This window comes from Novosphingobium ginsenosidimutans (assembly GCF_007954425.1).
GTDB lineage: Bacteria > Pseudomonadota > Alphaproteobacteria > Sphingomonadales > Sphingomonadaceae > Novosphingobium > Novosphingobium ginsenosidimutans.
This window is the reverse complement of record NZ_CP042345.1, coordinates 1108744-1162047: the sequence shown is the minus strand read 5'-3', so window position 1 is coordinate 1162047 and position 53304 is coordinate 1108744. Positions and strand designations below refer to the sequence as shown.

General features: G+C 65.4%; 65 protein-coding genes and 1 tRNA gene (2 of these 66 cut by a window edge). 34 read left to right on the top strand and 32 right to left on the bottom strand.

Going from position 1 to position 53304, the window contains the following annotated elements:
• Positions 1–996, top strand: partial view of a tetratricopeptide repeat-containing sulfotransferase family protein gene (locus FRF71_RS05850; protein ID WP_147089674.1) — the 3' portion only. It extends 507 nt beyond the left edge of the window; 996 of the gene's 1503 nt are visible here — the last part of the coding sequence; its start codon lies off the left edge, out of view; its stop codon occupies positions 994–996.
• Here the strand turns inward: FRF71_RS05850 and FRF71_RS05845 are convergent.
• The gene (locus tag FRF71_RS05845; protein WP_192900036.1) at positions 987–2000 is read right to left on the bottom strand and encodes a hypothetical protein; all 1014 of its coding nucleotides are present in this window, start codon (positions 1998–2000) and stop codon (positions 987–989) included. The two genes, FRF71_RS05850 and FRF71_RS05845, sit on opposite strands and share 10 nt — an antisense overlap.
• Before the next feature lie 79 nt (positions 2001–2079).
• Here FRF71_RS05845 and FRF71_RS05840 point away from each other — a divergent pair, with 79 nt between their 5' ends.
• The 5 genes from FRF71_RS05840 (at position 2080) to FRF71_RS05820 (ending at position 4756) form a co-directional block, all read left to right on the top strand.
• Positions 2080–3252 (top strand): aspartyl/asparaginyl beta-hydroxylase domain-containing protein, encoded by a 1173-nt coding sequence (locus FRF71_RS05840; RefSeq protein ID WP_147089673.1) that lies wholly within the window; start codon positions 2080–2082, stop codon positions 3250–3252.
• Between the two features lie 125 nt (positions 3253–3377).
• The gene (locus tag FRF71_RS05835; protein ID WP_147089672.1) at positions 3378–3674 is read left to right on the top strand and encodes a hypothetical protein; all 297 of its coding nucleotides are present in this window, start codon (positions 3378–3380) and stop codon (positions 3672–3674) included.
• 35 nt (positions 3675–3709) lie between these two features.
• Positions 3710–4036, top strand: a complete 327-nt coding sequence (locus FRF71_RS05830) for a hypothetical protein (protein WP_147089671.1) — start codon at positions 3710–3712, stop codon at positions 4034–4036.
• Between the two features lie 36 nt (positions 4037–4072).
• Positions 4073–4390 (top strand): hypothetical protein, encoded by a 318-nt coding sequence (locus FRF71_RS05825; protein WP_147089670.1) that lies wholly within the window; start codon positions 4073–4075, stop codon positions 4388–4390.
• Between the two features lie 45 nt (positions 4391–4435).
• Positions 4436–4756 carry a hypothetical protein gene (locus FRF71_RS05820; RefSeq protein WP_147089669.1) on the top strand — a complete coding sequence of 107 codons (321 nt, stop codon included), beginning with the start codon at positions 4436–4438 and terminating at the stop codon, positions 4754–4756.
• Positions 4757–4762: 6 nt separating this feature from the next.
• Here FRF71_RS05820 and FRF71_RS05815 read toward each other — a convergent pair whose 3' ends face one another.
• Positions 4763–5296 (bottom strand): hypothetical protein, encoded by a 534-nt coding sequence (locus FRF71_RS05815; RefSeq protein WP_147089668.1) that lies wholly within the window; start codon positions 5294–5296, stop codon positions 4763–4765.
• A gap of 68 nt (positions 5297–5364) precedes the next feature.
• Here FRF71_RS05815 and FRF71_RS05810 point away from each other — a divergent pair, with 68 nt between their 5' ends.
• Positions 5365–6402, top strand: coding sequence for an esterase-like activity of phytase family protein (locus FRF71_RS05810; protein ID WP_161597895.1), 1038 nt, complete (start codon positions 5365–5367; stop codon positions 6400–6402).
• 49 nt (positions 6403–6451) lie between these two features.
• Here the strand turns inward: FRF71_RS05810 and rpmB are convergent, their stop codons facing one another.
• Complete coding sequence (rpmB, locus tag FRF71_RS05805; RefSeq protein WP_147089666.1) at positions 6452–6736, bottom strand: 50S ribosomal protein L28; 285 nt, start codon at positions 6734–6736, stop codon at positions 6452–6454.
• A gap of 255 nt (positions 6737–6991) precedes the next feature.
• Here rpmB and FRF71_RS05800 point away from each other — a divergent pair, with 255 nt between their 5' ends.
• Complete coding sequence (locus FRF71_RS05800) at positions 6992–7447, top strand: nucleoside deaminase (RefSeq protein WP_147089665.1); 456 nt, start codon at positions 6992–6994, stop codon at positions 7445–7447.
• Here FRF71_RS05800 and FRF71_RS05795 read toward each other — a convergent pair.
• The 4 genes from FRF71_RS05795 to FRF71_RS05780 all read right to left on the bottom strand — a co-directional run bounded on the left by FRF71_RS05795 (position 7444) and on the right by FRF71_RS05780 (position 11101).
• On the bottom strand, positions 7444–8139 hold the full coding sequence (locus FRF71_RS05795; protein ID WP_192900035.1) for a ribonuclease T2 family protein: 696 nt from the start codon (positions 8137–8139) through the stop codon (positions 7444–7446). The two genes, FRF71_RS05800 and FRF71_RS05795, sit on opposite strands and share 4 nt — an antisense overlap.
• A complete protein-coding gene (gene nadC / locus FRF71_RS05790; RefSeq protein WP_147089664.1) occupies positions 8136–9035 on the bottom strand; it encodes a carboxylating nicotinate-nucleotide diphosphorylase in 900 nt (299 codons plus the stop codon). Before nadC ends, FRF71_RS05795 begins: the two co-directional genes overlap by 4 nt.
• An 89-nt stretch (positions 9036–9124) precedes the next feature.
• On the bottom strand, positions 9125–9922 hold the full coding sequence (locus FRF71_RS05785; RefSeq protein WP_147089663.1) for a LytR/AlgR family response regulator transcription factor: 798 nt from the start codon (positions 9920–9922) through the stop codon (positions 9125–9127).
• Between the two features lie 21 nt (positions 9923–9943).
• On the bottom strand, positions 9944–11101 hold the full coding sequence (locus FRF71_RS05780) for a sensor histidine kinase (protein ID WP_147089662.1): 1158 nt from the start codon (positions 11099–11101) through the stop codon (positions 9944–9946).
• A 94-nt stretch (positions 11102–11195) separates the two neighbouring features.
• Here FRF71_RS05780 and FRF71_RS05775 point away from each other — a divergent pair, with 94 nt between their 5' ends.
• Complete coding sequence (locus FRF71_RS05775) at positions 11196–11810, top strand: HD domain-containing protein (RefSeq protein WP_147089661.1); 615 nt, start codon at positions 11196–11198, stop codon at positions 11808–11810.
• 3 nt (positions 11811–11813) lie between these two features.
• Here the strand turns inward: FRF71_RS05775 and FRF71_RS05770 are convergent, their stop codons facing one another.
• The 8 genes from FRF71_RS05770 to FRF71_RS05735 all read right to left on the bottom strand — a co-directional run bounded on the left by FRF71_RS05770 (position 11814) and on the right by FRF71_RS05735 (position 19704).
• Entirely contained in the window at positions 11814–12575 is a 762-nt protein-coding gene (locus tag FRF71_RS05770) for a DsbA family protein (protein ID WP_147089660.1), read from the bottom strand.
• A 10-nt stretch (positions 12576–12585) separates the two neighbouring features.
• Positions 12586–13938: a M48 family metalloprotease gene (locus FRF71_RS05765; protein WP_147089659.1), complete on the bottom strand. Its 1353-nt coding sequence runs from the start codon at positions 13936–13938 to the stop codon at positions 12586–12588.
• Positions 13939–13948: 10 nt separating this feature from the next.
• Positions 13949–14872 carry an alpha/beta hydrolase gene (locus FRF71_RS05760; RefSeq protein WP_147089658.1) on the bottom strand — a complete coding sequence of 308 codons (924 nt, stop codon included), beginning with the start codon at positions 14870–14872 and terminating at the stop codon, positions 13949–13951.
• A gap of 107 nt (positions 14873–14979) precedes the next feature.
• A complete protein-coding gene (locus tag FRF71_RS05755) occupies positions 14980–16437 on the bottom strand; it encodes a PAS domain-containing protein (RefSeq protein ID WP_147089657.1) in 1458 nt (485 codons plus the stop codon).
• 130 nt (positions 16438–16567) lie between these two features.
• Positions 16568–16930, bottom strand: coding sequence for a DUF2141 domain-containing protein (locus FRF71_RS05750; RefSeq protein ID WP_337678508.1), 363 nt, complete (start codon positions 16928–16930; stop codon positions 16568–16570).
• A gap of 47 nt (positions 16931–16977) precedes the next feature.
• Positions 16978–17658 (bottom strand): sterol desaturase family protein, encoded by a 681-nt coding sequence (locus FRF71_RS05745; protein ID WP_238339460.1) that lies wholly within the window; start codon positions 17656–17658, stop codon positions 16978–16980.
• 97 nt (positions 17659–17755) lie between these two features.
• On the bottom strand, positions 17756–19426 hold the full coding sequence (locus FRF71_RS05740) for a DEAD/DEAH box helicase (protein ID WP_147089654.1): 1671 nt from the start codon (positions 19424–19426) through the stop codon (positions 17756–17758).
• Positions 19423–19704: a hypothetical protein gene (locus tag FRF71_RS05735; RefSeq protein ID WP_147089653.1), complete on the bottom strand. Its 282-nt coding sequence runs from the start codon at positions 19702–19704 to the stop codon at positions 19423–19425. Before FRF71_RS05735 ends, FRF71_RS05740 begins: the two co-directional genes overlap by 4 nt.
• Between FRF71_RS05735 and FRF71_RS05730 the strand changes: the two genes are divergently transcribed.
• A complete protein-coding gene (locus FRF71_RS05730; protein WP_147089652.1) occupies positions 19703–21031 on the top strand; it encodes a M20/M25/M40 family metallo-hydrolase in 1329 nt (442 codons plus the stop codon). The two genes, FRF71_RS05735 and FRF71_RS05730, sit on opposite strands and share 2 nt — an antisense overlap.
• Before the next feature lie 11 nt (positions 21032–21042).
• Entirely contained in the window at positions 21043–21216 is a 174-nt protein-coding gene (locus FRF71_RS05725; protein WP_147089651.1) for a DUF1289 domain-containing protein, read from the top strand.
• Here FRF71_RS05725 and FRF71_RS05720 read toward each other — a convergent pair.
• Positions 21201–21689: an MmcB family DNA repair protein gene (locus FRF71_RS05720; protein ID WP_147089650.1), complete on the bottom strand. Its 489-nt coding sequence runs from the start codon at positions 21687–21689 to the stop codon at positions 21201–21203. The genes FRF71_RS05725 and FRF71_RS05720 overlap by 16 nt on opposite strands.
• A 39-nt stretch (positions 21690–21728) precedes the next feature.
• Entirely contained in the window at positions 21729–22166 is a 438-nt protein-coding gene (locus FRF71_RS05715; protein ID WP_238339458.1) for a hypothetical protein, read from the bottom strand.
• Positions 22167–22284: 118 nt separating this feature from the next.
• Between FRF71_RS05715 and FRF71_RS05710 the strand changes: the two genes are divergently transcribed.
• A tRNA-Arg gene (locus FRF71_RS05710) sits at positions 22285–22361 on the top strand.
• 6 nt (positions 22362–22367) lie between these two features.
• Here the strand turns inward: FRF71_RS05710 and FRF71_RS05705 are convergent.
• The gene (locus FRF71_RS05705) at positions 22368–23123 is read right to left on the bottom strand and encodes a sulfite exporter TauE/SafE family protein (RefSeq protein ID WP_147089649.1); all 756 of its coding nucleotides are present in this window, start codon (positions 23121–23123) and stop codon (positions 22368–22370) included.
• Positions 23124–23248: 125 nt separating this feature from the next.
• Between FRF71_RS05705 and FRF71_RS05700 the strand changes: the two genes are divergently transcribed.
• Positions 23249–24505: a dipeptidase gene (locus FRF71_RS05700; protein WP_147089648.1), complete on the top strand. Its 1257-nt coding sequence runs from the start codon at positions 23249–23251 to the stop codon at positions 24503–24505.
• On the opposite strand, the gene FRF71_RS05695 is transcribed toward FRF71_RS05700, so the two are convergent.
• The 3 genes from FRF71_RS05695 to dapD are packed head-to-tail and all read right to left on the bottom strand — an operon-like array spanning position 24502 to position 26479.
• The gene (locus tag FRF71_RS05695) at positions 24502–24939 is read right to left on the bottom strand and encodes a potassium channel family protein (RefSeq protein WP_238339456.1); all 438 of its coding nucleotides are present in this window, start codon (positions 24937–24939) and stop codon (positions 24502–24504) included. The two genes, FRF71_RS05700 and FRF71_RS05695, sit on opposite strands and share 4 nt — an antisense overlap.
• Entirely contained in the window at positions 24936–25628 is a 693-nt protein-coding gene (locus FRF71_RS05690) for an aspartate/glutamate racemase family protein (RefSeq protein ID WP_147089647.1), read from the bottom strand. The genes FRF71_RS05695 and FRF71_RS05690 overlap by 4 nt, the downstream gene beginning before the upstream one ends.
• Positions 25629–25639: 11 nt before the next feature.
• Positions 25640–26479 (bottom strand): 2,3,4,5-tetrahydropyridine-2,6-dicarboxylate N-succinyltransferase, encoded by an 840-nt coding sequence (gene dapD / locus FRF71_RS05685; RefSeq protein ID WP_147089646.1) that lies wholly within the window; start codon positions 26477–26479, stop codon positions 25640–25642.
• Between the two features lie 147 nt (positions 26480–26626).
• Here dapD and FRF71_RS05680 point away from each other — a divergent pair, with 147 nt between their 5' ends.
• Together FRF71_RS05680 and FRF71_RS05675 are read left to right on the top strand one after the other, a co-directional pair.
• Positions 26627–29041 carry a S8 family peptidase gene (locus FRF71_RS05680; protein ID WP_147089645.1) on the top strand — a complete coding sequence of 805 codons (2415 nt, stop codon included), beginning with the start codon at positions 26627–26629 and terminating at the stop codon, positions 29039–29041.
• A gap of 32 nt (positions 29042–29073) precedes the next feature.
• A complete protein-coding gene (locus FRF71_RS05675; protein WP_147089644.1) occupies positions 29074–30315 on the top strand; it encodes a CaiB/BaiF CoA transferase family protein in 1242 nt (413 codons plus the stop codon).
• Between the two features lie 2 nt (positions 30316–30317).
• Here FRF71_RS05675 and FRF71_RS05670 read toward each other — a convergent pair whose 3' ends face one another.
• From FRF71_RS05670 to FRF71_RS05650, 5 genes are all read right to left on the bottom strand, one after another.
• Positions 30318–31394 (bottom strand): phosphotransferase family protein, encoded by a 1077-nt coding sequence (locus tag FRF71_RS05670; RefSeq protein WP_147089643.1) that lies wholly within the window; start codon positions 31392–31394, stop codon positions 30318–30320.
• A gap of 10 nt (positions 31395–31404) precedes the next feature.
• On the bottom strand, positions 31405–32493 hold the full coding sequence (locus FRF71_RS05665; protein WP_147089642.1) for a Zn-dependent alcohol dehydrogenase: 1089 nt from the start codon (positions 32491–32493) through the stop codon (positions 31405–31407).
• A 111-nt stretch (positions 32494–32604) separates the two neighbouring features.
• Positions 32605–33897 carry an acyl-CoA dehydrogenase family protein gene (locus FRF71_RS05660; RefSeq protein WP_147089641.1) on the bottom strand — a complete coding sequence of 431 codons (1293 nt, stop codon included), beginning with the start codon at positions 33895–33897 and terminating at the stop codon, positions 32605–32607.
• Positions 33898–33986: 89 nt separating this feature from the next.
• A complete protein-coding gene (locus tag FRF71_RS05655; protein WP_161597894.1) occupies positions 33987–35426 on the bottom strand; it encodes an MFS transporter in 1440 nt (479 codons plus the stop codon).
• Complete coding sequence (locus FRF71_RS05650) at positions 35423–36280, bottom strand: SDR family NAD(P)-dependent oxidoreductase (protein WP_147089639.1); 858 nt, start codon at positions 36278–36280, stop codon at positions 35423–35425. The genes FRF71_RS05655 and FRF71_RS05650 overlap by 4 nt, the downstream gene beginning before the upstream one ends.
• Before the next feature lie 185 nt (positions 36281–36465).
• Between FRF71_RS05650 and FRF71_RS05645 the strand changes: the two genes are divergently transcribed.
• The 4 genes from FRF71_RS05645 (at position 36466) to FRF71_RS05630 (ending at position 40579) form a co-directional block, all read left to right on the top strand.
• Positions 36466–37626, top strand: coding sequence for an acyl-CoA dehydrogenase family protein (locus tag FRF71_RS05645; RefSeq protein WP_147089638.1), 1161 nt, complete (start codon positions 36466–36468; stop codon positions 37624–37626).
• Between the two features lie 3 nt (positions 37627–37629).
• Positions 37630–38769, top strand: a complete 1140-nt coding sequence (locus FRF71_RS05640) for an acyl-CoA dehydrogenase family protein (RefSeq protein WP_147089637.1) — start codon at positions 37630–37632, stop codon at positions 38767–38769.
• Positions 38770–38878: 109 nt separating this feature from the next.
• Positions 38879–39697 (top strand): SDR family NAD(P)-dependent oxidoreductase, encoded by an 819-nt coding sequence (locus FRF71_RS05635; RefSeq protein WP_147089636.1) that lies wholly within the window; start codon positions 38879–38881, stop codon positions 39695–39697.
• A gap of 3 nt (positions 39698–39700) precedes the next feature.
• On the top strand, positions 39701–40579 hold the full coding sequence (locus FRF71_RS05630) for an SMP-30/gluconolactonase/LRE family protein (RefSeq protein WP_147089635.1): 879 nt from the start codon (positions 39701–39703) through the stop codon (positions 40577–40579).
• Here FRF71_RS05630 and gmk read toward each other — a convergent pair.
• The 3 genes from gmk to FRF71_RS05615 are packed head-to-tail and all read right to left on the bottom strand — an operon-like array spanning position 40576 to position 42023.
• The gene (gmk, locus tag FRF71_RS05625) at positions 40576–41229 is read right to left on the bottom strand and encodes a guanylate kinase (protein WP_147089634.1); all 654 of its coding nucleotides are present in this window, start codon (positions 41227–41229) and stop codon (positions 40576–40578) included. The two genes, FRF71_RS05630 and gmk, sit on opposite strands and share 4 nt — an antisense overlap.
• 30 nt (positions 41230–41259) lie before the next feature.
• Entirely contained in the window at positions 41260–41541 is a 282-nt protein-coding gene (locus FRF71_RS05620; RefSeq protein WP_147089633.1) for a hypothetical protein, read from the bottom strand.
• Positions 41538–42023, bottom strand: coding sequence for an SspB family protein (locus FRF71_RS05615; protein WP_147089632.1), 486 nt, complete (start codon positions 42021–42023; stop codon positions 41538–41540). The genes FRF71_RS05620 and FRF71_RS05615 overlap by 4 nt, the downstream gene beginning before the upstream one ends.
• 83 nt (positions 42024–42106) lie before the next feature.
• Here FRF71_RS05615 and hisB point away from each other — a divergent pair, with 83 nt between their 5' ends.
• From hisB to pal, 12 genes are all read left to right on the top strand, one after another.
• The gene (gene hisB / locus FRF71_RS05610) at positions 42107–42700 is read left to right on the top strand and encodes an imidazoleglycerol-phosphate dehydratase HisB (RefSeq protein WP_147089631.1); all 594 of its coding nucleotides are present in this window, start codon (positions 42107–42109) and stop codon (positions 42698–42700) included.
• Positions 42693–43313, top strand: coding sequence for an imidazole glycerol phosphate synthase subunit HisH (hisH, locus tag FRF71_RS05605; protein WP_147089630.1), 621 nt, complete (start codon positions 42693–42695; stop codon positions 43311–43313). Before hisB ends, hisH begins: the two co-directional genes overlap by 8 nt.
• The gene (hisA, locus tag FRF71_RS05600; RefSeq protein ID WP_147089629.1) at positions 43310–44038 is read left to right on the top strand and encodes a 1-(5-phosphoribosyl)-5-[(5-phosphoribosylamino)methylideneamino]imidazole-4-carboxamide isomerase; all 729 of its coding nucleotides are present in this window, start codon (positions 43310–43312) and stop codon (positions 44036–44038) included. The genes hisH and hisA overlap by 4 nt, the downstream gene beginning before the upstream one ends.
• A complete protein-coding gene (gene hisF / locus FRF71_RS05595; protein WP_147089628.1) occupies positions 44035–44793 on the top strand; it encodes an imidazole glycerol phosphate synthase subunit HisF in 759 nt (252 codons plus the stop codon). Before hisA ends, hisF begins: the two co-directional genes overlap by 4 nt.
• 2 nt (positions 44794–44795) lie before the next feature.
• Positions 44796–45110, top strand: a complete 315-nt coding sequence (locus FRF71_RS05590; RefSeq protein ID WP_147089627.1) for a phosphoribosyl-ATP diphosphatase — start codon at positions 44796–44798, stop codon at positions 45108–45110.
• Entirely contained in the window at positions 45110–45493 is a 384-nt protein-coding gene (locus FRF71_RS05585; protein WP_147089626.1) for a histidine triad nucleotide-binding protein, read from the top strand. Before FRF71_RS05590 ends, FRF71_RS05585 begins: the two co-directional genes overlap by 1 nt.
• Before the next feature lie 44 nt (positions 45494–45537).
• Complete coding sequence (locus tag FRF71_RS05580) at positions 45538–45993, top strand: YbgC/FadM family acyl-CoA thioesterase (RefSeq protein ID WP_147089625.1); 456 nt, start codon at positions 45538–45540, stop codon at positions 45991–45993.
• Entirely contained in the window at positions 45993–46697 is a 705-nt protein-coding gene (gene tolQ, locus FRF71_RS05575) for a protein TolQ (protein WP_147089624.1), read from the top strand. The genes FRF71_RS05580 and tolQ overlap by 1 nt, the downstream gene beginning before the upstream one ends.
• On the top strand, positions 46697–47158 hold the full coding sequence (locus FRF71_RS05570; protein WP_147089623.1) for an ExbD/TolR family protein: 462 nt from the start codon (positions 46697–46699) through the stop codon (positions 47156–47158). Before tolQ ends, FRF71_RS05570 begins: the two co-directional genes overlap by 1 nt.
• 4 nt (positions 47159–47162) lie before the next feature.
• Entirely contained in the window at positions 47163–47978 is an 816-nt protein-coding gene (locus FRF71_RS05565) for a hypothetical protein (RefSeq protein ID WP_147089622.1), read from the top strand.
• Complete coding sequence (gene tolB / locus FRF71_RS05560; RefSeq protein ID WP_147089621.1) at positions 47975–49348, top strand: Tol-Pal system beta propeller repeat protein TolB; 1374 nt, start codon at positions 47975–47977, stop codon at positions 49346–49348. The genes FRF71_RS05565 and tolB overlap by 4 nt, the downstream gene beginning before the upstream one ends.
• 71 nt (positions 49349–49419) lie before the next feature.
• A complete protein-coding gene (gene pal, locus FRF71_RS05555; RefSeq protein ID WP_147089620.1) occupies positions 49420–49935 on the top strand; it encodes a peptidoglycan-associated lipoprotein Pal in 516 nt (171 codons plus the stop codon).
• Positions 49936–49958: 23 nt separating this feature from the next.
• On the opposite strand, the gene FRF71_RS15420 is transcribed toward pal, so the two are convergent.
• Positions 49959–50135 (bottom strand): hypothetical protein, encoded by a 177-nt coding sequence (locus FRF71_RS15420; RefSeq protein WP_161597893.1) that lies wholly within the window; start codon positions 50133–50135, stop codon positions 49959–49961.
• A gap of 147 nt (positions 50136–50282) precedes the next feature.
• On the opposite strand from FRF71_RS15420, the gene FRF71_RS05550 reads away from it, so the two are divergent.
• Both FRF71_RS05550 and FRF71_RS05545 read left to right on the top strand, forming a co-directional pair.
• The gene (locus FRF71_RS05550) at positions 50283–50816 is read left to right on the top strand and encodes a J domain-containing protein (RefSeq protein WP_147089619.1); all 534 of its coding nucleotides are present in this window, start codon (positions 50283–50285) and stop codon (positions 50814–50816) included.
• Positions 50804–51331, top strand: a complete 528-nt coding sequence (locus FRF71_RS05545; protein ID WP_238339454.1) for a GNAT family N-acetyltransferase — start codon at positions 50804–50806, stop codon at positions 51329–51331. The genes FRF71_RS05550 and FRF71_RS05545 overlap by 13 nt, the downstream gene beginning before the upstream one ends.
• Here the strand turns inward: FRF71_RS05545 and FRF71_RS05540 are convergent.
• Positions 51318–51794 carry a PaaI family thioesterase gene (locus tag FRF71_RS05540; RefSeq protein WP_147089618.1) on the bottom strand — a complete coding sequence of 159 codons (477 nt, stop codon included), beginning with the start codon at positions 51792–51794 and terminating at the stop codon, positions 51318–51320. The genes FRF71_RS05545 and FRF71_RS05540 overlap by 14 nt on opposite strands.
• A 152-nt stretch (positions 51795–51946) precedes the next feature.
• Between FRF71_RS05540 and FRF71_RS05535 the strand changes: the two genes are divergently transcribed.
• A complete protein-coding gene (locus tag FRF71_RS05535) occupies positions 51947–53275 on the top strand; it encodes a DUF418 domain-containing protein (protein WP_147089617.1) in 1329 nt (442 codons plus the stop codon).
• 22 nt (positions 53276–53297) lie between these two features.
• On the opposite strand, the gene FRF71_RS05530 is transcribed toward FRF71_RS05535, so the two are convergent.
• On the bottom strand, positions 53298–53304 hold the 3' end of the coding sequence (locus FRF71_RS05530) for a cystathionine gamma-synthase family protein (RefSeq protein ID WP_147089616.1). Its footprint extends 1280 nt past the window's final position; only the last 7 of its 1287 coding nucleotides appear in the window; the start codon falls outside the window, past its right edge; its stop codon occupies positions 53298–53300.

Sequence of the window (53304 nt, the reverse complement as noted above, 5' to 3'; positions counted from 1 at the left end):
CCGCCATCGCCTGAACGGATCCAGCTCCTGACCACCTATGGCGATGCCTTGGCCCGTTGCGCCGAACCCGATGCCGCCTATGCCGTCTACACCAAGGCCCAGTCCGACTTCGCCCGCCTGCATGAACCGCCGGCCGGCAGCCGCGAAACCCATCGCGCCTTGATCGAACGGATCACGGCCGAACTTGCTGCGGCCGATCGCGCAGCCTGGGCCCAGCCGCCACCCCCCGACCCCACTGGGGCTGCGGCAGGCCATGTGTTTCTGCTCGGATACCCGCGCTCGGGCACCACTCTGGTCGAGAACGTGCTCGCTTCCCTGCCCCAGGTGACGGCACTTGAGGAGCGACCGACACTGGTAGAGGCAGATCGGGCCTTTCTGGCCGAACCAGGCGGGATTACCCGGCTGGCCGGGCTTGATGCGGCAGCGTTGGCAAATCCCGCCCAGGCCTATTGGGACCATGTCCGTGCGGCCGGCATCGACCCGACCGGACAGACTTTTGTCGACATGGATCCGCTCAAGGCCACACGGTTACCACTGATTGCGCGCCTGTTTCCGCAGGCGCGTATCCTGGTGATGCGCCGCGATCCGCGTGACGTGGTGCTCAGCTGCTTCCGCACCAGCTTTGCCTTGACCAGTGCCGCGCTCGAATTCACGAGCCTTGAGCGCACTGCCTGGCACTATGACGCGATGATGCGGCTGATCGAACTGGCCCGCGACCGTCTGCCGCTGGCTTTTCATGAAGTCGATTATCATGGGTTGGTTCGCGATTTCGACGGAACCACCCGCGCAATGTCTGCCTTCCTGGACCTGCCCTGGGACGAATCGCTCCGACGCTTCGATCGTACGGCGCAGGACCGCGGGGTTGCCACGGCCAGCGCCAGCCAGGTGCGGCGCGGGCTCTATGACGGGCGTGGACAGTGGGAACCCTTCGCACGCCACTTCGAACCGGTCCTGCCGATCTTGCAGCCCTGGATCGAAAAGTTCGGCTACGCCTGAACCGGCAACGGATTGGGGCCGGCCAGCGAAAGGCCAACATTGGCGGCAACCGCCTCGGCCCAGGTCACGACCATGCCGATCTCCTCGCCATGGGCGGCGCGCGCGGCCGCGTAGTCGGCGCTGCGCTCTATCGGCGAATAGGCCGCGCCGCTTTTGGAATTGCGCTGGAACGCCGGGCCAGCGGCGACTGCCGCCGCATCGAGCGTCAGCCCATAATGCGCCGCGACGGCAGAAATTGCAGCCTCGGGCTGGGCGGTGAGCAGGTCTGCGTCGAGACTGGCCAGGCGCCCGCCCAGCTTGCTTGCCAGCGTGGTTAAGTGCCGGTGCTGCGCCAGCCAGCCAACCGCTGCAACCTGAAGGTCAGTCAGCCGGAAATAGTCCTCCGGGGCAAAGCCAAGGTCGATGAAACGATCGTGGACATAGCCTTCAAGCAATTCCCGAACCCAGGCGCGGCAGTGCAGCCCCTTGCGGGCGACTGAGACGAGGAAGGTTTCCAGTGGGGCATAGAGGAACAGCGCCTGCCCCTGCTCTTGCAGCGCCAGCAAGAGCTCGGCGAGCGGATTGATGATGTTAGACGGCTTGATGATCACCGCTTCGTCCGGCCCAAAGGGACGGCCCAGCAAGCGCAGCGCGAGGTCGGCCGTGCGCGCCACCGCGGCCGGACGCGCGCCCCGTCGCCGGAAGCCGACAACGTCGTTGAGGATTGCCGGCTCGCTGAGCCCCATCGCCACGCCCGGCACGGACAACGCCCGCGCGAGCAGGGTCGATCCGCAAAAGGCCGAGTGAAACAGGAAATGCACCCGGCCGCGCGGTAGCGCCAGCAGGCCCTGCGCCGGCAGATCGGCGGCGGTGGGCCTGACCCCCAGCAAACTATCGATCAGGAACGCCTGCCGTTCATGCTCCGCGCGCGGCACATGGATGAACCGCACCGCATCGTCGCTTTCGACATAGCGATGCGCCAGCCATTCGGCATCGGTCAGGTCAAACGCGGGTGCGGCAGTCATGCCACGGGTCTAGGGCCGGCGGCGGCGCATCGCAACTGCCGCTTGCCGCCCCGCCGCGCCGCTTCTAAGCCTTGCTGCAATGGCTTCTACACCAGCCCAGCTTGCCAATGCGGAAGGGATGGCCGCACTGCGCGCCGGCAATGCGCCGGTAGCCATTGCCGCCTTCACCCGCGCCACTGCTGCTGATCCGGCGGCCGGTCCGCTGTGGCGCAATCTGGCCCATGCCCACCGCCTGGCCGGTGATCCAATCGGGGAACGATCCGCGTTGGACCGGGCGCTGTCGCTTGACCGGCTCGACTTCGTTGCCCAGTTGCGCCTGGCGCAGCTGCACCAGCGACTGGGTGAAGAGGCGCAGGCGCTGGTTGCCTGGAGCGGGGTGGAACAGCTTGCCGCCCAGCTGCCGGGTCTGGCTCCCGAGGTTGCCGCCGAACTTGCCGTCGGCCAGGCCTATTGCGAAGGGCTGCGGGCCAAACTGGCGACTGCGGCAGAGGCGGCGCTGGCCGCCGATCCGGGCCGCGACGAGACCGAGGAACGCCGCGTGCGCGCCTTTGTCGACCACGCCCTGGGTCGCCGGCGAGTCTATCACAACCAGTGCGCCGGCGTGTTCTATCCGTTTCTGCCGGAAGACGAGTATTTCGATCGCCGGCACTTCCCCTGGCTTGATGAGCTTGAGGCTGCCACCCCGCAGATCCAGGCCGAACTGCGCGCGCTGCTTGATGCCCCGGGTGACCTGATCCGGCCGTATGTGCGGTTCGAAGAAGGCACCCCCGACAATGAATGGAGCCCGCTCGACGGCTCGCTCGACTGGTCAGCCTGTTTCCTCTGGGAATATGGCGACCCGCACCAGTCAGTGCTGGATCGCTGCCCGCAGACGGCCGCGGTGCTGGCGCGGCTGCCGCTGGCACGAATTCCCGGCCGGGCACCCAATGCCTTTTTCTCGGTCCTGCGCCCCCGCAGCAAGATCCCGCCGCATACTGGGGTAACCAACACCCGGGCGATCATTCACCTGGCGCTGGAAGTCCCCCCGGGCTGCGGCTTTCGGGTTGGCAATGAAACGCGCGAGTGGGTGGAGGGCAAGGCCTTTGCCTTTGACGATTCGATCGAGCACGAGGCGTGGAACAACAGCGACCAGCGCCGTGCAGTTCTGATCTTCGATAGCTGGAACCCGCATCTCAGCCCGCGCGAACAGGCTGCGATCCTGCACTATTTTGCGGCGGCCGATGGCGCGCTGACCGGTGGCGGCCCGCGCTAGCCACCTGCACTTTTCGACCAACGCCTTGGCCGGGCGGTCCAGCGCGGGTTGAGCGGCGCGGACTTGGCCCATAAGCTGTTACGATCAGGCCGCCACGCGGCGAACCAGCATAGGAACCGTTTCGGATGTCGATTCTCTTCACGTTGCTGCTCACCGCAGCCCCCGCCAGCGCCACCGCAATGCCAGAGCCGAACCCGGCTGAAATGTCGGCTGCGGAGATCCGGGCGCACAACAAGCAGCTTGATCGCAAGGATCCCTATTTCATCAAGTGCGTGCGCGAGGCCGATACCGGTTCGCTGGTCGGGCGCAAACCCGTGTGCCGGACCAACGAACGCTGGGCGGTGCTGGAAAAGGTTCAGCGGGCGGGGGCCGATCAGCTGGCCCGCGACATGACGACCAATTCGCACTCCAGCGGCAACTGACCTTTCGGAGTCGCATCATTTCCGGGGAGCCCAGGATGCTAACCACCCTTGCCATCATGCTCTTGTCCGGTGCGGCCGCCGCCCCGGTTGGCGAAGCAGCTGTAGCACTGCAGGCCGAACCCGATCCCAAGACAATGAGCGCCAGCCAGATCCGCGAGCATAACAGCAAGCTTGATCGCAAGCATCCCGACTTCATCCGCTGCGTCAAATCGGCTAACATAGGCACACTGGTGGCACGCAATGTCAGTTGCCGTACCAACCGGCAGTGGGCCATTGCTGATCGCGTTGGCAATGATGAAGCGCGCGATATCGGCGACAAGATGGCCAGCAAGTTCTGGGACTTCGAACGGGCTGGCCCCTGACGATCGCGCCCGGACAGAGTCGGAGTCAAAACGCCAATGCTCAGTTCCTTGCTAGTGCCGCTGCTGATCGGTGTGTCGGGTCCTTCGGTGGTCGTGCCGGCCACGCTCGAAGCGCCAGCCGCCGTCGATCCCAAGAAGATGAGCCAGGCTCAGATCCGCGCCCACAATGCCAAGTTGCAGCGCACCGATCCGAACTACATCCGCTGTGTGCGTTCGGCGGCAATCGGCTCGCTGGTCTCGCGCAACTTCAGCTGCCGAACCGTCGCGCAATGGGAAGCGGCCGACCGAGCGGGCAACGAAGAAGTGCGCCGCGTTCAGGATGCAATGAGCAGCAAGGCCGTAAACAGCAATTAGACCGGTCGGGCCATCTGGCTCTGCGCCAAGCTGAGGAGAAGGACGATGTCTTTGCTTGCCACTATCCTGGTTCTGGCCAGCGCGCCTGCCGCCGCCGCACCGGTGATTACGGGGCCGATCCTGATGAAAGCGTCAGAAATCCGCGCCTACAACGCAACGTTGACGCCCGATCACCCCAACTACATCCGCTGCATTCGCGATGCGGAGACCGGATCGCTCGTCAAGCGCAGCCGGACCAAGGTGTGCCGTACTAACCAGGAATGGGCGCGGCTTGATGCCAATGGCAATGAAAACGCCCGCGACACGGCGGACCGGATCCGCGGATCAATCCCGCCGGTCGACCAAATGACCCGCAACGAACCCTGAATAGCGTCAATTGGCCTGCCTGATGACCCGTACGCCGGGTTGGCCATCGATGCTGGCGACATAGCTGCCCAGTGATGCCTTGCGGATGCGGATCTTCTGGCCCGCCTTGGGGAAGGTGTTGCGCCCGTCGGTCTGCTTCCAGCGCGCACCGTCTTCCAGCGTGAAGACCGGGAAGCCATCGCTGGCCATGCGGATGGCGGAAATCTTGCTCTCGATCTCCTTCACCTCGTCATCGTCGTTGTCGCCGCCGCCGAACAGCTTGATGCTGGGCAGCGACAGGCCAAACAGCCCCCGCTTGGCTTCGCGCACGGTGGCACGGTCGGTCACCACCAGTTCCTTGGCGGTACGGGCCGCATCCATGGCGCTGACCGCCTTGTCATAGCAGGCCAGCCGCGCCGCCGGATCGCTCAGCGCCTTGCAGTCAACCACGGCCTGGAACACGGCCGGCGGCGGGCCGTCGAGCGGCTTGTCCTTTGCCTGGGCGGGCAGCGCGGCAACAAGCAGGCACAGGCCGGCAAGAGTAGGGGTCGGGCGGAACATCGGCGCGGTCTCCTCGTTCGCGGATGGCAGGACAATGCCGCCCGTCCTGGCACAGGTCAATTGCGGCGATGCGCTTGATTCGCCGGGCCATGCAGGCCATGCCCGGCGCCATGCCGCGCCGCCTGTTTACTGTCCTGCTGCTGGTCGGCCTTGCCCCGGTGATCTGGCTGCGTGAGCCGGTCTTGCCAAACGACACGCAGTCCGTTTCCGCAGTATCATTGCCCCTAACGCGCGATCAAGCGGGCCTTGGCCCCTTCCGCCTGACTGGCGCCTGGGACCTGTCCAGTCCCAACCGGGATTTCGGCGGGTACTCCGCGCTGGTCGTTTCCGGACCAGGGCGGCTCAGCGCATTCAGCGATTTCGGCGTGCGGCTTGACTTGCCCATGCCCGGACAGCCCGGTGCCGTGCGGATAGCGCGGCTGTTGCCCAAATATGCCGGCGTCAAATCGTCGCGTGACGTGGAAGCGGCCGCGCTTGATCAAGATGGGGTGGCGGTCTGGCTGACCCTGGAACGGCGCAACACGTTCATGCGCACTGCTCCCGGACAGGCCAAGCCGGAAGTCTTCGCCGCTCCGGAGCTGGCCGGGTGGCCGGAAAACAGCGGTCCCGAGGCCATGACCCGGCTCAGGGATGGGCGTTTCCTGGTCATCGCCGAAGCGGGCGGCCCGGCACACCAGGGGCGCCTGTTGCCCCACGCGCCGGATGGCACCGATCGCTCGTGGCATTTCCGCTATTTGGCTCCAGCCGGTTACCGGCCTACCGATGTGGCGCAATTGCCTGATGGGCGGGTTCTGATCCTGCTGCGCGAACTGCGCTGGCCGATGCCGCCGCGCTTTGGCACCAAGCTGGTCCTGGCCGATCCGGCGACGATCCGGCGCGGGCAGGACTGGGGCGGGACCATGTTGGCCAGCCTGGATGGCACAGGCCTGGAAGAGAATTATGAAGGCCTGGCGATCGAACCGGGCCCCGATGGCACACTCAACGCCTGGTTGATCAGCGACAACAACAACGCCGCAACCCAGCGGACCCTGCTGCTGCGCTTGCAGTTCCGCCTGTCCGATCTGCCGCCGCGCGGATCGCAAGCAAAGCAAAAGGCGCCCGGCTGACCGGACGCCTTGGCTTGTTTCGGTGCAGACCCGATGGGTCCGCTGCGAATCAGGCGGCCTGAGCCTTGACCAGTTCGCGCTTCACCTTCAGCGCATTGGCCGAAAGCTTGGTATCCGAGGTCTTCAGCAGCCAGTTGTCGAGGCCACCGACGTGCTCGACCGAGCGCAGGCCGTGGGTCGAAACGCGGAACTTGAAGCTGCGGTCCAGCTTTTCCGACATCAGCGTGACGTTCTGCAGGTTGGGCAGGAAGACGCGCTTGGTCTTGTTGTTGGCGTGGCTGACGTTGTGGCCAACTTGACGACCCTTGCCGGTCAGTTCGCAGATGCGGGACATGTCAAAACTCGCTTAGAAAAATGGATACCCGTGTGGGGGAAGGCGCGCGCTTACCGATTCACCCTTGAAAGGTCAAGGCATACCGTCGTTTTTGGCGCTTCTGCGCGGCAGAAGCGCGGCAACACCGGCCCACTCCCCCGGCCCAGCCACCCATATGGTATCCTGTCGGGTGGCCGGGCCGGGGGAGCGGGCCGGTGTTGCAAGGCAAGGGCGGATGCCCTTGCCGCACCGAAAATTACCATCTAGCCCGGCTAGATGAGCCGTTGGCCCCTGCCTGAACCGATGCAACTGGCCCTTATGGAGGCCCAGGCGGGCGAATCTGCAGGCGAAGTGCCGATTGGCGCGGTGATCGTCAAGGACGGGAAGGTGATCGCCGCAGCCCACAATCAGCCGCGCGGCCTTTCCGACCCGACCGCCCACGCCGAAATGCTGGCGATTCGCGCCGCGGCGCAGGTGTTGGGCAACGAGCGTCTCGATGGTTGCGAGCTGTGGGTGACGCTTGAGCCCTGCCCGATGTGTGCCGGCGCGATCAGCCACGCCCGGATCGGCAAGCTCTACTATGCCGCCAGTGATCCCAAGGGCGGTGCAGTGGAGCACGGCGCGCGGGTATTCGAACAGGCGCAGTGTCTGCACCGGCCAGAGGTCTACACGGGCATGGGCGAGGCGGAGGCAGCCGGGCTTTTGCGCCAGTTCTTCCAGTCGCGGCGTTAAAGCCCGCGCCAGATCTTCAGCGCCGCCGAATCGCGCAGGCCATAGGCGTAACGCGGACAAGCCTTGGGCAGATAATCGAGCCCATAGCAGAGCCGCAGTTCGCGCAGCCACCCGGTGCGGCTGGTATCGACACCGATGGCTTCACGCGGCCAATCGGGATTGCGCGCCACGAAGGCGCTGCGCAGATCGCCAACTGTCAGTCCACCCTGCCGAGACAGGCGGTCGGCATCCGGCCAGCGAATCGATCGCCACAAGATCGTGGCAATCTTGAAGTAGGCCTCGGGCCGCTTCGCCATGCACGAACCATGCTTGGCCCAGGCATGCTCAAGCAGACGCGGGCTTGGGGTCATGCAGAGGTTCTCTGACAGCTGCGCCAGCGTCGGGCGCGGCGTGGAGGAGCACCATTGCGGCCAGCGCCCGGCCGCGCCTTCTGGCCAAAGACCGTGGAGTACGAAACCAAACCGCCCGGTCTTCCCGCCGCATTGCAGCGGATCGCTGCTCCCCCGGCTCTTGCAATGCTCGGGCGACCAGCTCGCCGCGAGGGTATAACGCGCGATCGGCATGCGCACGGCTTGTCCCTGCGCGGGCGCGGGCGGCATCGAAAGCCGCGCCGGGGGGCGGCACTGGAAGGCCTGGGCCGCCGCCGGGAGCGGCAGCATCAGCGCCACTGCTGCCAGCGCCGCACGGATCATAGCGGCGTAAAGTCGAGCCCGATGTCGGCAGCCGGGGCGCTCTGGGTCAGGCGGCCGACCGAGACATAGGTCACGCCGGTCGCCGCGATTGCGCCGATCGTATCGAGCCGCACCCCGCCCGAAGCCTCGCTCGGCACCCGGCCGGCGATCAGCGCCACAGCTGCGCGCAAGGTCGGCACGTCCATATTGTCGAGCAGCAGATGGCTGGCCCCGGCAGCCAGGGCCGGTTCGATCTGGTCAAGGTGGTCGACCTCGCAGATCACATCCTGCACACCCGCTTTCCGGGCCCGGTGAACCGCTTCCGCGACACCGCCGGCAACGAGGACATGGTTGTCCTTGATCATCGCCGCGTCCCAGAGGCCCATGCGATGGTTCTTCGCCCCACCCATCCGGGTGGCGTACTTTTCGAGGTGCCGCAGCCCAGGGATGGTCTTGCGGGTATCGAGTAAGGTCGCATGCCCCTGCATGGCATCGACATAGGTCCTGGTCATCGTGGCGATGCCCGAAAGGTGCTGCACGGTGTTAAGCGCCGAGCGCTCGGCCGTCAGCATGGCACGGGCATTACCGGACAGGCGCATCAGGTCGGTGCCGGCGGGCACCTGGGCCCCTTCTTCGACCAGCACCTCGATCTCCATGCCGGGATCGAGCGCGCGGAAGAAGGCGACCGCAATCGGCAGGCCCGCGACAGTGATTGCATCGCGGCTGTCCATCACCCCGGCAAAACGGGCATCGGCCGGGATCACGCTTTCGCTGGTCACGTCGTGACCGCCGCCGGGCAGGCCGAGGCCGAGATCCTCATCCAGCGTGGCGCGGACGAAGGCGTCAAGGTCGAAGCCGGGGAGGGAGAAGCCAGGTTTCACCGCAAACCCTTCGTCGTGAGCCTGCCAAAGGACCATCCTTTGACTTGCGGCACGCGCGCACCGCTAAGAAAAAAGCAGCCCTTCGACAAGCTCGGGTCAATCGGGCGGTTAGCCAGATGGCCTGATCAGTGCACGAACCGCGCAACCACGTCGCGGTAGGAACGGCTCACCTTCACGTCTGCGCCGCTTTCCAACACCAGGAAGCATTCGCCATTGGTGTGCGGCTTCACCTGGCGGACCTGGTTGAGGTTAACGATCCACGAGCGGTGGACGCGCTGGAACACGCGCGGGTCGAGCCGCCGTTCGAGGTCCTTCATCGTCTCGCGCAGGATAAGGCTGTTGTCGGCGGTGTAGATGACCATGTAGTCGCCCGCCGCCTCGATCCGCTCGATTGAATCGACATCGACGCGGAAGATCTGGCCCTTGTCCTTGATGTTGATCAGCCGCTCATAGCGGGCAGCCGCCGGCTCGCCCTCGTCAGGCATGGCTTCCATTGCATCAGGCGCCACTTCGGCGAGGACCGACTTGAGCTTCTCGGCCTCTTCGGCCGAGCGCTTCTCGGCGAGGCGCTGGCGGACGCGTTCCAGCGTATCGGCCAGTTTGTCCTCATCGACAGGCTTCATGAGATAGTTCACCGCGTTGGCCTCGAAGGCGCGGACGGCGTGCTCCTGATAGGCGGTGACGAAGACGATCAGCGGCGGCTCGATCTCCATCACGCCCTTGACCACGCTGAAGCCGTCAAAGCCGGGCATCTGGATGTCGAGGAACACCAGGTCGGGCTTTTCGGTCTTGATCTTGCGGATCGCCTCGCGCCCGTTGGAGCAGGTGTCGATGATCTCGACATCGGGGAAGGCTTGCAGGCGCAGCATCAGGCCCTGGATGGCCAGTTTTTCGTCATCGACCAGGATCGTGCGGATGGTCATGGTGGCGGTCCTTGAATGGGATCAGCCAGCCAGCGCGGGTGCGCGCGGGGCGGCAGGAACAGCGGCGGGCTCACGCCGCTCAAACGGGATTTCGATTAGCACGGCGAAGCCGCCTTCGGGGGGGTCCATTGTTTCGAAACGATGCATTTCGCCGTAGGCCTGAGCCAGCCGGTCGCGAATGTTGGCTAAGCCCACTCCGGTTGAAACTTGTTCCCCGCCGTCGAACGTCACGCCTGCAAACCTGTTGTCATGCCCCGTGTTTTGCAATCCCGGCCCCGTGTCCGAGACGACGATGCGAAGGTTGGGTCCGATGAGTTGCGCGGTAATGGTGATCTCAGCCCCGGCTTCTTGCGGGCTGACCGCATATTTGATCGCATTTTCGACCAGCGGCTGAAGCAGCAGTGACGGCAGCAGCGCCGCTTCGGCTGCCGGATCGACCTTGAAGCTGGTGCGCAGCCGCTCTTCGAACCGCATCCGCTCGATCTCAAGGTAGAGCTTCAGGGTTTCAACTTCCTGCGCCACGGTAACGCGACCGGTCGGCTCGTTGACCAGGGTGTAACGCAGAAACGACGAAAGCCGGCTGAGCATGGCATTGGCCGGTTCGGTCTGTTTCAGCAGCACCAGCGTCGAGATCGAGTTCAGCGTGTTGAACAGGAAGTGCGGGTTGAGCTGATAGCGCAGCATGGCCAGCTGCGCCTGGGTCGCCTGATTTTCCAGCCGGATCAGCTGATCGTTCTGCTCTTCGATCTGCAGGAAAAAGTTGATTGCGTAATAGAGCGCTGACCAGGCGCCTAGCAGGGTCAGGCCGATATAGAACAGCCCGATAAAGCGCGATGCGACGCCCGATGCATCGTCTGCGTAATAGAGTGCCGAAACCCAGGCATCGACGAACACGTAAAAGCCCACGGCGATCGGCAGCACGATCGCTGTCACCCCCCAGGTGATCAGCGGCCGCTGGTTGATCAGCTGGCGGTAGATCACCGAGAGAATCAGCGTGATCGAAAACCCCGTTACGGTGGAGATCAGCACCAGCACCAGGAAGCTCAGTTCCAGGCCATTGGCGATGCCCGACATCGCGCGCAGCAGCATGGCCCCGCCCCAGCCGGCCGCCTGGAGGCGCCAGAAGGCCCGGTTCTTGTTGGCAAAAAAGGGGGTCGGACGGAAGGGCAGCACGGCCATGGGGCGCAGCTTAGCAGAAAAGCAGGGCCTCTCGCGAATGTTTTGCGTGAGGCGCGCCTTTGGATTAGCTTTTGTGCCAAACGGGAGAGAACCAATGGCCGATATCGACAGCCCCATCCACCACGGCAGCCATGAGCGCGCCAAGTTCCGCGCAATGACCGAAGGCACCCAGGAAGACTGGTCGCTGATTTCCAGCGAGTACATGGCCTTTGCGCGCGACCTGCCGGACCGCGTGCTCGCCCATCTCAAGCTGCTCGACGGCGATTTCGGCGGCTTCCCGGTCGACCGGCTGCAGCACTCGCTGCAGACCGCGACCCGCGCACATCGCGACGGGCGGGATGAAGCCTATGTCGTGATGGCCCTGCTGCACGACATCGGCGATACGCTGGGGACCTATAACCACCCGGAAGTTGCCGCCTCGATCATCAAGCCGTTCGTTTCGGAAGAGATCCACTGGATCTGCCAGAACCATGGCGCGTTCCAGGGGCACTATTACTTCCACTACGTCGGCATGGACCGCAATATTCGCGAGCGTTTCCGCGGCAATCCCTATTTCGACGCCTGCGCCGAATTCTGCGAGAAGTATGACCAGGCCGCCTTCGATCCGGACTACCAGAGCGAACCGCTCGAGTTCTTCGAGCCAATGCTGCGCCGGGTCATGGCCCGCCCGATCAACTCAATGTATGCCAAGCTGGCCGAAGCCGAATAGGACCTAGCCCTTCGGCTCCGGCCCAGAGTCGGCCTTCACCGCGTCGATCGCTTCCTGCAGCACTTTCTGGCCGACTGCGCCGGCCATCAGCTGTTCGCCGATCACCCAGCTGGGGGTGCCGTCTATCCGCAGCTGCTGGGCGAACGCGAGGTTCTGCCTGATTTCGGCTGCGACGCGCGGTTCGGCAATGACCTTGCGGGCGCGGTCCAGATCAAGGCCGGCGCGGGTCGCTGCCGCCTCGATCGTATCGGCAGCAGGCCGGCCGCTGGCGAACATGGCCTTGTGGAAGGCCTCGAACTTGCCCTGTTCAGCAGCGGCGAGCGACCAGCGCGCGGCATCGGCACTGGCGGGGGAGAGGATCGGCAGCTCGCGGATCACCACCTTGAGATCGGGATTGGCGGCGATCAGGGCCTCAACCTCGGGCACTGAGGCGCGGCAATAGCCACAGGCATAGTCGGTGAATTCGACCAAGATCACCGAGCCGTTGGGGTTGCCCAATATGGCACCGGGGAAGGGGGCGGTCAGCGCATCGCCGGCACGCGCCACCTGCTTCCCGTTCTCGCGGGCCTGGAGCCGCTCCATCGCCTCGGGCAGGATCTCGGGGTGCTCAAGGATATAATTGCGGACGATCTCCTCGATCGCGGCCTGGTCCGACGGGTTCTGCCGCGCACCGAGCAGCCAGCCGCCCAGTCCGCCGATCAGCGCGACAATGATGAGTGCGAGGATTACCCAGGGGGAGCGGGGGTTTGGTTCGGTTCCGGCCATGCCGACCGGCCTACTTGCGTTTGTTCGCCCGTTCAATCGCTGCGCGCGCCTGCATTGCGATGTCCTGGGCCCGCAGCCAGTCAGGCGAGCCCTTGGGCAGTTGGGCTTCGGCCGCTTCGGCGCTGCGCAATGCCTGGGGCATCTGCCAATTCATTACCTGTTGTTCGGCGCTGGCCAGGTGCGCGCGGGCGAGATCACCATTGGCGGCATAGACCACGCCAAGCTGGTACCAGGCGAAGGGATTCTCGCGATCGCGCGCCACGGCATTCTTGAGGACCTGCTGCGCTTCGGCGAAATTCTGCGGGTTCTCGGTCGCGATCAGCGCGTGACCGAAGATTGTTGCGATCAGCGGCTGGTTGCCCGACAACTCGGTCGCGCGGCGCAGGGCATCGAGCGCTTCGGCGGGCTTGCCGGTTTCGAGCAGGATCTGGCCCTTGAGCTCGAGGAAATAGGGATCGTTAGGCGCCTTGGCGAGCAGGGCATCGGCCTCAGCCAGCGCCTTCTCAGGGAAGGCCTGACGATGCCAGGCATAGGCCCGGGCATAGCGCGCAGGGATGTCGGTCATGGTCTCGGGATAGGTCCGCATCACCTGCGCCGGTTCGCCGAGGTAGCCAAACAGCTTGGCCTTGGCGCGCTGGAACCGGGCTTCGAGCTTGGGGTCGAGCGGATTGTTGTAGGCTGGATCGCGCTCGTAGGTGTCCTGCAAGGTGGCAATGCGGTCCCCCGTCATCGGGTGGGTGCGGTAGAACTCGTTGTCCGGGGTGCGGGTGTAGCCATAGCGAAACTCCATGTTCTGGAGCTTCTTGAAGAACTCGACCGAACCCCGCCCGGTAATCCCCGCTTTCGACAGGAACTGAGCGCCGGCCGCGTCAGCCGTCGACTCCTGCGCCCGGCTGAACGAAAGGTATTTGCCCAGTGCAGCCTGCTGGCCGGCCATGATAACGCCAATTGCCGCGTCGCCGGCGCCTGCTGCAGCCGCCGCGACGCCCAGCAACAGCGAAAGGATGCTGATGTTTCCAGCCGCCTTGCTGCCGCCGTCGCTGATCACGTGGCCGCCGGTGATATGGCCCAGCTCGTGCGCGATCACGCCCTGGACCTCGTTCGCCGTGCTGGCAGCATTGAGCAGGCCGGAATGGAGATAGACCACCTGGCCGCCGGCGACGAAGGCATTGAGCGAGGGGTCGTTGATGACCACCACGTCGACGTTGTTCGGGTTAAGGCCGGCCGCGGCGATCAGCGGCGCGGCCATGTCGTGCAGCAGCGCTTCGGTCTCTGCGTCGCGCAGGATCGACTGCGCTGCCGCCGGCTGGATCGTCAGCGACCAGGCGGCAATCAGGGCAAGCAGGCGGGCAAGAATGCGCATGGGACCGTCTTTACTCCGCCGGCGCCTGAATGGGCGCTGAAGGCTGGCGCAGGCGCGCCAGGAAGTCCAGCACCGGGGCGCTGACGCTGGCATCGCGCGAGAATGGCTGAGCCAGCTTGAGCACTGTTCCAGCATGATCGACGCCGGGCAGTATCACCAGTTCGGCCCGACCGCCGCGTTCCGTCAGCGCCTTTGCGAGAACCTTGCTGTTGCGCGGTTTCACGGTTGTATCGGCGTCACCTGTCAGCAGCAGCATTGGCGGGGCATCCCCGCGCGCGAAGGTGATCGGCTGGGTCAGCTTCGGATCCTTGACATGGCCGAAGGCATTGCGGGCGGAATCCGAGGTGAACGGGTGGAAGTCATAGGGACCGGAAAGGCCGAACACACCTTTCATGAAGCCCTCGGGCAGTCCCAGACGGCCCAGCCACTGCCGTTCAAGTCCGAGCATAACCACTGTATGCGCACCTGCCGAATGGCCCATCAGCACAACTTGGCTCGGATCGCCGCCATAACGCGCAACGTTTTGCGCAGTCCAGGCGACCGCCGCCGCGCCGTCTTCCAGCATGTGGGGATAGACGCCATCGGGCACCAGCCGGTAGCCGGGTAGGACCACGACATAGCCCGCGCGGGCAAAGGTCCGGCCGATGAAGTGATAGTCCTCGGGGCGACCGGAGTGCCAGCCGCCGCCGTGGATGAAGACCAGCACCGGGTGCGGGCCAGGCTTATTGGGGGCAACGATGTCGAGCCGCTGGGCGGGGAGCGGGCCATAGCGGATGCCACTTGCCACCTCCAGCGTTCCGGCCGTGCCGCCGACGGTCCGGTCCGCCAGGTCGAGCAGGCCGACCGCGCCGGTTGCGTGGGCATATCGCCAGACAGCAAAGGCGGCAGCCGCCAGCAGCAGCAGGACAGTCACAGTCCAGCCAATCCAGCCCATGCGCTTGTTTCTCCCGACGATCGCCATAGGCCAGCGTCTAGCGAGCAAAAGCGAAGGGCGCCATGCCTTCCGGCACGGCGCCCCACTCGCTCTCAGGTAGTGGCGGGTTAGCCGACCAGCTTGCGGGCGGCACGCTCCAGCAGCGGCACATCGTCGCCGACTTCGCCCAGCAGAACCACTTCACCGCTGGGCAAGCGGCGGGCCACCAGCAGGGTGAACTCGTTGCCTTCGGCCGAGACGCTATCGAGCGGATAGGCTTCCAGCTTGCGCAACTTGCGGGCCAGGGCTTCGCGCGGCGTGTCGCGCACGACTTCCTCGACGCCCGCTTCGGCCTTCTTGGCGCGGCGTTCCTCGTTGACGATGCCCTTCAGGCCGCCCGGCGCACTGGCCAGGTACTGGCCGAGCGAACCGCGGGCCACGCCGACGCGGTGCGCATGGCTGAGCGCCGTGGCATATTCGGTCAGGCGGGTCTTGTCGTAGTCCGCGCCGAAGACCAGCTTGACCACCGGGGTCATCGGGGCCCGGTCCTGGACGGTCAGGCCATAGTCGGCCACCAGCTCGTTGAACTCTTCCGGCGCTTCGACCGCGGCCAGAGAGAAGTCATAGGCCCGGCCAATTGCAGCATAGAGCGCCTGGCGGGTCCGGTCTTCGCTGCCGCGCGCGGCTTCGGCCAGCTCGCGGGCCGAGGCCAGCCAGTCAGCCAGGCCCATGTCAGTGGGCTCTTCGGCGTTCAGTTCAAGGGGTTCGGCGTCATAGACCGTGGTTAGATCGCTATCTTCGCCGCCGGCATCCAGCGCGCCGAACTGCGGCGCAGGGAAAGCCAGGTCATCGCCGGCTTCATCAGACGCGAAAGCACCAAGATCGAGCACATTGTCATCGCTATCCAACGTGACAAAGCCCGGCATGACGTCAGCCGGACCATCGGCCCAGTCGGTCAGTTCGTCGCGGCGAACTTCGTGCGGGGTTTCTTCCAGAGCCTGGTCGATTTCCTGCAGCAGGGCATCGGTGGTGCGCTGGTCGGCCAGTTCCTTCCAGTTGATCACGCCATAGATGAAGTCGATGGTGTCATCGTCGCTCGAGAAGGGCAGCAGGATGCCGCGATAGAGAATCGTCGATTCGCGCTGGTTGACGAATTCCGCCTCGAACCCGATCGGCGCCTGGTTGGCCAGGATCTGCATGTAGTGATCGGTAATGCGGCTGAGCAGGGAACGGCTCGGCACGTCGTCCAGCGTATGGATCTCGCCGTCGGTGCCGCACTCGCTGGCCAGCTTGTCACCAAGGTAGCGGATCGAAGGGTTCTCGATCCCGCCGGTGAAGTCCAGCAGGACACTGTAGGGGCCGAAATCCGGGAGATTGTCGGGCTCAAGGTCTTCGATCGAGGGGAAGGCGCGATCGCCCAGCAGGCTCGCCCAATGGTTGTAGGCGCGCACCTGCATGCGGCGCTCGTCTTGCCCGACGGGGTTCGGCGGCGGTTCGCTCACCACTTCCTCCTCGTGATTGTCGAGGTCGGGCCATTCATCGCCGGTGTCGGCATGGTCCGAAAAATTGCCCCGATACGTATCCATGTGGTTTCCCCACTGAGTGCCTGTCAGTGGGTTTCTCGCGCAACATGGTAAATTAACCGTTAAGTTGCGCCAATCGCCCTGGCGTCACGCCCTAAGTGACGTCATTGCCGCGCCAAATCCTTCACTGTCCTTAGAAAAGGTAGCGCATCCGCGCCTTTTGCTCGATCGCCACGCCGCTCACTTCGAAGGCGGCCTTGTCGAACTTGGGCGGGCCCATCCTTACCGGCGCATCGCGGGAAAACCCGTAGCCTTCCTTGGGCATCATCAGCGCCATGTCCATCTTGCGGTTGGCATTCTCGTCATGAATCATCGAGATCGCATAGCGCCCGGCCGGCACCGCGCCAAAGTTGATCCGCACTTCGGTGCCGGCAGGAACGACGGCATTTCTTGCCGCAGGATCCTTGCGGCAATCGGGAAAGCCCTTGGGCTGGGCCGTCAGGCAGGCGAGGACCTGGCCCTTGGCATTGCGCAGCCCGGTGACCACCACGCTCACCTCGGTCAAGGCCGGGTTGCCCGCCCCGAGCAGCGGCGCTGCCAGGATCAGAGCGAGGAAAGGCCGCGATCGGTGCCGCACAGCCGGTCCCAGACGCGAAAATAGAGGCCATAATTGCATTGATAGTTCTCGTGATGCCGCTGGTGGTGGCTGGCTGTTATCAGCCATCCCCCTAAGCGCGAATGAACGAGGCGGGCCGGAAAGAGCTCCCAGCCCATGTGATTGGTGATCCCCATCAGCGTCATGATTGCGAGGACCAGCCCCAGCATCGCCACGTGGATGGGAATGAAGAAGATCAGCGCCGGGATCACCAGCGCGCCGGTGACAGCCTCCCAGGGGTGAAAGCTCATCGCTGTCCAGGCCGTCGGTGGGCGGCTGGCGTGGTGGACCGCATGAGCCCGGCGGAACAGCCAGGGTCGATGCATCCAGCGGTGAGTCCAGTAGAACCAGGTATCGTGCGCAAAGAGGTAAAGCAGCACTGACAGCGGTAGGTACCACAGCGGAAAGGCGCTGAAGTCGGTGTAAATCCGGGTCCAGCCAAGCTGCTGCCAGCCCCAGGCAACCACTCCGGCGGGCACGCCATAGATCGCTGCCGAGGCCAGCGACCAGCCGATCTCGCGCCGGATCTGCGGCTCCAGCCCCTGGTAGAGGCCGGGCCGCACGATCCGTGTCGCCCAGGCAAAGGCCCCGCTGGTAAGGAGATAGCGCAGCGCGACGATCAGCGTCATCGCCCCTGCCGACCATGCGGCCGCTTGCCATCCCGAACCAGACAGATCCTGCATTGCCGCGCCTTATGCCGCGCCGCGATTCGCGGCGCCAGCCCTGTTAGCGGGCGTTGTGGCTCTTGCCGCGGAACTGGCCCTGGCCGCTGCGCCCGCCATCGCGCCGATCGCCACCGGGGCGGCGATCGCCGCCATGCGGAGCGGGACGACGTTCACCCTGCGGGCCATCGCGGCGTTCGCCCTGACGGACCGGACGGCGATCCCCGGTCGGGGCCGGACGACGGTCACCGGTCGGAGCCGGTCGGCGTTCGGCGGTGTTGGCGCCGGCTTTGGGCATCACGCCGAACTGGCGGGCTTCACGCTCTTCCGCGGCGAGCGGGTTGAAGACCGGGCCGCGTTGTTCGCGCGGGGCCCATTCCTTGCGGACGTGTTCATTGCGATGGTGCTGATCGCGGCTCTGCCCGTCGCGGCTCTGGCCGCCGGGGCTGCGGTTGTTGTTGCGACCGCCGCGACCCTGGCCGCCGCGCGGCTGACCGCCACGCCCGCGGGCATCGCGTTCCTCGCGGCGGGCATCCTGCTCGGCCTCGGCCGGCTTGCGGCTCGGCAGCGGCAGGCGGGCGGCTTCCTTCTGGAAGTCTTCCGGCAGCGGCATGGGCATCAGCTTGACGTCGGTCAGGCGCTCAATGTCCTTGAGGTAGGCCTTTTCATCCGGGGCGCAGAAGCTCTGCGCCACGCCATCGGCGCCGGCGCGCGCGGTGCGGCCGATCCGGTGGACATACTGTTCCGGCACGTTGGGCAGTTCAAAGTTGAACACGTGGCTCACGCCCGTCACGTCGATCCCGCGGGCGGCGATGTCGGTCGCCACCAGCACCGGGGTGCTGCCCTTGCGGAAGGCCAGCAGGGCAGCGGTGCGCTGGGCCTGGCTCTTGTTGCCATGGATCGCCGCGGCATTGACGCCGGCGGTGGTCAGGTGGCGCACGACGCGGTCAGCCCCGTGTTTGGTGCGGGTGAAGACCAGCGCGCGCTCGATCGAACCATCGGCCAGACCGGCGCGCAGCCGCAGCGAAAGCAGCGCCTGCTTTTCGCTCTGGTTGACGAAGGTGATGAACTGATCGACGCGCTCAGCCGTGGTGGCCTGCGGCGTCACTTCAACCCGGACCGGGTTGGAGATGAACTGCTTGCCCAGCTCGGCAATCGCCTTGGGCATGGTCGCGCTGAAGAACAGGCTCTGGCGCTCCTTGGGGAGCATGTTGGCCACGCGCTTCAGCGGCACGATGAAGCCCAGGTCCATCATCTGGTCAGCTTCGTCGAGCACGAAGATCTCGACATTGCGCAGCGTCAGGGCGCGCTGGTCGATCAGGTCGAGCAGGCGGCCAGGGGTGGCGACCAGGATGTCGCAGCCCGGAACCAGCGCACGGGCCTGCTTGCCGACGGGGATCCCGCCGAACACGCACTGGACCGAAAGGTTCAGGTACTTGGCATAGCCGCGCATGTTCTCGGCGATCTGGGCGGCCAGCTCGCGGGTCGGCGAAAGGACCAGCATCCGGCACGAGGCATTGCTGCGCGCCTTGGGATTGGCCGCCAGGCGGTGCAGCGAAGGCAGCGAGAAAGCGGCGGTCTTGCCGGTGCCGGTCTGGGCGATGCCCAACAGGTCACGGCCTTCGAGCAGCGCCGGGATCGCCTGGCGCTGGATCGGGGTGGGATCGGAATAGCCCTTGGTCTCAAGCGCACGGACAAGCGGCTCGGCCAGGCCAAGATCGGTAAAATAGGTCATAAAATCTCTTCAATATGAAGCGGCGCAGACGGAATGATCCCGCCATGCGAAGCAAGGTGTCGTTCGATGCGACCCTGCGTGAAAGAGGAAGCTTCAGCGAATGCGGCGATCGTACGTTCGGGCAAGTCTTCCGTGGAAACGGTGACCTCACGCTGCCGGAACTGCGGTGGAAACAGGGCCCACGCGCCGATTGCAAGGCGTCCTCTAGTTTGCATTGCAACAAAAAGCAAGAAAATTGCGCTGGCACCCAGGACAGGGCTTTGGCAGGGTGCGGCCATGCTGACACGTCACTTGCTCGCGCCCGCCGCGCTGATCGCCGCCCTGGTTCTTCCCGCCCCGCTGCTGGCCGCGCCGCCGAGCAAGGCCGAACAGGTGATGATCGCGACGGTCGATGCTGAACAGGCGCGCCACCTCGCGCTGCTGGAAAAGCTGGTCAACCAGAACAGCGGTACCCGCAACGTCAAAGGCGTTCGCGCCGTGCATGATATGCTGGTGCCCGAATTCGAAGCGCTGGGCTTTACCGTGCGCTGGGTCGATCAGTCCGCCGTTGGCCGTGCCGGCCACTTCATTGCCGAGCATAAGGGAAAGAAAGGCACCAAGCGACTGCTGCTGATCGGGCACCTCGATACGGTGTTCGAGCTGGACCACCCATTCCAGAAGTTCGAGCGGATCAGTGCCGACAAGGTCAAAGGCCCCGGCGCCGCCGACGACAAGGGCGGGGTGATCGCCATGCTTGCGGCGCTGCGCGCCATGCACAAGGCGGGTACGCTCAAGGATGCGAATATCGAGATCGTTCTGACCGGGGACGAAGAAGAAGCCGGCCTGCCGCTCTCGATCGCGCGCGCCGACCTGATCGCGGCGGGCAAGCGGGCCGATGCGGCGCTCGACTTCGAAGGTTTGAGCCAGGAAGACGGAAAAGACATGGGCTCGATCGCCCGGCGCTCGGCGGGCAACTGGAAAGTTACCGTGACTGCCCGCAGCGGTCACTCCAGCGGGATCTTCTCGGAGCGGGCCGGGGAAGGCGCGATCTACCCGCTCGCGCAAATCCTCGCCGCTTTTCGCAAGGAGCTGCCGGAACCGAACCTGACCTTTAACGTGGGCATGGTGGCCGGCGGGGCCAGTGCTTCGATCGCAGCGAGCGGTGCCAATGCCGAGGCGACCGGCAAGACCAATATCATCCCCGGCGTAGCGGTGGCCATGGGAGATGTCCGCGCCCTGACTCGCGAATCGATCCAGCGGACCGAAGCCAAGATGCGCGAGATTGTCGCGCGGCCGTTCAATGGCGGCACGGCAACCCTGGTGTTCGAAGACAAGTACCCGCCGATGGCGCCAACTGAAGGCAACCGCGCGCTGCTGGCCAAGCTCAATGGCGTCAACGCCACGCTCGGCCTGCCTGAGATGGCCGCACTCGATCCGCTGAAGCGCGGTGCGGGCGATGTCAGCTTCGTCGCCGCCGATGTCGATAGCCTGGTCGGGCTTGGCCCGGCCAGCGAGGGCGATCACACGGCGGCCGAGACGGTCGATGTCCCCAGCCTGTGGCGCCAGGCCAAGCGTGCGGCGCTGCTGATGACGCGCCTGTCGCGCGAGCCGGCGGTCAAGCGCTAGGAACCAGCGCGATGCGCGGACCCGATTCGCCCTGCGACGGGACCTGCCGGATCGACCATTCCACCGGCTGGTGCCTGGGCTGCAAGCGCACGCTGGGGGAAATTGCCGACTGGCCGATGCTGCGTCCGCAAGACAAGCACGCAATCCTGCGCAAGCTCAAGGACCGGCATCAACCCCAGTCGTAGCCCGCCGGATCGACCAAGCCTTGCTGGCGGCGCAGCGCCGCACGCGCCAGCCGCTCCACCTCGGCCTTGCGGCGCGCGGCGTTAAGCGGGACTGTTGGCGCGGGACGCAGGATCTCGGCATCATAGCCATCGGCCACGATCAACCCGCAGCGTTCGGGGCGGAAGGCCTCGGTCTCCATGCAGGCGCGGTCGAGATGGGCGGCAAGACCCCAATAGAACCGGTCGCAATGATCCAGGTAATCGGGCCACTTGGCATCGCCCAACAGATCGGCCTTGCTGACCTTGATCTCGACGATCACGAGGTGGCCCTTGGCATCGATTCCCATCAGGTCGGCGCGGCGGTTGGAGCGCAGCGGCATTTCGGGCAGACACCAGATGTCATTGCGGGCAAATAGCCGGCAGATACCGCGGGCAACCGTTTGTGCTGCCTTCAGCTCAGCATCAACAATTGCGGGAATCGCGGCTCCGGTCATGGCCGAAGCATAGGAACAGACCGGGAACCGTGCAAGCGCTCAAGCAAACCGGAGCGGCGGCGGAACCTCTTCAGGTGGCGGGACAAGCATCAGCAACCCGGCGCGCGCGGCCTGAAATTCCTGCCACAGTGCCAGCGCGGCCGTGCTCGGGCTCACGCCCCGGGCCTGGACCGCCAGCAGCGCGGCAAGGCCGGGTTCCATGATCGCGGCCAGATCGGCAATGCCCTGTTCGGCCAGATTGCGGCGCCAGCCGGCGACATCACGCATGATCGCAGGGAAATTGCGGACCTCGGGCTGCATCGGCTCGGCCGCCAGTCCGGCCAGCACCGCCACCACGCCAGCTGCATCGTGCAGCGCCGCCCACTTCATGCCCATCGTGCTGGCCGAGGCCTGGCCGAACTCGGCCCGGCCCGACCCCGGCACGAGAACCGGCGGCGATCCCTTCGGCGGGTTGAAGAATGGCGGCTGTGCGTTCATGGATAGCGGTGATAGCCAAACGCCCTTGCCAAATCGCTAATTCGGGCGCCTCGGCGCTGCGGTCCGAAAATGCGCTGGCGCAAGCGTCGCCGTGCTGCTAACCGCTCGCCCTGCTTCGGCACCCGTAGCTCAGCTGGATAGAGCGCTGCCCTCCGAAGGCAGAGGTCACAGGTTCGAATCCTGTCGGGTGCGCCAAGTTTTCTAGCCCAGGCCGTCCCAGGTCAGTTTGGCGCCAAGCAGCACCATCAGCACATAGATCAGCGTATAGAACCGCGCGGTATCCATCCGCCGGATCAGGCGGACTGCGCCAATCGTGCTGACTATCGCCAGCGGCATCAGCAGCGCCGCGGCAGTGAGGGTCTGGCGGTTGAGCGAGCCAAGTGCGATGTAGCTTGGCACCTTCATCCAGTTGACCGCTGCAAAGACGATCGAGCTGGTGCCGACGTAAGTTTCATGCGGCAGGCGGCGCGGGGTGACCCAGATCTGGAACGGCGGCCCGCCGGCATGGGCGACCTGGCTGGTGAAACCGACCCCTATGCCGAACAGCGTGCCGACCCAGCCGGGCGAATCCGACGGCGCGACAATCCGCCCGCCACGCTCAAGCCACAGGCGGTAAAGCCCGAAGGTCAGCGTCAGCAGGCCGAGGACCAGCAGCAGCCGCTCCTCCGGCACCGAAGCGGCGAGGAACGTGCCGAGCGCAACACCTACCGCCGCTCCCGGCAGCATCCAGGCGACGATCCAGCCGCTCCAGTGGTGGCGGAACGACCAGACGCTGACCACATCCTGCACCAGCAGCACGGGCAGCAACACCGCCGCCGCGACGGCTGGTGGCAGCGCGAGGGCCAGCAGTGGTGTTCCCAGTACGCCCAGTCCCGAGAACCCGCCCTTGGCGAGACCGAGGATAGCAACGGCCAGTACGGCGAGGGCAAGGGTAGCGGGATCGGCGAGCAGGTCCATCGCTGTTCCTGCCAGCATGGTTTGTAGCCGCGCGCAAGCGCTGATCCCCTTCGCCCCGGCGCAGCCAAGGGTTGATCGCCGGAGCGGCTCGGCTAGGCTGGCGCCAAACAGTCCACAGGAACCCCATGCGCCACCATCTGTTGCTCGCCGCCTCGCTTCTGGCTTTCGCCGCGCCGCTTGCCGCGCAAAGCCCGGAGGCGGTCGCCGCCGCCGCGCTCAAGGCCGCGCCGGTGTGGGACGGACACAACGACGTGCCTGAACAGCTGCGTGACCGGCGCAAAAACGTGCTCGGCGATTTCAGCTTTGCGGATACGGCTGGCACCGCCGATCCGGCCAAGAACGTGGCGGCGATGCAGACCGACCTCCAGCGCTTGCGGGCGGGCAAGGTCGGAGCGCAGTTCTGGTCGGTTTATGTCTCGGCCAATCTTAACGACCAGCAGGCGGTCCAGGCAACACTTGAGCAGATCGACGTGACCAAGCGACTGGTCGCCCGCAACGCGGCCGACATGCAGCTCTGTGTCACATCCGACTGCGTCGCCAAGGCGATGAAGGCGGGCAAGATCGCCTCGCTGATGGGGATGGAGGGGGGCCACTCGATCGGGGGCAGCCTGGCCGTGCTGCGCCAGATGTACGAACTGGGCGCGCGCTACATGACGCTGACCCATTTCAAGAATACCGCCTGGGCAGATGCCGCCACCGACGCCCCGGTGCATGACGGCCTGACCGACTTCGGCCGCGACGTGGTGCGCGAGATGCAGCGGCTCGGCATGCTGGTCGATCTTAGCCATGTCAGCGAGGCTACGATGATGGACGCGCTCGATGTCGCCAAGGCGCCGGTGATCTTCAGCCACTCGAATGCGCTGGCGGTCAACAGCCACCCGCGCAACGTGCCCGATGCCGTACTGGCGCGGCTGAAGGCCAATGGCGGGATCGTGATGGTCAACGCCTATCCGGCCTATGTGGTCGAGGCGACGCGGCAGTGGAACGTGCAGCGTGCGACCGAGGAAGCGCGGCTGAAGGCGCTTCATATCGGCCAGCCCAAGGTGGCGGCGGATGCCTTGTCTGCCTGGGTCAAGGCCAATCCGGCACCGATCGGCTCACTCAAGGACGTGGCCGATCACCTTGATCACATCCGCAAGCTGGCCGGAGCGGATGCCGTTGGCCTGGGCGGGGACTATGACGGGATTGAGACCACAGTGGCCGGGATGGAAGACGTTTCGACCTATCCCGCGCTGTTCGTCGAACTGGCGCGGCGCGGCTGGACCCAGGCCGAACTGGAAGGCCTGGCCAGCCGCAACATGATGCGGGTGATGAAAGCGGCCGAAGCCTATGCGGCTTCTCGCAAGGGTGACGCGCCGATCGAGAACCCGGTATCTTTCTAGTGCGGGTCGATCCGCCCGATCATGCGGAAGAAGAAGGCCGTCGACCAGCCAAGCAGGAAGATTCCCAACACCGACTCAAAGGCACCCAGCAAACGCCAGTCGGGTGCCATGTGCAGATCGTTGTAGCCCACAGTGGAATAGCTGATGGTCGAGAAATAGAGCGCCGGTTCAAGCTGCGGGATCGCGCCGAGCACGATGTAGGCCAGCGCAAACAGCCAGATCTCGATTCCGTGAAGCGCCAGCATGGCGATTACGACGACCAGAGTGAAAGCCGTGCCGCGCGGCGAGAGTGGATCAATGCGTTGCAGCCGTTCGATCGAGGCCTCCGTGCGCAGCGCCCGGTTAAGCCCAAACAGGCCCAGCCCGTGGATTACGACGCAGAACACCACCATCAGTGACGATACGGCGAATTGCAGGAACAGGTTCTGGCTCATGGTGCCAGCAGATAGTCGACCGCGGCTTCGGCATGAAGTGCGGTCGTATCGAGCAGCGGGATCGAGCAATCGCCATCCTTCAGCAGCAGCCCGATCTCGGTGCAGCCCAGTATGATGGCCTCGGCCCCTTGCTCCGCCAGTCGCACCGCGATCGCGCGGTACGCTGCGCGCGAAGGCTCGCTGATGATGCCGGCGATCAGCTCTTCGTAGATAATCCGGTGCACTTCCAACCGATCCTCGGCCGGCGGGACGACAACGTCGAGCCCGGCCGCCGCCAGCCGGTCGCGATAGAACGTCTGCTCCAAAGTGAAGGCCGTGCCGAGCAGGCCGATTGTCCTGCAACCCAGCTGCCGGGCTTTCGCCGCAGCGGGATCGGCGATGTGCAGCAGCGGAACGCCGACCGCCCCCTGCACTGCATCGGCCAGCTTGTGCATCGTGTTGGTGCAGATCATCAACGCCGTGCAACCGGAGGCCTCGAGCCGGCGGGCCGCGTCGATGAGCAGGTCGGTCGCACGCTGCCATTCGCCCGCCATCTGCAGCGCCTCGATTTCGCTGAAGTCGAACGACCAGAGCAGGCAGCGGGCAGAAGCACTCGGCCCGGCGCGGTCACGCACCCCCTGGTTGATTAGCCGGTAGTACTCGGCCGAGCTTTCCCAGCTCATTCCCCCGATCAGGCCGAGCAGCTTCATAGCCAGCGCGCCTAGTCGCGCAGCAGTTCGTTGATCGCGGTTTTGGCGCGGGTCTGGGCGTCGACGGTCTTGACGATCACGGCACAGTAGAGCGACGGGCCCGGGCTGCCATCGGGCAGCGGCTTACCCGGCATCGAACCCGGCACGACCACGGCATAGGGCGGCACCCGCCCGACATGGACTTCGCCGGTCGCGCGATCGACGATCTTGGTCGAGGCGCCGATGAACACGCCCATCGAGAGAACGGCCCCTTCGCAGATCCGCACGCCTTCGACCACTTCGCTGCGCGCGCCGATGAAGCAGTTGTCCTCGATCACCACGGGCCCGGCCTGAAGCGGCTCGAGCACGCCGCCGATCCCGACCCCGCCTGAGAGGTGCACGTTCTTGCCGATCTGGGCACAGGAGCCGACCGTGGCCCAGGTATCGACCATCGTTCCATCGCCGACATGGGCACCGATGTTGACGAAGCTGGGCATCAGCACGACGCCCTTGCCGATATGCGAGCCGCGACGGACCACGGCGCCGGGGACAACGCGGAAGCCGGCTTCGCGAAAGCGGTTCTCGCCCCAGCCGGCGAATTTGGAGGGTACCTTGTCAAAGGCCGGGGCCCCGGCGGCACCGCCCGGCACGACTTCGTTGTCGTTCAGCCGGAAGCTCAGCAGCACGGCCTTCTTGAGCCACTGGTTGACCTGCCAGCCGCCCTGGCCATCGGGCTCGGCCACCCGGGCCTGGCCATTGTCGAGCAGCTCGAGTGCCGCCTCAACCACGGCGCGCACATCGGCGCTGGCGGGCGTTACGGTATCGCGCCGTTCCCAGGCGGCTTCGATGGCAGTGGCGAGGTCAGCGGTCATGGCTCGGCTCCGGGGCGCAAGGGTATCGGCTCAGCGCCTAGCCGTGCAGCCCCCATGCGGCAAGCGCCGCGCTCTTAGCCAAGGATAGAAAGTCTCCGTTAACTATAATAATGCCAAGTGGAGGCGAACCGCGGAGTGCAAGGTCGCATGCAATTCTCAACCCGTCCCATCGCGCGCTGGCATCTCGCTGCAGCCCTGACCTCGTTCTTGCTGGTTGCAGCCTGCGGCGGCGGTGGCGGCGGCTCGGTCGGCAGCACGCCGACCCCGATCGCGACTCCGACGCCAACTCCCACCCCGTCTCCGACACCGACCACCAGTCCCACGCCCACCCCGACCCCCACACCCAGCGCCAGCTTCCTGACCAGCGAATACAACCGCTCGTCGGGTCCAAGCCAGCATGGGGCGCTGACGCCGTGGGCGGCCGGCTACAGCGGCCGGGGCGTTACGATTGGGATCGTCGATACCGGGATCGACAGCGACAGCCCGGAGTTCGCTGGACGGCTCGCTTCCGCTTCGGATGACGTTGCCGGAAGCCGCGGACTCGACAACCCGGACAGCGATCATGGCACCAACGTCGCATTGGTTGCGGCGGCCGCGCGCGACAATATCGGCGTGGTCGGACTGGCGTTCAATTCGACCATTGCGATGTTCCGCGCCGATACGGCGGGAACCTGCGCCAACAACGATCCGAACGATCCCAAGGATGGTTGCAAGCTAGCCGATTCGGCGATTGCCCTGGGGGTCGACCGGGCGGTTGCGGCCGGAGCGAAGGTTATCAACCTCTCGCTCGGCGGCTCGTCGCCAAGCACTGGCTTGCGGCAGGCCGTGGCCCGGGCCGCCAGTGCCGGGGTGGTAGTGGTGGTTGCCGCCGGCAACGATGGCGATTCGACCGATCCCGCAGTCGATCCCACTAACCCGGATCCCTTCGCCACCGGCCTGCGCCAGGCCGGGGCGGGCAATGTCATCATCGCTGGCTCGGTCGACAAGGACAATGCCTTCTCGGCCTTCTCCAACAAGGCCGGAGCCGAAGCCGGCTGGTTCCTCTCAGCGCGCGGCGAAAAGGTTTGCTGCGTTTACGAGAACGGGGTGCTCAAGATCACCACCGATGCCAGCGGACAGCGCTTCCAGTATGTCTTCTCGGGCACGAGCTTTGCCGCGCCGCAGATTGCCGGGGCAGCGGCGCTGCTGTTTCAGGCCTTCCCCAACCTGACGGCCACGCAGGTGGTTGACCTGCTGCTACGCACCGCGCGCGATGCCGGGGCAACCGGGACCGATACAACTTTTGGCCGCGGCATCCTTGACCTTAATGCCGCCTTCGCGCCGCAGGGCACCACCAGCATTGCCGGTACAGCGATCCCGGTCCCGGTCGGCGATACGACCGGCGTAACCTCCAGCCCGATGGGCGATGCCGGGCCGCGCGCCGGGTCGATCGATACGGTAGTGCTCGATGGCTATCAGCGCGCCTATGGCTTCAACCTGGCGGTCGGCCTGCGCGGGGCGCAGGTCCAGCCCAAGCTGGCTCCGGCGCTTGAATCGAACAGCCGCAACCTGTCGCTGGCCGGCGGCAAGGTGGCGCTGGCCTTTTCGATCGATGCGACCGGGCGGATTGCCAAGCTCCCATGGACCGGCCAGTTGCGGCTGACGCGCGAGCAGGCTGAGCAGGCGCGGGTGCTGGCCGCCCGCGCGGTAATGCAGATTGCGCCCGGGCGGCGGATTGGCTTTGCCTTCGAACAGGGCGCCGATGGGCTCGTTGCGCAGCTCCAGGGCCGCGACCAACCGGCTTTCCTGATTGCGCGTTCACCGCTCGACGATCTGGGCTTCGGGGCGACGGGCCAGGCCAGCTTTGCCGTGCGCGAAAGCCTTGGCCCCTGGGGCCTGACGGTAAGTGCCGAGCGCGGCTCGGCCCAGGCGGCGGCGCGGGTCAACCTGGCTGGCCTTGCCGGAGATCGCCTGCCGGGGGTGCCGGCCTCGCGGTTCGGCGTTTCGCTCGATCGCCGCTTTGGCGATCTCGATGCAGCACTGGGTGCAAGCTGGCTGATCGAGAAGGATTCGGTGCTGGGCGCACGGTTCCACCAGGCCTTCGGCGCGCGCGGCGCCGACAGCCTGTTCCTTGATGCCAGCATGGGCTGGCAGGTCTCGCCCGGCTGGCGGCTGGGCGCGGCCTGGCGCCGCGGGCTCACGCGGCCACAGGCGGGCGGAATGATCACGTCCGGCTCGCGGTTGATTACTTCGGCTTGGGCCTTCGACGCTCAGCGGATCGGGGTCTTTGCCGCAGACGACAGCCTGGCCCTGCGGATTTCGCAGCCGCTGCGGGTGGAAAGAGGCGGGCTCTCGCTCAACCTGCCGGTCGACTATTCCTACACCACGCTTAGTCCGATCTATGGACAGCGGCTGCTCTCGCTCGCTCCGAAGGGGCGTGAGCAGGATGTCGAAATGGTCTGGCGCGGCGGCCTGTGGAACGGGACGGCAATGGCCAGCCTCTACTACCGTAAGGATCCCGGCCACTATTCGACCCTGCCCGATGATCGCGGCGTGGCGGTAAGCTGGAACCGGCAGTTCTAGACAGGCGTCGCGGCTCCCGGCATGGCTGGGCCATGACCGAACCTGCTTCGAAAACTCCGCGCGCGCTTGATGGTATCAAGGTGCTGGACCTGTCGCGCGTCCTGGCTGGCCCCTGGTGCACGCAGATCCTTGCAGACCTTGGCGCGGAAGTGCTGAAGGTCGAGCATCCTGGCCGCGGCGACGACACGCGCGCCTGGGGTCCGCCGTTCCTCAAGCTGCCGGACGGGAGCGATGATCCCCGGGAAAGCGCCTATTACCTCTGCACCAACCGCAACAAACGCTCGGCTGCGATCGACATGGCGACGCCTGAAGGCGCCGCGCTGATCCGGCGGTTGGCCTCCGAGGCGGATATCCTGGTGGAGAACTTCAAGGTTGGCGGTCTGGCCAAGTACGGGCTCGACTATGCCAGCATCGCCGCGATCAACCCGGCGATCGTCTACTGCTCGATCACCGGGTTCGGCCAGACCGGCCCCTATACCCAGCGCGGCGGCTATGACTTCGTGGCCCAGGGGATGGGCGGTTTCATGTCGGTGACTGGCGAGGAGCACGGCGGCCCCCTGCGGGCCGGGGTGGCGATGGCCGATCTTTCGACTGGCAACTTCGCCGCAATCTCGATCCTCGCCGCGCTGCGCCATGCCGAGCGGACCGGCGAGGGGCAGCAGATCGACATCTCGCTGCTCGACACGCAGATCGCGATGATGGCCAACCAGGGCTCAAGCTATCTGGTCGGCGGCGTGGTGCCGGGGCGGCTCGGCAATCGCCACCCGACGGTAGTGCCCTACACCACCTTCGAGGTTGCCGACGGGGTGCTGATCATCGCGATTGGCAATGACCTCCAGTTCCGGGCCTTCTGCACCGAGATGGGCGTGCCCGAGCTTGGCACGGACCCGCGCTTTGCCCTGGCCCGTGACCGGCTGGCCAACCGCGACGCGATCGAGGCGATCGTGGCCGACTTGGTCAAGGATCAGGCGCGCGACGCGCTGATTGCGCGGCTTGAAGCCGCCGGCGTGCCGGTCGGCCCGGTCAACACGCTGGAGGACGTCTTCAACGATCCCTTCGTCGAAGCTCGCGGGACGCTGCACAAGTTTGTGCGTGAGGACGGGGTGGAAATTCCCTCGGTCGCCTATCCGGGCAAGCTCTCGCGCACGCCCGCGCAGTTCGATCGCCGCCCGCCGCGCGTGGGTGAGCACAGCCGCGAATTGCTGGCCGAATGGCTAGGGGTGGACGAAGCCGAATTCACCGCCTTGGCCGCAGCCGGAGCGGTGAAGAGCTAAAGCTACATCCCTGCCAGCTTGGCGAATTCGGTTGCCCGGTCAACCAGCGGCTGGACGCGGTCTGACTGGGCCTTGGCGTGGGCCGAGCTGGCCGTGCCGTCGATCACCCGCTTCTTGATCCCCTGCAAAATGCCGGCGAGACGGAAGAAGTTGTAGGCGAACAACCAGTTCATGTCGGGCAGGCTGTCGCGGCCGGTTTTTTCGCAATAACGCGCGACCACTTCGTCCAGCTCGGGAATGCCCAACGCCTTGCGATCAAGATCCGACACGCCGGAACGCCCGCCGTTTTCGGTGACCCAGGCCATGCAGACGTAGGAGAAATCACCCAGCGGATCGCCCAGGGTCGAAAGCTCCCAGTCGAGCACGGCCAGTACTTCCGGCTTGTCCTTGGCCCAGATCATGTTGTCGATCCGGTAGTCACCATGGACCACGCTGGTGCGGGTCTGCTCGGGCAGGGTCTTCGGCAGCCATTCGATCAGCCGCTCCATGTCGGGCATGTGCTCGGTTTCGGAGAGCTTGTACTGCTTGGTCCAGCGATCGACCTGGCGGCCGAAGTAATTGCCCGGCTTGCCGAAGTCCGACAGTCCGACCGCCTCGACGTCGACGGTGTGGAGTGCCGCCAGGGTATCGATCATCGCGAAATAGGTGTCGCGGCGATAGGCAGGTTCGTCACCCGGCATGGCCCCGTCCCAGATCGTTTTCCCGTCGACCATGTCCATGATGTAGAACCAAGAGCCGACGACGTTCTCGTCGGTGCACAGGCCAAACTGGCGCGCTGCCGGGAAACCGGCCTTGTTGAGCGCGTTCTGGACCTTGTATTCGCGGTCCACGGCATGGGCGCTGGGCAGCAGCGGGCCGAACGGCTTGCGGCGCAGCACGTAATTGCCGCTGGCTGCCTCGATCTTGTAGGTCGGGTTCGATTGCCCGCCCTTGAACTTGGTCAGGTGCAGCGGGCCCTTGAAGCCCGCCACATTGGCCTGCATCCACTCGGTCAGCTTGGCTTCGTCGAGCCGGTCGGCACCTTCCGGTTCGACCGTGCCGACAAAGGCCTCGTCCGCGTTAATCGCTGGTTCGCTCATGCCCTGGTCCTTACTGGTCGAACACGATTACCGAGCGGGCGGAGTGGCCGCCCTTCATCTTCTCGAAGCCTTCGTTGATCTGCGACAGCGGGATGCGCTCGGCGATGATTGTGTCGAGATCGAGCAGGCCGCGCATGTAGAAATCGACGAGGCGCGGCATGTCGACCGGGAAGTGGTTCATCCCCATGATCGCGCCCTGCAGCTTCTTGCCCGAGAGCAGGTCCATCGCCGAGAGGCCGACCGAGTGGTTCAGCGGCATCATGCCGAGGATCGTCGCCGTGCCGCCGCGGCGCAGCGACTTGACCGCGAGTTCGCCCGAGGCCGGACGGCCGACGGCTTCGACCGCGTGGTCAACCCCGCCCTTTGTGATCTCGACGATCTGTGCCGCGGCATCGTCAGCCAGGGCGTCGACTGTGTGGGTTGCGCCCAGCTTCATCGCCAGTTCGCGCTTCTCGGGCATCGGATCAGCGGCGATGATCTTGCCCGCGCCGGCGATCTTGGCGGCGTTGATTGCGGCCAGGCCCACGCCGCCGCAGCCGACCACGGCCACGGTCTCACCCGGCGTCACCTTGCAGGCGTTGAAGATCGTGCCCGCGCCCGTGGTCACCGCGCAGCCGATCACCGATGCGCGATCGAGCGGCATTTCCGGATCGATCCGGGTGCAGGCGTGCTCATGGATCAGCATCATTTCGGCAAAGGCCGAAAGGTTGAGCATCTGGGCGACGGGGCTGCCGTCACCGCGTGACAGGCGCGATTCGCTGCCCGGAGCGCGGCGGGTGTCGGCCCCCAGGCACAGCGCCATGCGGCCGGTGACGCAGAACTCGCAGTGGCCGCAGAAGGCCGAGAGACAGGTCACGACCGCATCGCCAACCTTGACCGTGCGGACCTCGCTGCCGACTGCCTCGACGATCCCGGCGGCCTCATGGCCCGGCACGGCCGGCAGGGCGTGGGGATAGGTGCCTTCGATGAAGTGCAGGTCGGAATGGCACAGGCCGCAGGCGGCGGTGCGGATCAGCACTTCGTGCGGACCCGGCTTGCTGATCGACAGCTCCTCAATCTCGAGCGGCTGGTTAGGGGCGACGAGGACTGCGGCTTTCATGTGCTTCTCCGGTCCCCCTCCCGCTTGCGGGAGGGGCTAGGGGTGGGTCTTGGTAGGGGCGGACTTTTGGCCCACCCCCGACCCCTCCCGCAAGCGGGAGGGGAGGGTTGCTTAGCGGGCGACTCCCAGATCGCCCGAGCTGAACGCACCGTCGGCCTTGGCATTGGCCGAGTGGCGGGCAAATTCGATCCGGGCGATGGCGCGGGCATGGACTTCGTCCGGACCGTCGGCCAGGCGCAGGGTGCGCTGGTGGGCCCAGGCCGAAGCCAGGCCAAAGTCGTCCGAAACGCCGCCGCCGCCGTGGGCCTGGATCGCATCGTCGATGATCCGCAGCGCCATGTTCGGGGCCTGGACCTTGATCATGGCGATTTCCAGCGCTGCCGCCTTGTTGCCGACCTTGTCCATCATGTCGGCCGCCTTGAGGCAGAGCAGGCGGGTCATTTCGATATCGATCCGGGCCTGGGCAATGCGCTGTTCCCAGATCGAATGTTCGGCCACGGTCTTGCCGAAGGCGACGCGCGACTGGAGCCGCTTGGCCATCTTGGCAATCGCTTCCTCGGCCACGCCGATGGTGCGCATGCAGTGGTGGATGCGGCCCGGCCCGAGGCGGCCCTGGGCGATTTCGAACCCGCGGCCTTCGCCCAGCAGCATGTTGCTGGCGGGGATGCGGACATCCTTCATCACCACTTCCATGTGGCCATGCGGGGCATCGTCATAGCCGAACACCGGCAGGTGACGGATCACCTCGACGCCGGGGCTGTCGATTTCCATCAGCACCATCGACTGCTGCTGGTGACGCTTGGCCTCGAAATCGGTCTTGCCCATGACGATCGCGATCTTGCAGCGCGGATCGCCCAGGCCCGAGGACCACCACTTGCGGCCGTTGATGACGTATTCGTCGCCTTCGCGGCGGATCGAGGTTTCGATGTTGGTCGCGTCGGACGAGGCAACCGCCGGCTCGGTCATCAGGAAGGCCGAACGGATTTCGCCGTTCATCAGCGGCTTCAGCCACTTCTCCTTCTGCTCCAGCGTGCCGTAGCGGTGCAGCACTTCCATGTTGCCGGTGTCGGGCGCGGAGCAATTGAACACTTCGCTCGACCAGCCGATGCGACCCATTTCTTCGGCGCACATGGCATATTCAAGGTTGGTCAGGCCCGGGCCTTCGAATTCGAAGGTATCGTCGACGTGATGATGGCCCGAATTGCGGGGGGGCATGAACAGGTTCCAGATCCCCTGCGCCTTGGCGCGGGCCTTTTCCTCTTCGACCACCTGCAGGACCTTCCAGCGTTCGCCAGACTTGTCCTCGGCCTTGTAGTCGTCGTTGCGCGGGCGGACGTGAGCCTCGATGAACTGGCGCACGCGATCGCGCCAATAGCGTTGCCGTTCGGTGGGTTCGAAATCCATGAGGCGTCCTTCCTTGCGTTTGGTCGAGTCTTGTTGGGTCTATCCTTGGCAGAGCCGCAAGGCCGCGCCAAGGGGGTTTAATCGGCCGGTTAAGGCGAAGTGGCGGCGGGCTCGATCGCGCCGGACAGCCGTGCGATGCGCCGTTCGTGGTCTTCGCGGGTGATCGGGAAGCGGGCGATGATCAGGATATTGACCACGGCGATGATGATCACTGCGATCAGGTAATAGATCGACAGGTCGGTCAGGACCGTCCCCGCCACCTCGCCCGGCCGCGCCTTTTTGGGGAAACCCGACAGGCTGATGATCAGTCCGGTCAGGAATATGCCCAGGCCCGTCGCGCATTTCTGGGTGAAGAAATAGGCCGAGAAGAACAGTCCCTCGGACCGTTCTCCGGTCTGCTCCTGCGACATTTCGATGATGTCGGCTGCCATCGATTGGACCAGCATCGATCCGGCCACGGCCAGGGCGTTTGAAATCGTCACCAGCGTGAACAGCAATGGGATCAGGATTGGATCGCTGTTTTCCGGGAAGCCGCCAGTCAGGCGCAGGATATAGGGCAGCACCCCCAGGATCAGCGATCCAATCCACATCGCGACTGCGCCGGTTTTCTTTTCGATCCGGTTCTGCAGGAAGCCGACCAGCAGGAACGCGCCAACCACGCCGGCGAACAGGCTGAACGAATAGGCCATGAACCCGGCCTGGGGCATCTCCCAGTAATAGGTCATGATATAGGTCGCCGCCGAATGGGTCAGCCCGTTGTTGGCATAGGCCAGCAGTGTGCTGCCGAGCAGGATCAGGAAGGCCCGGTTGGCCAGCGTCTTGCGGATCTTGCGCACCGTTTCGCCCAGCGGCAGGTGGACCGGCGGGCTCGAATCGAGCTTGGCGATCCGGCGATGGGTCGTGATCGCCGAAACAAACGTCGCCACCACCAGCAGCGCCGCCCCGGTCCAGCCATAGAGCTGGTAGCCATCGATATTGAGCTGACCGACCGGATAGCGCTCTGATGGAACCAAGAACACACCAAAGGCGAGGGTCAGCATCAAGAGGCCGCCGGCCCAGGCAAAGACAAACCGCCAGCGGGTGATCGATGTCCGCTCGTCATAGTCCGTGGTCAGACCCGGCACGACCGACAGCGCCGGAATTTCGTAGCACGATACCGCCGCGCGCATCAGGAAGGCGAACAGCAGCAGATAGCCATAGAGCCAGTCCGATGCCGCCTCGGGCGGGTGCCACAGCATGATCCAGGCCAGCGCAATCGGCAGGATGGCCGCATACATCCAGGGATGACGCTTGCCCCAGCGGCCGTGGGTCTTGTCGCTCCAGTAACCGACCAGCGGATCGACCAGCGCATCAAGAAGCAGGGCGACCAGCAGGATCAGGCCAACCAGGCTGGCTTCCAGGCCCAGGACCTGGCTGTAGAACAGCAGCAGCAGGGTCGAGAAGCCGTTGTCCTTGACCCCGTAGGCAACCGAGCCGAACCCGTTGCCCAGCTTGATCCGAAGCGGCAGCTTGACCGCTGCGGGGGTCACTGGCCGCTGCCTCCGGCTTCCTTGGCTTCGAGGAACTTCTGGATCGTGTCGAACAAGCCGGGCGCTTCGGGATCCCAGCAATGGCGCGGTCCGACCGTGATGCCGCCGTCGACAATCATCGAGGCGCCGGTCATGAAGCTGGCGGCGTCGCTGGAAAGAAAGGCCACGGCTTCGGCAATGTCGCGCGGCTGGCCGCCGCGCGGAACCGGCTGGGCGTGGCTCGACATCTGGGCGATCATCGCGTTCACCGTAGCCTTGTCGGCCTGGTCGACATCAAGGCTGGCGGCGAAGATGTTGGTGTTGATGAAGCCGGGCTGGACCGCATTCACGCGGATGCCAAACTTGGCGAGGTCCATCGCCGCGCACTTGGTCAGGTGCAGCACGCCGGCCTTGGCCACGGCATAGGCAGTGGGCGAGTAGCCGGGGCCAACCGCGGCGACCGAGCTGGTGTTGACGATCGCCGCCCCTTTGCGGTGCTGCATGTGCGGCACGGCGTAATGAATGCCCATCGCGACCGAACGCAGCACCAGGTTCATCGTCCAGTCCCAGCCGGCTTCGTCGCATTCGTCGATCCCGCCGCGTGCGCCGCCGGCAGCGGCATTGTTGAACAGGATGTCAAAGCCGCCATTCTCACCGCCGGCCTTGTCGAGCAGCGCTTTGATCTGGGCCACATCGCAGACATCGACGGCTACCGGCACCATCCCTGGTACTTCGCCCGCGAGGGCCTCGACCCCCGTCAGATCCATGTCGGCGGCATATACCTTGGCCCCTTCGCTGGCGAACAGCTTGGCCGTTTCCTTGCCGATTCCCGATGCCGCGCCGGTCACTACGGCGACTTTTCCTGCAAAGCGCATGTCCTCAAATCCCATTGTCTGTTTTGCCGCCAGCTTAGGGCTGAGAAAGCCCCGGTCAACGCCCATGCAGTTTACGTTACGGCAAGCGGGACTTGCAGCATGGCCAGCCAAAGCGGCGGAAATCCGCGCTTGCGAAAGGCCGCCGACTCGCCTTAACCTTTCGATTAAGAGAGGAGTCTGCGACTATGTCCGACCTTGATGCCTTCCGGGCCGAAATCCGCGCCTGGCTCGAAGAAAACTGCCCCGCTGAAATGCGCGAACCTGCCCGCAGCGATGACGATATCTGCTGGGGCGGCCGCAAGTTCCAGTTCAAGAGCGAGGCCCAGAAGCTCTGGATGGAGCGCTGCGCGGCCAAGGGCTATACCGTGCCCGATTGGCCCAAGGCCTATGGCGGCGCGGGAATGGGCCCGGCTGAAGCCAAGATCTGGCGCGAGGAAATGAACCGCATCAATGCGCGGCCGCCGCTGTCCTCGTTCGGGATCTGGATGCTTGGCCCGGCGCTGCTCAAGTTCGGCACCGAGGAACAGAAGATCCATTACCTCGGCCAGATCGCCCGCGGTGAAATCCGCTGGTGCCAGGGCTATTCCGAACCCGGCTCGGGCTCAGACCTTGTCTCGCTCCAGACCTATGGCGAGGACAAGGGCGACCACTGGGTGGTCAACGGCCAGAAGATCTGGACCTCCTATGCCAACAAGGCTGACTGGATCTTCTGTCTGGTCCGGACCGACAAGACCAACAAGTACCAGGGCATTTCCTTCCTGCTGTTCGACATGGAAAGCCCGGGCGTCAGCACCAAGCCGATCCTGCTGATCAGCGGCAATTCGCCGTTCTGCGAAACCTTCTTCGACAATGTGAAGGTGCCCAAGCACCAGATCGTGGGTGAACTGAACCGCGGCTGGGACGTCGCCAAGTATCTGCTGGGCCATGAGCGCGAGATGATCTCGGGCGCGGGCGGCAATGATCGGCTCAACACCATCGGCGCCTTTGCCAAGCGCAATGGCCTCGAAGATCCGCTGCTGCGCGCCGAGCTCGCCATGTTCGATGTCGATGCCCTGGCCTTCTCGGCTATGGGTGAGAAGTTCCTCGACGAGATCAAGGTCGGCAAGGCCCACCCGGCCCAGCCCAACATGATGAAGTACGCCGGGACTGAGCTCAACAAGCGCCGTCACGAGCTGCTGATGGCCGCTGGCGGCTCGGCCGCGCTGGAATGGGACAGCGAGGCTTCGGGCGGCGGCGCGAAGGCCCGGACCTGGCTGCGCACCAAGGCCAACTCGATCGAAGGCGGGACCAGCGAAGTCATGCTGAACGTCATTTCCAAACGCATTCTCGACCTGCCGGGAGCCTGAACCATGGCGCTGTATCACACTGAAGACCAGGCCATGCTGGCCGACACCGCGCGCCAGTTCATGGGTGAGGAAGGCACGATCGCCAAGCAGCTGCGCCACTGGCGCGACAAGCAGTGCAAGGACGGGTTCGGCCATGCGCTGTGGAAGCAGTTTGCCGAGCTGGGCTTTGCCGGCATTCTGGTGAGCGAGTCTGATGGCGGCCTGGGCATGGGCAATGTCGAGGCTGGGATCGTACTCGAAGAAATCGGCCGTAATCTAACGCCCTCGCCGTTCCTGACCAGCTCGGTCATGGCCGCTACCGCGATTGGTGCGGGCAATGACGAGCTGCGCGGGCGTTACCTGCCCGGCCTGCTGGCCGGCGACAGCGTCTTCGCTGTGGCGATTGACGAAGGCCCCAAGCACCGGCCCGAACGCATCGCCACCCGCGCCGAGCGTGCCGGCAACGGCTTCAAGCTGACCGGCAAGAAGGCCTTCGTGGTCCACGGCGGCAGCGCCGACATGCTGGTCGTCGCGGCCCGCACAGCGGGTGCCGATGACGACCAGGACGGGATCACGCTGTTCGCCGTACCCAAGGACGCCGCTGGCCTGAACCAGGACGCAGTCCGGCTGGTTGACAGCTCGATGGCCACCCACGTCAAGCTCGACGGCGTCCAGGTCGATGCCGATGCCGTGATCGGCGAAGTCGATGCCGGGCGTGAGCTGCTGAACCGCGTGCTCAACGCTGGCCGGGTTGGCGCGGCAGCGGAAAGCGTCGGCGTGGCTGGCGGGGCCTTTGACATGACCACCACCTACCTCAAGCAGCGCAAGCAGTTCGGCCAGCTGATCGGCGAATTCCAGGCGCTGCAGCATCGCGCCTCGCACCTCTACTCGGAGCTGGAGATCGCCCGCGCGAGCGTGATCAAGGCGCAGCAGCTGCTCGATGCCGGCTCTGAAAAGGCCGAGCTGATGGTTTCGGTCGCCAAGGCCAAGGCCGGCAAGGCGGCCAGCCTCGCGGTCAAGGAAGGGGTGCAGATGCACGGCGGGATCGGCATGACCGACGAGTACGACATCGGCCTCTACATGAAGCGCGACCGGGCGTTGGCCGAATTCATGGGCGACATGTACTACCATGCCGAGCGCGTTGCACAGCTCAGCGGCTACTGACCTTATCCGTCACCCCGGGCTTGACCCGGGGTCCCGCTTCCTTCCTGCGGCGGGCGAAAACTAGCGGGACCCCGGATCAGGTCCGGGGTGACGATGAAGGAATTGGGTTATGGATTTTTCGAAGCTTTTCAGCCTTGAAGGCAAGGTGGCCCTGATAACTGGCGGCAGCCGCGGAATCGGCAAGATGATCCTGGAAGGCTATCTCGCCGCCGGGTGTGCGCGGGTCTACATCACCGCCCGCAAGCGCGAACAGATCGCCGAGACGGTGGCCGAGTTTGAGGCCCAGTACCCGGGCAAGGTGATCGGCCTGCCGGGCGACCTCAGCCAGATGGAAGACCTGAAGCGGCTGGTGGCAGAGCTGTCGGCCCGCGAGAGCAAGCTCGATATCCTGGTCAACAATGCCGGGGCGGCCTGGGGGGCAGAGTTTGACCAGTTCCCCGAAGCCGGCTGGGACAAGGTGATGGACCTCAACGTCAAGAGCCTGTTCTTCCTGACCCAGCAGCTCCACGGTCTGCTCAAGGCGGCCGGCAGCTTCCAGGCCCCAGCCAAGGTGATCAACATCGCCTCGATCGACGGGATGCGACCGAACCCGTGGGAAACCTATTCCTACCAAGCCTCCAAGGCGGCGGTGATTCACCTGACCAAGCGGCTCGCCGCGCGGTTGATCAAGGACAACATCGTCGTCAGCGGGATCGGCCCGGGCGCTTTCCCGAGCGAGATGAACAAGGCCGCCGCCCGCAACCCCGAAGGCAGCGCCAAGGGCATCCCCTACAAGCGCGTCGGCGTGGCCGAGGATATGGCTGGCGGGGCGATCTATCTCGCCAGCCGGGCGGGCGACTATGTCGTCGGCACGACGATCCCCATCGATGGCGGCATCGTCAACGGCTGGGTGCCGGAAGTGTTCCAGGACGCCTCGGGCGGGCACTGAGCCGTGAAACGCCAGGTCCGCACCCTCGCCAGCGGCATCCATTTCGGTGAGGGGCCGCGCTGGCGCAACGGACGCCTGTGGTTCTCGGACTTTTATGCCCACTGCGTCTATTCGCTCGACCTCGCGGGTGACCTGCGGGTCGAGCTGAAGCTAGAAGGCCAGCCATCGGGCCTTGGCTGGATGCCCGATGGCTCATTGCTGGTGGTGCGGATGGAGCTGCGCCAGGTCTGGCGGCGCTGGCCCGATGGCCGCTTCGAACTGCACGCCGACCTGACTGATCACTCCGCGTTCATGTGCAACGACATGGTCGTTGACGCGCAGGGCCGGGCCTATGTCGGCAACTTCGGTTTCGATCTGGGCGCTGCCCTGGCTGAGCGCGGACCGGCCGGGGTCATGGCCGATCACCCGACCACCGTGCTGGCCCTCATCCAGCCAGATGGCTCGGTTGGTGATGCCGCCCCGGGTGAGCGGTTTTCGTTTCCCAACGGAGCCGTGATCACGCCTGATGGCCAACACCTGATCCTGGCTGAAACCTTCGGGGGGCGATTAACCCAGTTCGACATTGGCGAGGACGGATCGCTGACCAATCGGCAGCTGTTTGCCACCACCCTGCCGCGCCTGCCCGACGGGATTTGCCTTGATGCCAACGGCGCGGTCTGGATCGCCAACCCGACGGCCCCCGAATGCGTGCTGATCGCCGCTGGCGGCGAAGTGCTCGAAGTCATCCCGACCGGCGATCTCAACTGCTATGCCTGCATGCTCGGCGGTCCCGAAGGCCGGCACCTGTTCATGCTGGTGGCGCCCGGAACCGGGCCGGGCAAGACCCCCGGCGGCAAGGTGCTGGTGGCCGAAGTGGACGTCGGCCGCGCCGGCTGGCCTTAATCCCGCATCAGTTCCCGCACGAAGCCGATCAGCCCGGTTTGGCGGGCGCGTTTCATGCGTTCAGCGTGGAGGATTTCGCAGACCTGGTGGTAACAGGCCTCGATGTCGTCATTGATCACGACATAGTCGTAGCCGTCCCAGTGACTGATTTCGGCCCGGGCGCGTTCCATGCGGGCGGCGATCACTTCGGGGCTGTCGGTCCCGCGCCCGGTCAGGCGGCGGCGCAGCTCATCAATGCTGGGCGGCAGGATGAAGACCCGGACCACGTCCTGCTGGTCCTTTTGGTAAAGCTGCTGGGTGCCCTGCCAGTCAATGTCGAACAGGAAGTCCTGCCCTTCCTTCAGTCCAGCGCGGATCTGGGCCTTCGGCGTGCCATAGCTGTGACCGAAAACGGTTGCCCATTCATAGAATTCGTCTGCCTCGACCATCCGGTCGAACTCGGCCTGGTTGACGAAGTGGTAGTGCACCCCGTCAACTTCGCCCGGCCGGATCGGGCGGGTGGTGGCGGAGACGGAGAGGGCGATCTGCGGATCACGCTCAAGCAGCATGCGGCTGATCGTGGTTTTCCCGGCGCCAGATGGCGAGGACAGGATCAGCATAAGCCCGCGGCGTTGCAGGGCATTGCTGGCGGAATTGGCGGCTTCGACCATGCGCTCCATTCGCGCATGGCGCGCGCGTGATCAAGCCTTGGGCTTGGGGTTTTGCCCTGTCGCCTTGCCTTTACGGGCCTTGCGCCGGTCATAAAGCTTCTTGGCGACCAGGCCCGAGGTGACCACAATCGCCCCCGGGACCGAACGCGTCGCCACGCGCATCGCCACGGCGCCCGCAATCCCGGCAAAGATGTTGCGCTTGACCTTTTCTTCGCTTGGCGTGTCGGGCAGCACCTTGTCGACCACGCGGTTGAGCAGGGTGCCGCCGCCGTGGCGCGCCAGCCGGGCGAGGATGCGATCGGGCGAGGTCATTTCTTGCGCCCGAAATCGACCGAGACGACGTTCGAGCCTGTTTCCCCGTCGGCTGCCGGCGGACCGTCATTCTCGGCCTCGTCGTGCGGCTCGGGCTCGTCATCTTGGCCCAGCGCCTGGAATTGCAGGCCAAAATCGACCGCGGGATCGACGAAAGCGGTGATCGCGCTGAACGGCACGTCGAGCTTGGCGGGTACCTGGTTGAAGGTCAGCCCGACGGTAAAGCCCTGATCATCGACGCCCAAATCCCAGAACTTGTTCTGGAGAACGATGGTCATCTCGTCCGGAAAGCGCTCCCGCAGGTGGGGCGGGATCGACACCCCCGGCGCGCCGGTCTTGAAGGTGATGTAGAAATGATGCTCGCCCGGCAGGGTCCCGCCGGAGGCCACGATCTGGCCAAGCACCCGGCCGACCACGGCGCGCAGCGCCTCCTGCACGATTTCGTCGTATGGGATCAGGCTGTCCTGCGCATCATCAGTCATGACTTCACAAGTGGCCACGGTGCTCGCCACGGTCAAGGGCAAACCGCTTGCGTGCTGCCGTTTCGGGCCTATAGGCCAGCCCCATGCGTACCGGACGGATCGCCCGCAAGACTCACGAAACCGACATCCTCGTCGAAGTGAACCTCGACGGGACGGGGTCCTATGATGTTAGCACCGGGATCGGCTTTCTCGATCACATGATCGAGCAGTTCAGCCGCCACTCGCTGATTGACATCACCTGCCACGTGAAGGGCGATCTCCACGTCGATCAGCACCATACGACCGAGGACAGCGCGATTGCGATCGGCCAGGCCATTTCCGAGGCCTTGGGCGACAAGGCCGGGATCGGCCGTTATGGCACGGCCTACAGCCCGATGGACGAGGCGCTGGCCCGCGTCGCGCTCGACATTTCGGGCCGCCCCTGGCTGGTCTGGAACGCCAAGTTCACCCAGGAACGGCTGGGCGAAATGGACACCGAACTGTTCGAGCACTGGTTCCAGTCGATTGCCCAGGCCGTCGGCATCACGCTCCATATCGAGCTGCTCTACGGCACAAACAACCACCACATCTGCGAAGGCATCTACAAGGGCTTCGCCCGGGCGATGCGGCAGGCGGTGGAACTCGATCCGCGCAAGGGCGGAGCGATTCCCAGCACCAAAGGCCAGCTCGGTGGCTGAAGTCGTTGCCCTCGTCGATTACGGCGCGGGAAACCTTCACTCCGTTGCCAATGCACTGAAGGCAGCAGGGGCGGAAGGCGTCCAGATCACCGCCGACCCGGACGTTGTCCGCGCCGCAGATCGCATCGTTCTTCCCGGCGTCGGCAGTTTCAAGGCCTGCGCCGAAGGGCTGCGGGCCATCCCGCATCTGGTTGAGGCGATGACCGAACGCGTGCTGATCGGCGCTGCGCCGTTCCTCGGCATCTGTGTCGGCATGCAACTGCTCGCCTCGCGCGGGGTCGAGCATGGGGTTACGCCAGGGCTTGACTGGATTGGCGGCGAAGTGCGGCTGGTCGAGCGGACCGATCCGGCGATCAAGATCCCGCACATGGGCTGGAATGATGTGATCGTCCGCCCGCACGCCCCGCTACTTGAAGCGGGTGAGGCCTATTTTCTGCACTCCTACCATTTCGTGCCCGAGGACGGGCACCATGCCCTGGCGATGACCGACCATGGCGGCGGCCTGGTTGCTGCGGTTGGGCGTGACACGATCCTAGGGGTGCAATTCCATCCGGAGAAGAGCCAGGCCTATGGTCTGGCGCTGCTTCGTGCGTTCCTGGACTGGAAGCCATGATTGTCTTTCCGGCCATTGACCTCAAGGGCGGCCAGGTCGTTCGCCTGTCGGAAGGCGATATGGACCGCGCGACGGTCTATGGCGACAATCCGGCGGCACAGGCGCAGCTCTTTGCTGCTGCCGGTTCGCAGTTCCTGCACGCGGTCGATCTCGACGGCAGCTTCGCCGGTCGGGCTGAGAACCGGGCTGCGGTCGAATCGATCCTCGAAGTGTTCGAAGGCCACGTCCAGTTGGGCGGCGGGATCCGCACGCGTGAGGCGGTTGAGGGCTGGTTCGATCTTGGCGTGAGCCGGGTGGTGATGGGTTCGGCTGCGCTCAAGGATCCCGAATTCGTCAAGGACATGGCGCGCGAGTTTCCGGGCGGGATCGTCGTCGCGGTCGATGCCCGCGATGGCATGGTCGCGACCGAGGGCTGGGCCGAAGTGTCCGACGTACCGGTGGTCGATCTCGCGCGCCGCTTCGAGGATGCCGGGGTTGCCAGTCTGCTGTTCACTGATATCGGCCGTGACGGCCTGCTCAAGGGCGTCAACATCGAGGCCACGGTTGACCTCGCCCGCCAGGTCGACATTCCGGTGATCGCCAGTGGCGGCGTGAAGGGGCTGGATGACATCCACATCCTCTCGCTCCACGCGGTCGACGGGATCGAAGGCGTGATCACCGGCCGCGCGCTCTACGAAGGCCGGCTCGATCTGGCGGCGGCGATTGCGATGGCGAACCGGGCATGACCGTCCGCGTCCGGGTCATTCCCTGTCTCGATGTCGCCAATGGCCGGGTGGTCAAGGGCGTGAACTTCGTCGACCTCAAGGATGCCGGCGATCCGGTCGAGCAGGCGCGGGCCTATGACGCGGCCGGGGCGGATGAGCTGTGTTTCCTCGATATCAGCGCCAGCCACGAAGGGCGCGGAACCTTGCTGGATGTGGTTCGGCGCACTGCCGAAGTCTGCTTCATGCCGCTGACTGTCGGCGGCGGGGTCCGTGCGGTCGAGGATGCCCGGGCACTGCTGCTGGCCGGGGCCGACAAGGTGGCGGTCAATTCCGCCGCCGTCAGCCGGCCCGAAGTGGTGGCCGAGATTGCCGAGCGGTTCGGTAGCCAGTGCGTCGTCGCCTCGGTCGATGCGCGGCGGCAGGGCGATCACTGGGAGATCTTCACCCACGGCGGCCGCCAGGCGACCGGGATCGATGCCGTGGCGCACGCGATCCGGCTGGCCGAGCTGGGTGCGGGCGAATTGCTGGTCACCTCGATGGACGGCGATGGCACCCAGGCCGGCTATGACCTGGAACTCACCCGCACGATCGCCGATGCCGTGTCGGTGCCGGTGATTGCCAGCGGCGGGGTGGGGACACTCGATCACCTGGTCGAAGGCGTTACTAGGGGTCACGCCAGCGCGGTCCTGGCCGCCTCGATCTTTCACTTCGGCAAGCACACCATTGCCGAGGCGCACGCGGCCTTGCGCCGGGCGGGACTTCCGGCGAGAGGGTAGCGATGGACACAATCTCACGCCTTGAAGCTGTGATTCGCGCGCGTTTCGATGGCGATCCAGGCTCCAGCTATGTCGCCAAACTGCACGCGAAGGGTGGGGATGCGGTCGCCCAGAAAGTCGGCGAAGAGGCGGTTGAACTGATCATTGCCCACCTTGCGGGAACGCACGAGCAAGAAGTGGCCGAGGCGGCGGACTTGATCTTCCACCTGCTCATTCTGCTGGCTGAGCATGATATTCCCTTTGCCCAGGTCCTGGCCGAGCTTGAGCGCCGCGAAGGAACCAGCGGGATCGCCGAAAAGGCCAGCCGGAGCGAATAATGCCGATCGATCCTACCCTGCCCTATGACGACCACAACGTCTTCGCGAAGATCTTGCGCGGCGAAATCCCGAACCGCACGGTCTACGAGGACGAGTGGGCGCTCGCGTTCCACGACATCAACCCGCAGGCGCCAACGCACGTGCTGGTGATCCCAAAGGGGCCTTACGTCAGCTGGGATGATTTCTCGGCCGGGGCTTCGGCCGAAGAGATCGCCGGCTTCGTCCGCGCAGTCGGCCATGTCGCGCGCAGCCTGGGGCTGGTCGAGCCGGGCTATCGCCTGCTCGCCAACATCGGCCAGCACGGCCACCAGGAAGTGCCGCATCTTCACGTCCATCTGTTCGGCGGCAAGCCGCTTGGCCCGATGCTGGCGCGGTTCGACTGATCGCGCTCTTGCCCTGCGAGTCGCGCCCCGGCTAAGGCGGGGGCATGGCGACGTTCCCCCCTGCCCCCTCGGGCCTGGTCGATGGCAAGGTGCACCGCTTTGCCGTGCGCGCCTATTTCGAGGATACGGACCTCTCGGGCGTGGTCTATCACGCCAATTACCTGCGCTGGTTCGAGCGTGCCCGGTCGGATTTCGTCCGCCTGCTCGGGATCGACCAGCGGGCGGTCAACGAGGCTGGCGAGGGAGCCTTTGCGGTGACCGAGCTAACCATTCGCTATGCCGCCCCGGCGCGGCTGGACGATGCCGTGCAGATTGAGACGACCTGCGAAGACCTTGGTGCAGCAAGTTGCCGGATGCACCAGGTGGCGCGGCACGAGGACGGTCGCCTCCTTTCCGAAGCGCGGCTGCGCATCGGTTTTGTTTCTCCCGAAGGCCGCCCGCGGCGAATGCCCGCTGCCTGGCGCGATGCCTTTGCCACTATCATGCCCGAAGGATCCTGATGAGCACCCTTGCCCTCTTGGCCACTGCCCCGACCCGGCTTGATCCGGTCAAGCTGTTCTTCGATGCGGATATTGTCGTCCAGTCGGTTATGGCCGGGCTGATCCTCGCCTCGGTCTGGGTCTGGGCGATCATCATCTCGTTCTCGCTGCGCATGGCCGGGATCCGCAAGCGGACCGAAGCTTATGAGCGCGATTTCTGGAAGGCGGCCGATATCGACGCGTTCCAGGCCGAGCGGGGCGCCAAGGAAGCCGGTGAAATCCCTTCGGCGCGGGTTGTTTCGGCCGGGCTCGGCGAATGGCGCCGTTCGACTGCTGCCAAGGTGATTGACCGCGAAGGCACCCGCCAGCGGTTAGTCGCGGTGATGGACAGCGCCGTTGCGCAAGAGGCGGACAGGCTGGCTGAACGTTTGAATTTTCTTGCCACGGTCGGATCGGTTGCACCCTTCGTCGGGCTGTTCGGCACGGTCTGGGGGATCATGAACTCGTTCTTCCAGATCGGCTCACAGCAGAACTCGTCGCTGGCCGTGGTTGCGCCGGGCATCTCCGAGGCGCTGTTTGCCACGGCGATCGGCCTGTTCGCGGCAATCCCGGCGGTGATTGCCTACAACCGCTTTTCGCACCGGGTGAACCAGCTGGAGGCGCGGATGCAGCGTTTTGCCGACCGCTTCCACGCCAGCCTCAGCCGCGAACTGGACGCGGTTTAATGGGCGCCAGCCTCTCTCCTGGCGGTGGGCGCAGCGGGCGGGGGCGCCGCCGTGCCCGGACGCCAGTGTCCGAGATCAACGTGACGCCGCTGGTCGACGTGATGCTGGTGCTGCTGATCATTTTCATGGTCACGGCCCCGCTACTCAACGCCGGGGTACCGGTGGACCTGCCCGACAGCCGTGCCCAGGCGCTCGACCAGGAACCGCAGCAGGTGAACCTGACCCTGGCGCGCGACGGCCGGCTCTATCTTGACCAGACCGAGATCGAGCGTGCCGCCTTGCCTGACCGGCTCGCCTCGATCCCGCCGGGCGCAGATGGCAAGCTGCCGCTCGTGACGCTGCGGGCCGACAAGAGCCTCGACTATGGCGAGGTTATCGCCGTGATGGGCGAGCTTAATCGCGCCGGGTTCAACGCCATCTCTTTGGTCACCAACAGTTCAGGTGCGTCCGGACAGGACTGAGCCGATGGCCGTGACCGCTCTTCGCCGCGATGAAGGACTGGCGCTGCTGGCTGCGGTGGCGGCGCACGTTGTGCTGGTGCTGGTGCTGACGATCCGGCCGAGCGCCCTTCCCTTGCCGCCGCCCGAGCGGATTACCGTGACGCTAAGCGACGACGTCGGGCTGATCTCGACCTCACCCTCCACCGCCCCTGCGGCAGCGGAGGAAGCACCCGAACTGGGCGAACAGGCGGCCCCGCACCCCGCGCCCGTGGCTCAGCCCGAACCCCTGCCCAAGCCGCTGCCACGCGCCACCATCGCGCCGCCGCCCAGGCCCGCGCCGCTAATCAAGGCTACCCCCGCCAAGGCCCCGCCAGCCAAGGCCGCCACGCCCGCGCCAAAGGCACCGCCGGCCAAGGCCGTAACCAAACCCGGCGCGAGCCGGATCGGCGATGATTTCCTGAAAGGTAGCCCCAGCGGCACGGCCAAGGCCCCGCCCGGCCCGCCGCCTGCCGCCACGATCGGCCCGGCGGTGCGCTCGGCGCTTTCAGGGGCGATCTCGCGCCAGTTGAAGCCCAAATGGGTCGCGCCGCAGGGGGCTGAAGCCGAACTGCTGGTGACCATCCTGACCTGGGATCTCAACCCCGATGGCTCACTGGCCGGCAATCCCCGGGTGGTTCGGCAGGAAGGCATTACCGATGCCAACCGCGCCCAAGCTGCGCGCCACGCCGAGCAGGCGATTCGCGCCGTGCGCCTGGCTGCGCCCTTCAACCTGCCGGATGAGTTCTATCCGGCGTGGAAACGTATCACCACCTTCCGTTTTGACCGAAAGCTGTCGCAATGATCCGTACCTCGCTTGCCGTACTTGCCCTGCTGGCCGGGTCGCCGCTGCTGGCGCAGCAGTCCACCCCCACGCCGCAGCCGACCGTGGCCGTCCCGGCTGAGGAAGGGCTGTCAGGCTCGGTTTCCGACGAAAGCGACTGGCAGGACCTTGGCATCGCGATTCCGGCCTTTGCCACCAATGCCGATGTGCCGACCGCAACCAGCGCCGGCTCGACCGGGGCGCTGGGTTACAGCCTCGCCCAGGTGATCACCGCCAATCTCAAGAACAACGGCCTGTTCAAACCGGTCGGGCCAGACAGCCTGCCGCGCCCGGCGTTTGAGGAGGTCCGCACCCCCAGCTTCGATACCTGGTCCGGGCGCAGTGCCGAAATGCTGGTTCAGGGCTTTGTCCGCCCCGGCGATGGCGACCAGCTGCTGGTTGGCTGCTATCTCTACGACGTTGCCCTGAAGCAGCAGCTGGCGAGCGCCGCCTGGCAGGTCGCCCCGGGTGACTGGCGCCGCGCGGCGCACAAGTGTTCGGACATGGTCTATGCCCGCCTCTCGGGCGAAAGCCCGTTCTTCGACAGCCGCATCGCCTATATCGCCGAGACGGGACCCAAGGACCGGCGGATGAAGCGGCTGGCGATCATGGATTCGGATGGGGCCAACCACCGCTACCTGACCACCGGGCAGACTACGGCGCTGACCCCGCGCTATTCGCCCGACTACAAGTCGATCCTTTACCTCAGCTACTTCAACGGTCAGCCCCGGATCTACATCTACGATCTGGAGCGGGGCAGCCAGCGGCTGCTGCTGCAGAGCCAGAACCCGCTGTTCGCGCCGCGCTGGTCGCCCGATGGAAAATGGGTGCTCTATTCGATGGCGGTTGCCGGCAATACTGACATCTACAAGATGCCGGCCAGCGGCGGCGCGGCAGTGCGGCTGACCGATACGCCCGGGATCGACATCGGCGGCTCGTTCTCACCCGATGGCAGCCGGATCGTGTTCGAAAGCGACCGTTCGGGCAGCCAGCAGGTCTATGTAATGAACGCCGATGGCTCGGGCCAAAAGCGGATCAGCTTCTTTGGCGGGCGCGCCGCAACGCCCGAATGGAGCCCGCGCGGCGACCAGATCGCCTTTACTCATATCGCCGGCAATCTCCGCATCGCGGTGATGGGCCCGGGCGGCGGCGAGCTGCGCTATCTGACCGATTCGTGGCAGGACGAAGCACCGACCTGGGCGCCCAACGGCCGGATTATCCAGTTCTTCCGGACCGCGCGGGGCAGCGGCAAGGCCTCGCTCTGGCAGGTTGACCTGACCGGTCGCAACGAGCGGCGTCTGCAAACTCCGGTCGATGGCTCCGATCCCGCCTGGGGACCACTTCGTCCCTGATGGAACCCAGATCGCCATTGACTCGGTTGTTACCGCACCATCACAATGCTCGAAATTCAAAGGAGAGTTCCATGGCCAAGACCCGCCTGACCCTCACCGCCGTGATCGCGGCCGCGCTGGCGCTGGGCGCCTGCTCGAAGAAGGCCCCCCAGCAGCTTCCGCCCGATCCGGGTCCGGCGGTTTCGACCGGCTCGACCGAGGGCACTTCCTCCGCGCCTGCACCCGGCAGTCAGGCCGACTTCGTTGCCCAGATGATGGGCCAGGACACGATCTACTTCGATACCGACAAGTTCAATGTCGACGCGGCGGATCAGGCTGCGCTCCAGGCCCAGGCCGGGTGGCTGCAGAAGTACCCGGGCAAGCGCGCCACGATCGAGGGCCATGCCGACGAGCGCGGCACCCGCGAATACAACCTTGCACTGGGGGAACGCCGCGCCAATGCTGCGAAGAACTACCTCGTCTCGCTGGGTGTTGACGCCGGGCGGCTGACCACGGTCAGCTACGGCAAGGAGCGCCCGGTGGCGCTCGGCTCGGATGAGGAAAGCTGGGCCCGGAACCGCCGTGCGGTGACGATTACGATCGACTGAGGAAGACGGTTGACCGGCGCTGCTTACTGCAGCGTCGGCAGCAGCTGGCCGATATCGGGCAGGGCCGAGGTGTCGGCATGGGCCGACCAGCGCGGCCCTTCGTTCTGCAGGCTGGGGCCGGGCATATCGACTCCCAGCAGGGCATAGGCCGCCATCGCCAGCACTGAGGCGGCAATCGACACGGCGAGTTGCTTGCTCATCATGGTGAAACTCCGGCGGAAATCGCGTGCGGCAGATGCGCCTGCACATGCTGCAATGCAATACGGACTTTTGCCTGCCATTCCTGAACTTTCCCTGAAGGCCGCTTTCGCTTGCGCGGACTCGGTGGGAAGGCCTATCGCGGCGGGATGAGCAGGGCACGCCGATCCGACAATTGGGGCTTCCCGCGCTGGGGCGGCTACGGCGGTGCGCGCGAAACCGTGCAGGTCCGGTTGTGCGACCGTGCCGGCTGCACCGAGCCCGGGACCTGCCCCGCGCCCAAATCGCCCAACAGCCCGGACCGCTGGATGTTCTGCCAGGACCATGCGGCCGAATACAATCGCGGCTGGGACTACTTCGCCGGCCTTACCGCCGAAGAAGCCGCTGAACGCGAGGCGAAGGAGCGCCAGACCCACGAAGGCTTCAAGGAATCGGCGCACTATGCCTGGGCCGGTTCGGGCGATGGCACTCGCAGCCGCGACGAATTGCGCGCGCTTGACCTGCTCGAGCTGGAACCCGACGCCGATTTCGGGGCGATCAAGAAGAGCTACCGGGCCAAGGCCAAGCAGGTCCACCCTGACCTGCGCCCCGGCGACGAGGAAGCCGCCAAGGCCTTTCAGGCGCTGCAACTGGCCTACGAAGTTCTGCGTGCAGCCGAGGAACGGCGGGAGTGGAAGGGCTAGATCCAGCTACCCGCCAGGACCGGATTGAGGCGGGCCGCGTAGTTTTGCGCCGCGCCCGCCCGGATGACCTTGCGATGTTCCATGCCGCAATGAGCGATCCCGGCGTGATGCGCTATTGGGCCACGCCGCCCCATCCAGACCTGGCCATGACCGAGCAATGGCTGGCCGACATGATCGCCGCCGATCCGCTGATCAGCGACGATTTCGTGATCGAATACCAGGGCCAGCCGATCGGCAAGATGGGCTGCTGGCGGCTGCCGGAGTTCGGCTATCTGCTGCATCCGGCCTTTCACGGCCAGGGCCTGGCCAGCGAGGCTCTGGCCGGGCTGGTCCACTATATGCGCAGACGCGGCCTGCCGCGGCTCAGGGCCGATGTCGATCCGCGCAATGCCGCTTCGCTGCGCCTGCTTGAACGCGCGGGCTTTATCGAGACAGGACGAGCCAATCGGACCTGGCTGGTTGGCGGCGAATGGTGCGACAGCGTCTACCTGGAGCTGGCGCTCAACCCTTCTTGAAACGCTTGATCGAGGCCGAGAACGACAGGACGTTGCGGCCGGCATCGTCGATGATCCCGCGCACGAAAACGACGCTGCCGCCGGCCCGGACCACCTCGCCGCGCGCAGTCAGCAGCCGGCCGGGTTCGGCCGCGCCGACGAAATCGCAGTTCATGTTCATCGTCACGCCGTGGACCGAAGTGTCCATGCCGCCGGCGATCATGAACAGCGCATAGTCAGCAAAGGTCATCAGCGCGCCGCCGTGGATATTGCCGCCGCCGTTGCGGTTCTTGGCCTCGGGGATGAAGCCGCAGAGGATGCCTTCACCCTCGGGCTTGCAGTAGAACGGGCCAGCGTGCTCTTCGAAATAGTCGACCGGTTCCCAGTGATACCACCCGGCCCACTGGCCTTCGGCGACCTGGGCCAGGCCCGGGCGGCGGGTGGGTGCGTCCTGTTGCAACTTGTCGTGGGTGTGCTCGCTCATGCCCCTGCCTCAAGCAGAAGCTGCCGTCGCTATCAACCCTTGCCCGATGGCGATGGCCCGCGTAGCTTCCACAATGTCCGCAGCCGGAAGGGTGGGCCGGCTCAACAGGGGCAGTTATCGGGTCGCGCTTTCCCCGCCCGGGGAGAAGTCCGATGGCTGAAGACAATCCGACCTTCGAAGGTCGGGACGCCGTAGCGCCAGTTACCAAGGCGGCGCGCGTCGAATCGCTCGATATCCTGCGCGGAATTGCCGTCTTCGGCATCTTGGCCATGAACATCACGGCCTTTGGCCTGCTGTTCCAGGCCTATGGCAATCCAACCGTGGCGGGCGGGGCGGAGGGACCCAACCTGCTGGCCTTCAAGATCATCAACGTTGGTTTCGAAGGAACGATGCGGGGCATCTTCTCGCTGCTGTTCGGGGCCGGGATCGTGCTCCTGACCGAGCGGATGGAGCAAGCCGGCGCGGGCATCATGGCCGCCGAGGTCCATTTCCGCCGGATGCTGTGGATGATGCTGTTCGGCGTGATCCACTGGACTCTGCTACTATGGACTGGCGAGATCCTGTTTGCCTATTCGCTGTGCGGGCTGGTGCTGTTCTCGTTCCGCAAGCTGGCGCCGCGCCGCTTGCTGATCATTGCCGGCGCGCTCTTGCTGGTCGCCACGGTAATGTCGTTCGGCGGAGCCAAGAGCCTGGCTGAGACCAAGGCAACCGCGACTGCGGCGCTGACGGCCAAGGCAGCCGGCACCAAGCTGACCGCCGAGCAGGAGCAGGCCATCGAAGGATGGGAGCGTGAGCTGAGCCATTGGACCCCGACCCCGGAAAACGCGGCTGAGCAAAAGGCCTGGCACAGCGGGTCCTACCTCGACGCGGTCAGCGGGCAGCTGCCGGGCAGCTTCGAGTTCCAGTGGATCGGCCTGCCGTTCTTCTTCTTCTTCGACATGGTGCCCTTCATGCTGATCGGTATGGCGCTGCTCAAGCTGGGCGTGCTTGGGGCGCAGCGTTCGATGCAGTTCTACCTCGGCATGGTGGTGGCGGGCTATGGTATCGGCCTGCCGCTGGGCTTTTATGAGATGAACCTGATCGTCGGGTCCGGCTTTGACATCGTGGCCGCACGGCAGGCGGACACGACTTACGAGATCAGCCGGCTCGCCATGGTTATCGGCCACCTTGGCCTACTGCTGGCCTTCATCAAGTCTGGTCTGTTCAAGGCGTTCCAGCGCGGCATGGCGGCGGTTGGCACGATGGCGCTCAGCAACTACCTGATGCAGACGATCGTCTGCACCTGGCTGTTCTACAGCTTCGGGCCGGGCCTGGGCCTGTGGGGCCAGCTGGAGCGGCACGAGCTCTATTACGTCGTCGGCGCGATCTGGGTTGCCGAGTTCATCTGGAGCGTGATCTGGCTGAAATACTTCCGCTTTGGCCCGTTCGAATGGTTGTGGCGTTCGCTGACCTATTGGCAGCGCCAGCCGATGAAGCTCTGATCGGCGGGCGGCTGGCGGCGGGTCAGACC

Bases quoted from the DNA above. Each gene is read 5' to 3' on its own strand.
- FRF71_RS05785 (WP_147089663.1), bottom strand. From the start codon at position 9,922: ATGACCATCCGCACGATCCTGGTCGATGACGAAAAACTGGCCATCCAG.
- FRF71_RS05675 (WP_147089644.1), top strand. From the start codon at position 29,074: ATGACCGAACCTGCTTCGAAAACTCCGCGCGCGCTTGATGGTATCAAG.
- FRF71_RS05825 (WP_147089670.1), top strand. From the start codon at position 4,073: ATGCTCAGTTCCTTGCTAGTGCCGCTGCTGATCGGTGTGTCGGGTCCT.
- FRF71_RS05620 (WP_147089633.1), bottom strand. From the start codon at position 41,541: ATGACCTCGCCCGATCGCATCCTCGCCCGGCTGGCGCGCCACGGCGGC.
- FRF71_RS05770 (WP_147089660.1), bottom strand. From the start codon at position 12,575: ATGGCCGGAACCGAACCAAACCCCCGCTCCCCCTGGGTAATCCTCGCA.
- nadC (WP_147089664.1), bottom strand. From the start codon at position 9,035: ATGGTCCTTTGGCAGGCTCACGACGAAGGGTTTGCGGTGAAACCTGGC.
- FRF71_RS05800 (WP_147089665.1), top strand. From the start codon at position 6,992: ATGAGCCGTTGGCCCCTGCCTGAACCGATGCAACTGGCCCTTATGGAG.
- FRF71_RS05815 (WP_147089668.1), bottom strand. From the start codon at position 5,296: ATGTTCCGCCCGACCCCTACTCTTGCCGGCCTGTGCCTGCTTGTTGCC.
- FRF71_RS05735 (WP_147089653.1), bottom strand. From the start codon at position 19,704: ATGGCCGCACCCTGCCAAAGCCCTGTCCTGGGTGCCAGCGCAATTTTC.
- rpmB (WP_147089666.1), bottom strand. From the start codon at position 6,736: ATGTCCCGCATCTGCGAACTGACCGGCAAGGGTCGTCAAGTTGGCCAC.
- gmk (WP_147089634.1), bottom strand. From the start codon at position 41,229: ATGGTCGAAGCCGCCAATTCCGCCAGCAATGCCCTGCAACGCCGCGGG.
- FRF71_RS05645 (WP_147089638.1), top strand. From the start codon at position 36,466: ATGTCCGACCTTGATGCCTTCCGGGCCGAAATCCGCGCCTGGCTCGAA.
- FRF71_RS05775 (WP_147089661.1), top strand. From the start codon at position 11,196: ATGGCCGATATCGACAGCCCCATCCACCACGGCAGCCATGAGCGCGCC.
- FRF71_RS05745 (WP_238339460.1), bottom strand. From the start codon at position 17,658: ATGACGCTGATCGTCGCGCTGCGCTATCTCCTTACCAGCGGGGCCTTT.
- FRF71_RS05640 (WP_147089637.1), top strand. From the start codon at position 37,630: ATGGCGCTGTATCACACTGAAGACCAGGCCATGCTGGCCGACACCGCG.
- FRF71_RS05550 (WP_147089619.1), top strand. From the start codon at position 50,283: ATGAGCAGGGCACGCCGATCCGACAATTGGGGCTTCCCGCGCTGGGGC.
- tolQ (WP_147089624.1), top strand. From the start codon at position 45,993: ATGAGCACCCTTGCCCTCTTGGCCACTGCCCCGACCCGGCTTGATCCG.
- FRF71_RS05635 (WP_147089636.1), top strand. From the start codon at position 38,879: ATGGATTTTTCGAAGCTTTTCAGCCTTGAAGGCAAGGTGGCCCTGATA.
- FRF71_RS05700 (WP_147089648.1), top strand. From the start codon at position 23,249: ATGCGCCACCATCTGTTGCTCGCCGCCTCGCTTCTGGCTTTCGCCGCG.
- FRF71_RS05765 (WP_147089659.1), bottom strand. From the start codon at position 13,938: ATGCGCATTCTTGCCCGCCTGCTTGCCCTGATTGCCGCCTGGTCGCTG.
- FRF71_RS05845 (WP_192900036.1), bottom strand. From the start codon at position 2,000: ATGACTGCCGCACCCGCGTTTGACCTGACCGATGCCGAATGGCTGGCG.
- FRF71_RS05680 (WP_147089645.1), top strand. From the start codon at position 26,627: ATGCAATTCTCAACCCGTCCCATCGCGCGCTGGCATCTCGCTGCAGCC.
- FRF71_RS05830 (WP_147089671.1), top strand. From the start codon at position 3,710: ATGCTAACCACCCTTGCCATCATGCTCTTGTCCGGTGCGGCCGCCGCC.
- FRF71_RS05795 (WP_192900035.1), bottom strand. From the start codon at position 8,139: ATGATCCGTGCGGCGCTGGCAGCAGTGGCGCTGATGCTGCCGCTCCCG.
- FRF71_RS05570 (WP_147089623.1), top strand. From the start codon at position 46,697: ATGGGCGCCAGCCTCTCTCCTGGCGGTGGGCGCAGCGGGCGGGGGCGC.
- FRF71_RS15420 (WP_161597893.1), bottom strand. From the start codon at position 50,135: ATGAGCAAGCAACTCGCCGTGTCGATTGCCGCCTCAGTGCTGGCGATG.
- FRF71_RS05820 (WP_147089669.1), top strand. From the start codon at position 4,436: ATGTCTTTGCTTGCCACTATCCTGGTTCTGGCCAGCGCGCCTGCCGCC.
- FRF71_RS05650 (WP_147089639.1), bottom strand. From the start codon at position 36,280: ATGCGCTTTGCAGGAAAAGTCGCCGTAGTGACCGGCGCGGCATCGGGA.
- FRF71_RS05780 (WP_147089662.1), bottom strand. From the start codon at position 11,101: ATGGCCGTGCTGCCCTTCCGTCCGACCCCCTTTTTTGCCAACAAGAAC.
- FRF71_RS05590 (WP_147089627.1), top strand. From the start codon at position 44,796: ATGGACACAATCTCACGCCTTGAAGCTGTGATTCGCGCGCGTTTCGAT.
- FRF71_RS05665 (WP_147089642.1), bottom strand. From the start codon at position 32,493: ATGAAAGCCGCAGTCCTCGTCGCCCCTAACCAGCCGCTCGAGATTGAG.
- FRF71_RS05660 (WP_147089641.1), bottom strand. From the start codon at position 33,897: ATGGATTTCGAACCCACCGAACGGCAACGCTATTGGCGCGATCGCGTG.
- FRF71_RS05540 (WP_147089618.1), bottom strand. From the start codon at position 51,794: ATGAGCGAGCACACCCACGACAAGTTGCAACAGGACGCACCCACCCGC.
- FRF71_RS05760 (WP_147089658.1), bottom strand. From the start codon at position 14,872: ATGGGCTGGATTGGCTGGACTGTGACTGTCCTGCTGCTGCTGGCGGCT.
- hisB (WP_147089631.1), top strand. From the start codon at position 42,107: ATGCGTACCGGACGGATCGCCCGCAAGACTCACGAAACCGACATCCTC.
- hisA (WP_147089629.1), top strand. From the start codon at position 43,310: ATGATTGTCTTTCCGGCCATTGACCTCAAGGGCGGCCAGGTCGTTCGC.
- pal (WP_147089620.1), top strand. From the start codon at position 49,420: ATGGCCAAGACCCGCCTGACCCTCACCGCCGTGATCGCGGCCGCGCTG.
- FRF71_RS05755 (WP_147089657.1), bottom strand. From the start codon at position 16,437: ATGGATACGTATCGGGGCAATTTTTCGGACCATGCCGACACCGGCGAT.
- FRF71_RS05840 (WP_147089673.1), top strand. From the start codon at position 2,080: ATGGCTTCTACACCAGCCCAGCTTGCCAATGCGGAAGGGATGGCCGCA.
- FRF71_RS05720 (WP_147089650.1), bottom strand. From the start codon at position 21,689: ATGACCGGAGCCGCGATTCCCGCAATTGTTGATGCTGAGCTGAAGGCA.
- FRF71_RS05670 (WP_147089643.1), bottom strand. From the start codon at position 31,394: ATGAGCGAACCAGCGATTAACGCGGACGAGGCCTTTGTCGGCACGGTC.
- tolB (WP_147089621.1), top strand. From the start codon at position 47,975: ATGATCCGTACCTCGCTTGCCGTACTTGCCCTGCTGGCCGGGTCGCCG.
- FRF71_RS05695 (WP_238339456.1), bottom strand. From the start codon at position 24,939: ATGAGCCAGAACCTGTTCCTGCAATTCGCCGTATCGTCACTGATGGTG.
- FRF71_RS05705 (WP_147089649.1), bottom strand. From the start codon at position 23,123: ATGGACCTGCTCGCCGATCCCGCTACCCTTGCCCTCGCCGTACTGGCC.
- FRF71_RS05690 (WP_147089647.1), bottom strand. From the start codon at position 25,628: ATGAAGCTGCTCGGCCTGATCGGGGGAATGAGCTGGGAAAGCTCGGCC.
- FRF71_RS05835 (WP_147089672.1), top strand. From the start codon at position 3,378: ATGTCGATTCTCTTCACGTTGCTGCTCACCGCAGCCCCCGCCAGCGCC.
- FRF71_RS05615 (WP_147089632.1), bottom strand. From the start codon at position 42,023: ATGACTGATGATGCGCAGGACAGCCTGATCCCATACGACGAAATCGTG.
- FRF71_RS05565 (WP_147089622.1), top strand. From the start codon at position 47,163: ATGGCCGTGACCGCTCTTCGCCGCGATGAAGGACTGGCGCTGCTGGCT.
- FRF71_RS05580 (WP_147089625.1), top strand. From the start codon at position 45,538: ATGGCGACGTTCCCCCCTGCCCCCTCGGGCCTGGTCGATGGCAAGGTG.
- dapD (WP_147089646.1), bottom strand. From the start codon at position 26,479: ATGACCGCTGACCTCGCCACTGCCATCGAAGCCGCCTGGGAACGGCGC.
- FRF71_RS05715 (WP_238339458.1), bottom strand. From the start codon at position 22,166: ATGAACGCACAGCCGCCATTCTTCAACCCGCCGAAGGGATCGCCGCCG.
- FRF71_RS05730 (WP_147089652.1), top strand. From the start codon at position 19,703: ATGCTGACACGTCACTTGCTCGCGCCCGCCGCGCTGATCGCCGCCCTG.
- FRF71_RS05740 (WP_147089654.1), bottom strand. From the start codon at position 19,426: ATGACCTATTTTACCGATCTTGGCCTGGCCGAGCCGCTTGTCCGTGCG.
- FRF71_RS05585 (WP_147089626.1), top strand. From the start codon at position 45,110: ATGCCGATCGATCCTACCCTGCCCTATGACGACCACAACGTCTTCGCG.
- FRF71_RS05810 (WP_161597895.1), top strand. From the start codon at position 5,365: ATGCGCTTGATTCGCCGGGCCATGCAGGCCATGCCCGGCGCCATGCCG.
- FRF71_RS05725 (WP_147089651.1), top strand. From the start codon at position 21,043: ATGCGCGGACCCGATTCGCCCTGCGACGGGACCTGCCGGATCGACCAT.
- hisF (WP_147089628.1), top strand. From the start codon at position 44,035: ATGACCGTCCGCGTCCGGGTCATTCCCTGTCTCGATGTCGCCAATGGC.
- FRF71_RS05535 (WP_147089617.1), top strand. From the start codon at position 51,947: ATGGCTGAAGACAATCCGACCTTCGAAGGTCGGGACGCCGTAGCGCCA.